General features: G+C 43.9%; 51 protein-coding genes and 4 tRNA genes (2 of these 55 cut by a window edge). 14 read left to right on the forward strand and 41 right to left on the reverse strand.

Annotation, left to right across the window (positions count from 1 at the left end):
* Nucleotides 1-1318, reverse strand: the 5' portion of a protein-coding gene (locus tag QNI08_RS14180) for a pyridoxal phosphate-dependent decarboxylase family protein (protein ID WP_285768061.1). The gene continues 191 nt to the left of window position 1, outside the view; the window shows 1318 of its 1509 coding nt (coding positions 1-1318); its start codon is at nucleotides 1316-1318; the stop codon falls past the left edge of the window.
* A 4-nt stretch (nucleotides 1319-1322) separates the two neighbouring features.
* A complete protein-coding gene (locus tag QNI08_RS14185; RefSeq protein WP_285768062.1) occupies nucleotides 1323-2675 on the reverse strand; it encodes an aspartate aminotransferase family protein in 1353 nt (450 codons plus the stop codon).
* Between the two features lie 258 nt (nucleotides 2676-2933).
* Between QNI08_RS14185 and QNI08_RS14190 the strand changes: the two genes are divergently transcribed.
* From QNI08_RS14190 to pepT, 5 genes are all read left to right on the forward strand, one after another.
* Nucleotides 2934-3617 (forward strand): polyphosphate polymerase domain-containing protein, encoded by a 684-nt coding sequence (locus tag QNI08_RS14190; protein WP_285768063.1) that lies wholly within the window; start codon nucleotides 2934-2936, stop codon nucleotides 3615-3617.
* Between the two features lie 39 nt (nucleotides 3618-3656).
* Nucleotides 3657-4352, forward strand: a complete 696-nt coding sequence (locus QNI08_RS14195) for a DUF4956 domain-containing protein (RefSeq protein ID WP_064466983.1) — start codon at nucleotides 3657-3659, stop codon at nucleotides 4350-4352.
* A 57-nt stretch (nucleotides 4353-4409) separates the two neighbouring features.
* On the forward strand, nucleotides 4410-6113 hold the full coding sequence (locus tag QNI08_RS14200; RefSeq protein ID WP_285768064.1) for a CotH kinase family protein: 1704 nt from the start codon (nucleotides 4410-4412) through the stop codon (nucleotides 6111-6113).
* A 359-nt stretch (nucleotides 6114-6472) separates the two neighbouring features.
* The gene (locus QNI08_RS14205) at nucleotides 6473-7954 is read left to right on the forward strand and encodes an alpha-amylase (RefSeq protein WP_285768065.1); all 1482 of its coding nucleotides are present in this window, start codon (nucleotides 6473-6475) and stop codon (nucleotides 7952-7954) included.
* A 148-nt stretch (nucleotides 7955-8102) separates the two neighbouring features.
* Nucleotides 8103-9338, forward strand: a complete 1236-nt coding sequence (gene pepT, locus QNI08_RS14210) for a peptidase T (RefSeq protein ID WP_285768066.1) — start codon at nucleotides 8103-8105, stop codon at nucleotides 9336-9338.
* Nucleotides 9339-9385: 47 nt separating this feature from the next.
* On the opposite strand, the gene QNI08_RS14215 is transcribed toward pepT, so the two are convergent.
* A complete protein-coding gene (locus QNI08_RS14215; RefSeq protein WP_285768067.1) occupies nucleotides 9386-11455 on the reverse strand; it encodes a catalase in 2070 nt (689 codons plus the stop codon).
* A gap of 307 nt (nucleotides 11456-11762) precedes the next feature.
* Nucleotides 11763-13211, reverse strand: a complete 1449-nt coding sequence (locus QNI08_RS14220) for a DEAD/DEAH box helicase (protein WP_285768068.1) — start codon at nucleotides 13209-13211, stop codon at nucleotides 11763-11765.
* A 274-nt stretch (nucleotides 13212-13485) separates the two neighbouring features.
* On the opposite strand from QNI08_RS14220, the gene QNI08_RS14225 reads away from it, so the two are divergent.
* Nucleotides 13486-13818: a heme oxygenase gene (locus tag QNI08_RS14225; protein WP_285768069.1), complete on the forward strand. Its 333-nt coding sequence runs from the start codon at nucleotides 13486-13488 to the stop codon at nucleotides 13816-13818.
* A gap of 54 nt (nucleotides 13819-13872) precedes the next feature.
* Here the strand turns inward: QNI08_RS14225 and rlmN are convergent, their stop codons facing one another.
* The 26 genes from rlmN to QNI08_RS14355 form a co-directional block, all read right to left on the reverse strand.
* The gene (gene rlmN / locus QNI08_RS14230) at nucleotides 13873-14940 is read right to left on the reverse strand and encodes a dual-specificity RNA methyltransferase RlmN (protein WP_285768070.1); all 1068 of its coding nucleotides are present in this window, start codon (nucleotides 14938-14940) and stop codon (nucleotides 13873-13875) included.
* Nucleotides 14941-15011: 71 nt separating this feature from the next.
* Nucleotides 15012-15491, reverse strand: a complete 480-nt coding sequence (rlmH, locus tag QNI08_RS14235; protein ID WP_285768071.1) for a 23S rRNA (pseudouridine(1915)-N(3))-methyltransferase RlmH — start codon at nucleotides 15489-15491, stop codon at nucleotides 15012-15014.
* Nucleotides 15492-15550: 59 nt separating this feature from the next.
* Nucleotides 15551-15697: a hypothetical protein gene (locus tag QNI08_RS14240; protein ID WP_285768072.1), complete on the reverse strand. Its 147-nt coding sequence runs from the start codon at nucleotides 15695-15697 to the stop codon at nucleotides 15551-15553.
* Nucleotides 15698-15864: 167 nt separating this feature from the next.
* Nucleotides 15865-16026 (reverse strand): CxxH/CxxC protein, encoded by a 162-nt coding sequence (locus QNI08_RS14245; RefSeq protein ID WP_285768073.1) that lies wholly within the window; start codon nucleotides 16024-16026, stop codon nucleotides 15865-15867.
* A 165-nt stretch (nucleotides 16027-16191) separates the two neighbouring features.
* Nucleotides 16192-17412, reverse strand: a complete 1221-nt coding sequence (locus QNI08_RS14250; RefSeq protein ID WP_285768074.1) for a S1C family serine protease — start codon at nucleotides 17410-17412, stop codon at nucleotides 16192-16194.
* 269 nt (nucleotides 17413-17681) lie between these two features.
* The gene (locus tag QNI08_RS14255; RefSeq protein WP_285768075.1) at nucleotides 17682-18476 is read right to left on the reverse strand and encodes an MBL fold metallo-hydrolase; all 795 of its coding nucleotides are present in this window, start codon (nucleotides 18474-18476) and stop codon (nucleotides 17682-17684) included.
* A 6-nt stretch (nucleotides 18477-18482) separates the two neighbouring features.
* A complete protein-coding gene (locus QNI08_RS14260; RefSeq protein WP_285768076.1) occupies nucleotides 18483-19280 on the reverse strand; it encodes a two-component system regulatory protein YycI in 798 nt (265 codons plus the stop codon).
* Nucleotides 19267-20604: a YycH family regulatory protein gene (locus QNI08_RS14265; protein ID WP_285768077.1), complete on the reverse strand. Its 1338-nt coding sequence runs from the start codon at nucleotides 20602-20604 to the stop codon at nucleotides 19267-19269. Before QNI08_RS14265 ends, QNI08_RS14260 begins: the two co-directional genes overlap by 14 nt.
* Complete coding sequence (gene walK / locus QNI08_RS14270) at nucleotides 20601-22433, reverse strand: cell wall metabolism sensor histidine kinase WalK (protein WP_285768078.1); 1833 nt, start codon at nucleotides 22431-22433, stop codon at nucleotides 20601-20603. Before walK ends, QNI08_RS14265 begins: the two co-directional genes overlap by 4 nt.
* 5 nt (nucleotides 22434-22438) lie before the next feature.
* Nucleotides 22439-23149 (reverse strand): response regulator YycF, encoded by a 711-nt coding sequence (yycF, locus tag QNI08_RS14275; RefSeq protein WP_057914122.1) that lies wholly within the window; start codon nucleotides 23147-23149, stop codon nucleotides 22439-22441.
* A 280-nt stretch (nucleotides 23150-23429) separates the two neighbouring features.
* Nucleotides 23430-24848 carry a peptidoglycan DD-metalloendopeptidase family protein gene (locus QNI08_RS14280; protein ID WP_285768079.1) on the reverse strand — a complete coding sequence of 473 codons (1419 nt, stop codon included), beginning with the start codon at nucleotides 24846-24848 and terminating at the stop codon, nucleotides 23430-23432.
* A gap of 396 nt (nucleotides 24849-25244) precedes the next feature.
* Nucleotides 25245-25317 (reverse strand) — tRNA-Phe (locus QNI08_RS14285).
* Between the two features lie 30 nt (nucleotides 25318-25347).
* Nucleotides 25348-25423 (reverse strand) — tRNA-Asp (locus tag QNI08_RS14290).
* Between the two features lie 23 nt (nucleotides 25424-25446).
* A tRNA-Glu gene (locus tag QNI08_RS14295) sits at nucleotides 25447-25518 on the reverse strand.
* Between the two features lie 8 nt (nucleotides 25519-25526).
* Nucleotides 25527-25602: transfer RNA gene (locus QNI08_RS14300), tRNA-Lys, on the reverse strand.
* A 199-nt stretch (nucleotides 25603-25801) separates the two neighbouring features.
* Nucleotides 25802-27094, reverse strand: a complete 1293-nt coding sequence (locus QNI08_RS14305) for an adenylosuccinate synthase (RefSeq protein ID WP_285768080.1) — start codon at nucleotides 27092-27094, stop codon at nucleotides 25802-25804.
* 288 nt (nucleotides 27095-27382) lie between these two features.
* Entirely contained in the window at nucleotides 27383-28747 is a 1365-nt protein-coding gene (dnaB, locus tag QNI08_RS14310) for a replicative DNA helicase (RefSeq protein WP_285768081.1), read from the reverse strand.
* Nucleotides 28748-28896: 149 nt separating this feature from the next.
* A complete protein-coding gene (gene rplI / locus QNI08_RS14315; protein ID WP_285768082.1) occupies nucleotides 28897-29346 on the reverse strand; it encodes a 50S ribosomal protein L9 in 450 nt (149 codons plus the stop codon).
* Nucleotides 29343-31313, reverse strand: coding sequence for a DHH family phosphoesterase (locus QNI08_RS14320; RefSeq protein WP_285768083.1), 1971 nt, complete (start codon nucleotides 31311-31313; stop codon nucleotides 29343-29345). Before QNI08_RS14320 ends, rplI begins: the two co-directional genes overlap by 4 nt.
* A 36-nt stretch (nucleotides 31314-31349) precedes the next feature.
* The gene (locus QNI08_RS14325; protein WP_285768084.1) at nucleotides 31350-32300 is read right to left on the reverse strand and encodes a YybS family protein; all 951 of its coding nucleotides are present in this window, start codon (nucleotides 32298-32300) and stop codon (nucleotides 31350-31352) included.
* Between the two features lie 212 nt (nucleotides 32301-32512).
* A complete protein-coding gene (rpsR, locus tag QNI08_RS14330) occupies nucleotides 32513-32752 on the reverse strand; it encodes a 30S ribosomal protein S18 (RefSeq protein ID WP_053348323.1) in 240 nt (79 codons plus the stop codon).
* A 48-nt stretch (nucleotides 32753-32800) separates the two neighbouring features.
* Entirely contained in the window at nucleotides 32801-33331 is a 531-nt protein-coding gene (ssb, locus tag QNI08_RS14335; RefSeq protein WP_285768085.1) for a single-stranded DNA-binding protein, read from the reverse strand.
* A gap of 70 nt (nucleotides 33332-33401) precedes the next feature.
* A complete protein-coding gene (gene rpsF / locus QNI08_RS14340; protein WP_061141437.1) occupies nucleotides 33402-33686 on the reverse strand; it encodes a 30S ribosomal protein S6 in 285 nt (94 codons plus the stop codon).
* Nucleotides 33687-33846: 160 nt separating this feature from the next.
* Nucleotides 33847-34947, reverse strand: a complete 1101-nt coding sequence (gene ychF, locus QNI08_RS14345; protein WP_285768086.1) for a redox-regulated ATPase YchF — start codon at nucleotides 34945-34947, stop codon at nucleotides 33847-33849.
* Between the two features lie 167 nt (nucleotides 34948-35114).
* Complete coding sequence (locus QNI08_RS14350) at nucleotides 35115-35312, reverse strand: DUF951 domain-containing protein (protein WP_057914158.1); 198 nt, start codon at nucleotides 35310-35312, stop codon at nucleotides 35115-35117.
* Between the two features lie 21 nt (nucleotides 35313-35333).
* Entirely contained in the window at nucleotides 35334-36170 is an 837-nt protein-coding gene (locus QNI08_RS14355) for a mechanosensitive ion channel family protein (RefSeq protein WP_285768087.1), read from the reverse strand.
* 381 nt (nucleotides 36171-36551) lie between these two features.
* Here QNI08_RS14355 and yyaC point away from each other — a divergent pair, with 381 nt between their 5' ends.
* Nucleotides 36552-37187: a spore protease YyaC gene (gene yyaC, locus QNI08_RS14360; protein ID WP_285768088.1), complete on the forward strand. Its 636-nt coding sequence runs from the start codon at nucleotides 36552-36554 to the stop codon at nucleotides 37185-37187.
* A gap of 81 nt (nucleotides 37188-37268) precedes the next feature.
* On the opposite strand, the gene QNI08_RS14365 is transcribed toward yyaC, so the two are convergent.
* From QNI08_RS14365 to rpmH, 11 genes are all read right to left on the reverse strand, one after another.
* Complete coding sequence (locus QNI08_RS14365; RefSeq protein ID WP_285768089.1) at nucleotides 37269-37970, reverse strand: DUF554 domain-containing protein; 702 nt, start codon at nucleotides 37968-37970, stop codon at nucleotides 37269-37271.
* A 56-nt stretch (nucleotides 37971-38026) separates the two neighbouring features.
* Nucleotides 38027-38887: a ParB/RepB/Spo0J family partition protein gene (locus QNI08_RS14370; protein WP_285768090.1), complete on the reverse strand. Its 861-nt coding sequence runs from the start codon at nucleotides 38885-38887 to the stop codon at nucleotides 38027-38029.
* A complete protein-coding gene (locus QNI08_RS14375; RefSeq protein ID WP_285768091.1) occupies nucleotides 38880-39641 on the reverse strand; it encodes a ParA family protein in 762 nt (253 codons plus the stop codon). Before QNI08_RS14375 ends, QNI08_RS14370 begins: the two co-directional genes overlap by 8 nt.
* A 255-nt stretch (nucleotides 39642-39896) precedes the next feature.
* Nucleotides 39897-40757: a nucleoid occlusion protein gene (noc, locus tag QNI08_RS14380; protein ID WP_285768092.1), complete on the reverse strand. Its 861-nt coding sequence runs from the start codon at nucleotides 40755-40757 to the stop codon at nucleotides 39897-39899.
* Nucleotides 40758-41108: 351 nt separating this feature from the next.
* Nucleotides 41109-41825 (reverse strand): 16S rRNA (guanine(527)-N(7))-methyltransferase RsmG, encoded by a 717-nt coding sequence (rsmG, locus tag QNI08_RS14385; RefSeq protein WP_285768093.1) that lies wholly within the window; start codon nucleotides 41823-41825, stop codon nucleotides 41109-41111.
* A gap of 30 nt (nucleotides 41826-41855) precedes the next feature.
* On the reverse strand, nucleotides 41856-43742 hold the full coding sequence (gene mnmG / locus QNI08_RS14390) for a tRNA uridine-5-carboxymethylaminomethyl(34) synthesis enzyme MnmG (protein ID WP_285768094.1): 1887 nt from the start codon (nucleotides 43740-43742) through the stop codon (nucleotides 41856-41858).
* Nucleotides 43743-43764: 22 nt separating this feature from the next.
* Nucleotides 43765-45150, reverse strand: coding sequence for a tRNA uridine-5-carboxymethylaminomethyl(34) synthesis GTPase MnmE (mnmE, locus tag QNI08_RS14395; protein ID WP_285768095.1), 1386 nt, complete (start codon nucleotides 45148-45150; stop codon nucleotides 43765-43767).
* A gap of 275 nt (nucleotides 45151-45425) precedes the next feature.
* Nucleotides 45426-46046, reverse strand: coding sequence for an RNA-binding cell elongation regulator Jag/EloR (gene jag, locus QNI08_RS14400; RefSeq protein WP_285768096.1), 621 nt, complete (start codon nucleotides 46044-46046; stop codon nucleotides 45426-45428).
* Entirely contained in the window at nucleotides 46043-46831 is a 789-nt protein-coding gene (spoIIIJ, locus tag QNI08_RS14405; protein ID WP_285768097.1) for a YidC family membrane integrase SpoIIIJ, read from the reverse strand. Before spoIIIJ ends, jag begins: the two co-directional genes overlap by 4 nt.
* A gap of 171 nt (nucleotides 46832-47002) precedes the next feature.
* Nucleotides 47003-47359, reverse strand: a complete 357-nt coding sequence (gene rnpA, locus QNI08_RS14410) for a ribonuclease P protein component (RefSeq protein WP_285768098.1) — start codon at nucleotides 47357-47359, stop codon at nucleotides 47003-47005.
* Nucleotides 47360-47439: 80 nt separating this feature from the next.
* The gene (gene rpmH, locus QNI08_RS14415; protein ID WP_081092489.1) at nucleotides 47440-47574 is read right to left on the reverse strand and encodes a 50S ribosomal protein L34; all 135 of its coding nucleotides are present in this window, start codon (nucleotides 47572-47574) and stop codon (nucleotides 47440-47442) included.
* A gap of 948 nt (nucleotides 47575-48522) precedes the next feature.
* Here rpmH and dnaA point away from each other — a divergent pair.
* The 7 genes from dnaA to gyrA all read left to right on the forward strand — a co-directional run.
* Nucleotides 48523-49872: a chromosomal replication initiator protein DnaA gene (gene dnaA / locus QNI08_RS14420; protein WP_285768099.1), complete on the forward strand. Its 1350-nt coding sequence runs from the start codon at nucleotides 48523-48525 to the stop codon at nucleotides 49870-49872.
* A gap of 194 nt (nucleotides 49873-50066) precedes the next feature.
* A complete protein-coding gene (dnaN, locus tag QNI08_RS14425) occupies nucleotides 50067-51203 on the forward strand; it encodes a DNA polymerase III subunit beta (RefSeq protein WP_285768100.1) in 1137 nt (378 codons plus the stop codon).
* 204 nt (nucleotides 51204-51407) lie between these two features.
* Nucleotides 51408-51620 (forward strand): S4 domain-containing protein YaaA, encoded by a 213-nt coding sequence (yaaA, locus tag QNI08_RS14430; protein ID WP_285768101.1) that lies wholly within the window; start codon nucleotides 51408-51410, stop codon nucleotides 51618-51620.
* Nucleotides 51621-51641: 21 nt separating this feature from the next.
* Complete coding sequence (recF, locus tag QNI08_RS14435) at nucleotides 51642-52760, forward strand: DNA replication/repair protein RecF (RefSeq protein ID WP_285768102.1); 1119 nt, start codon at nucleotides 51642-51644, stop codon at nucleotides 52758-52760.
* A 12-nt stretch (nucleotides 52761-52772) separates the two neighbouring features.
* Nucleotides 52773-53042 (forward strand): extracellular matrix regulator RemB, encoded by a 270-nt coding sequence (remB, locus tag QNI08_RS14440; protein ID WP_285768103.1) that lies wholly within the window; start codon nucleotides 52773-52775, stop codon nucleotides 53040-53042.
* 69 nt (nucleotides 53043-53111) lie between these two features.
* The gene (gyrB, locus tag QNI08_RS14445; protein WP_285768124.1) at nucleotides 53112-55037 is read left to right on the forward strand and encodes a DNA topoisomerase (ATP-hydrolyzing) subunit B; all 1926 of its coding nucleotides are present in this window, start codon (nucleotides 53112-53114) and stop codon (nucleotides 55035-55037) included.
* Nucleotides 55038-55131: 94 nt separating this feature from the next.
* Nucleotides 55132-57671: the 5' portion of a DNA gyrase subunit A gene (gyrA, locus tag QNI08_RS14450; RefSeq protein WP_285768104.1), read on the forward strand. 10 nt of this gene lie beyond the right edge of the window; only the first 2540 of its 2550 coding nucleotides appear in the window; the start codon lies at nucleotides 55132-55134; the stop codon falls past the right edge of the window.

The following is a 57671-nucleotide window of genomic DNA, read 5'->3' on the forward strand; positions in this document are numbered from 1 at the left end:
CTACCAACTGAACACTCGTTCCCGCTGGATCATAACGGAAAACAACCGCATTTAATTCAGGATGCTTGTTCAATACACGGAAACCGTCCGCTTTATCAATCATGGCCGCTACGTCACGCGCAAGATGGCATGTGTAGTCAATCATTTCAGCAAAGCTATCGAGGCCGACTACCTTCAATGACATCCAAAGCTTCAGCGCATCGAATCTCCTCGTCGTTTGAATCGATTTATTGACTAAGTGGACCATGCCTTCCTCTTCATCTTCCTCGGGATTCAAGTAATCCGCATGATGCTGGATATATTGAAAATGGTCACGATCTGAGACAAGGAAAGCACCACAGCTTATCGGTTGATAAAATAGTTTATGAAAATCGACTGTAATCGAATCGGCCGATTCCATTCCGTTTACCGATGCCTTGAAATCGTGACTTAACATCATGGCACCGCCATATGCGGCATCTACATGCAGCCAAATTCCGTTCTCCCTCGCAATTTCAGCCAATTCGGCCATTGGATCAATCGAACCGAAATCCGTTGTCCCACAAGTTGCAACGATGGCAAATGGAAGTAAATCCTGTTCCTTCAGGATCTTCAGCTGATGGTTCATTTCATCGATGGATAGACGGTGATTTTCATCCGTTTTAATCGTGACTACCGCCTGTTCACCAAGCCCCAGCTGTGCCGCCGATTTACGAACCGTAAAATGGGCGGCCTCCGAGCATAAGATCCTAAGTTTTTTCGAAGCAGCTGGCAGTCCATTCTGTTGGACATCGACATCCCAGATTCGCTTACAATAGGCATCCCTTGCCAGCAGCAGGCCCATATAATTGGATTGTGTGCCGCCGCTGGTAAACACCCCGTCCGCAGTTTCCGGTAAACCCGCCTGACTACACAGCCAATTGATCAATCGCTCTTCAACAAATGTTGCAGTCGAGCTTTGATCCCATGAATCCATCGATTGATTCAACGTACTGATGATCAACTCGGCTGCCACGGCAGGTATTAACGTCGGGCAATGCAAATGCCCGATACAGGTTGGGCTGTGTACATTCATGCTGTCATTAATTACGAATTCAGCTAGTTCAGCCGCGACCGACTCAAGGGTCTCCCCTTTTATGGATGCTATCGACAGTTCATTTAACCTTGCTTCCAATTCATGCGGTTTTTTGCCGGAATAGGGGGAATGGTTCCCCTTTAAGAAGGCGGCTAACGTGTTCTCTATGATTTTTAGAGACCGTGTATAGTTATGGATCCCTTCCTCGTTATTCAGGAAAAATGGAGCATATGCAAAGTCAGCTTTCTTTAAGGTTTCAATCATTGCTTCAGCCCCTTGCTACCGCTGCACGAACAGCTTGTTCAAAGATTTCAGTAGCTTCCCGAAGCTGGGCTTCCGTTACGATTAATGGCGGCAGGAATCTCACTACGCTTCCATGTCTGCCTCCGACTTCCAGAATCAAACCTCTTTCGAAGCACTCCTGTTGTATCGCGCTGGCAAGCTCCGAATTGGCTGGGTAACTCCCATTTTGATTTTGCTCTTTTTCATGATCGACCATCTCAACGCCGACCATTAGGCCGCGACCCCTTACATCGCCAATCTGCGGTATATCCTTTTGCAAATCTTTGAGGATATCCTGTAACACTTCACCCATTTTTGCTGCATGCTCAATAAGGTTGGTCTGTTTCATGTACTTTAAACTTGCAGAGCCTGCTGCCATTGCCAATTGGTTCCCGCGGAATGTGCCGATATGTGCACCTGGATTCCAAACATCCAAATCTTTATGATAAATCACGACAGATAATGGCAGGCTGCCGCCTATTGCTTTCGATAGGACAAGAACATCCGGAATGATCCCGGCATGTTCAAAGGCGAACATTTTGCCTGTGCGGCCTATGCCTGATTGAACTTCGTCAATGATCAGCGGGATACCCTTCTCTTTTGTTATTCTTCTGATTTCCTTAAGCCAAGGGATCGGCGCAGGTATGGAGCCGCCCTCTCCTTGCACAGCCTCTAAAATCATTCCCGCAGGAGCCAATAATCCGGATTCGGGATCATTCAGCAGGTTCTCGATATATTGGCTGCTGATTTTATGACTATCCTCGCCGCCAATGCCAAAAGGACAGCGATATTGATAAGGATATGGCAGGAATTGTACATCTGGCATCAATCCTTGAACCTTTTCCTTCGGTTTTGTATTTCCGCTGATCGACATCGTTGCGTGCGTTGCCCCGTGATAAGCACCTTGGAATGATAAAATGCCGCTGTTGCCTGTAGCGGTTTTAACTAATTTAAGTGCAGCCTCTATGGCATCCCCGCCAGTAGGTCCGCAAAACTGGATTTTTGCATTTTTTCGGAATTCTTCAGGCAGCCATTCGAAAATTTCATCAATGAACTGCTCTTTTATCGGTGTAGTAAAGTCCAAAGTGTGCAAAGGACTTTTATTTTTAAGTACTTTTTCCATTTCTTCAAGGACAGCCGGGTGATTGTGTCCAAGCGCTAATGTTCCGGCTCCGGCAAGAAAATCTATATATGTTTTCCCATCCATGTCTGTAAGGTAAATACCTTCCGCTTTTTCAATGGCCATCGGTAATCTTCTAGGATATGAACGAGCGTTTGACTCCCTTGTATTTTGCTGTTCCAGCAATTGATCGTTTTTAGTAGGTGTGATAGTTGCCATAATGAGCCTCCTAGTATTTTAATTGATAATAATTATCATTTTCAATTACACAATCATCATTTTACTGACAATGATTATTATTCTCAATAAGCTAAATCTACCATTTTCCTTCTATAATATTCCAATAAAATTAAGAACAGGGGAATACTGGGACGATTTCTCCATGCGTTATTAAACATGAACAGGCTCTTAAGGTTTTATTAAGGTTGAGTTTATAAGCTGAACGCTGACAATCGTCATGTAAAAGGAGGAACGGCAATGAATGGTTTACAAGGAAGGCGGGAGCTCAAACATGCAATCACCAAAGCGGATTGCCATTTATTAAGGAATGTCTTGCCAAACTTCATGAAGCTTGATCCCCATGGACTCGATGGGAAGTATTTAATTCGAAGTGTCTATTTCGATAACTTCGACAATAAAATTCTCCGGCAAAAAACGGAAGGGTTTTATCATAGGGATAAGTTCAGGGCCAGGCTTTATGATCATAATACCGATTTCATCAATCTGGAAAAAAAGAGTAAACGGAATAACCTTACCTACAAACAGAAGTGCAGGCTTTCTGCCGCAGAATACGAACGGATCCGTTCAGGGGATATAGATTGGATGTCCAGCGATTCAAGAAGTATCCTCAAGGACTTATACGTACAAATGACCCTCTTCCAAATCAAGCCGACAACCGTCGTTGACTATGAAAGGGAGGTTTTCATTTATGAGTACGGAAATGTGAGGGTCACCTTTGACAGTCATATAACAACCAGTTATCGGGATACGGACTTCCTCAATCCCGAATTAATCATGGTCGATGCCATGGAACCGGATGTTGTCATCCTGGAAATAAAGTTTGACGAATTCCTTCCGGATGTCATCAAACAATTGTTATCCATCATCGATACTAGAAAAACAGCTTTTTCAAAATATCAACTAAGCCGAAGATACGGCTGATAGCAGCAGCAAAAACATACTATTTTGGAGGAATCGCATATGGATACGACGACAACGAGCACCACGTTTAATGATATTTTCAAATCAAGCTTTTTGGACAAGACCGAGAGCTTTTCAATCATCGACTCCCTGATTGGATTGCTGTTGGCATTTGCCATCGGATTGTTCATTTACGTCATATATAAGAAGACCTTTTCCGGTGTGATGTACTCACACAATTTCAATATTTCCCTCATCATCATGACAATGGCCACGGCTTTGATCATCATGGGAATATCAACAAATATCGTTATTTCCCTGGGCATGGTCGGTGCACTCTCCATCGTCCGGTTCAGAACGCCGATCAAAGATCCGATGGACTTGGTCTTCTTATTCTGGGCAGCGGCCTCCGGTATCTTATGCGGGGCAGGATTAATTCCGCTCGTTATCATCGGTGCCATTTTAATAGGCATCGTCATGCTCATATTTGCCAATCGGATCACGATCGAAAATCCTTTTTTATTAATTGTTAAATATTCAGATGCATCAATAGAAAAAAACTTGGAAGAAATGATATCCAGCAAGGTGAAAAAGCATTCGGTCAAATCGAAATCCGTCATGGCGGATAATAACCTCGAGGTGACATATGAGATCCGATTAAAAGATAATAACGCGGATTTCATCAATCAAGTTAAGGACATGAACAGCGTTCACTCTGCCATCATGTTGAGTTATGATGGCAACTTCACAGCTTAAAGGATATAAGGGATCGCAATCCCCCCATATTGGAAGACAGGAGGAAGGAGACAAGGCATGTTAAAATCAAGGTATGTTGCAGCGACCATTGGATTATTGATCATGATTTTCATAGCAGTGATGTTTTTCCTTCCCCATCTTCAAGTTGAAAAAGCCACTAAAGGGAATACGTATACAGAATCTGTTTTTGATCAAACCAAGGTGACGAAAGTTGATATCACACTAGCTGATGATGATTTGGATACCATCCTGGATAACCCCTCTGAAAAGGAAATCGTTAACGCCGATGTAACGATAGATGGGGAGACCGTGAAAAATGTAGGTTTTCGCACCAAAGGAAATCTCTCCTTGAATTCAGTTGTTCAAATGGGCGACTCCGAACGTTACAGCTGGAAGATTGACTTTGATTATTATCAGGACGATCAAGATTTACACGGGCTGAAAAAGTTGGCACTGAACAATAATTACAGTGATCCTACTTTTATGAGAGAATATCTTTCCTATGAATTAATGGAAAAGATGGGCATAGCGACACCAGGGCACTCCTATATGTACGTGACCATCAACGGAAAGGAATGGGGCCTTTACTTAGGTGTGGAAGCAATAGAGGAAACCTTCCTAAATACCAACTTCGCTGATGGTACAGGCGATCTCTATTATCCTGATGGTACTGGAAGCGATTTAAAATGGATCAGCGAAGACATCGCTGACTACACCGGATTGAATTTAAAAACAAACGATCATTCGGACCAAACCGCCATGATCAATATGCTCGATGCCATCAATCATGGAGGCAATCTGGAGGAAGTGCTGGATGTGGATGAAATGCTGCGCTACTTCGCAGCCAATACTGCCCTTGTCAACCTTGATCACTATCAAGGAGATAAAAAGCACAATTATTACCTATATGAAGAGAACGGAGTCTTTTCGATATTGCCGTGGGACTATAATATGTCATTTGGCGGTTATTCCGGTGGGGGCGGGAGACAGGCAGGCGACACCATTCAGGAAAAAAGAACGACTGCTAAGGACGATGATGCCGAGCAGGATGACATGAAGGCTCCCGAGGAAGCACCAAATATGAACGGTGGCGGGATGATGGATATGAGCGCCAATTTCATGAATGAAAGTAACATCAACTTCAGCATCACCGAGCCTGTTTCTGGCACGGCCCTTGAAGATCGCCCTTTATTGAAGGCACTGCTTTCTAACGACGAATACCGGGAAAAATATGATGATTATCTAGACGACATTGCCACAGACTTTTTCTCTGAAGAAAAAATGGCAACAATGACCTCTGAAATTACAACATTGATCACACCGTATGTAAAAAGAGATCCAACCAAGTTTTATACAATGAATGAGTTTATCGAAGCAACATCTGGTGAGGAAACCCTTGTCGACTTCAGCGTTCAACGTGCTGAATCGATCTTAGCGCAGCTTTCTGGAGACCTGGTTGTCGAAGCTGAGACAGAAAGCAGCATGGACGGCAGAGCCCCTAATATGGGTGCTGACGTATATGGTGGCCAGCAACCACCAAGCATGGATGGCATCGGAAATGTTTCTGCCATGCAGCCCCCTGACATCGATCGCGGCGGGAATGGCTCACCCCCTGATGGAACTTGGAAGATGGGCCAAAAGGAGCCAGGAATCAGCAGCTCCTCCAAAGATACGATCATTCTAACCCTCGTGCTCCTGATTTCATTAGTGGGTGCATTGGCTTTCGCCCACTTCTTTAAACGAAGAGGTAAAACGGGATGAGGGCCATCCACTCAAACAGGAACAAGGCATCCCATAAATTTTCGGGATGCCTTGTTCCTGTTTGAGAGAATAACTACAGCTAAAATTTCATAGCTTAGTAGATTGGAACGAGTTTTTATACGAATGGACGCCATCCTTTTCGCAAGTATTCCTCGACATTTAAAAATATTTTTAGCTGCCTCCTAATATAAATTACCCTTATTTGGTATAAAATAGTAAAATATAAAGACAAAACAACCTCCAGAGGATTATCTACTTGTTTACCGTTTAAATATAAAGGGTAAAGATTTCCATTATTAGTTTATCCGATCGTTCAGTATCAAGTTTGCCAAAACGCGTCGGTGTCAGGGGGGAAATGGATGAAAAGAAATCATACGATGATGCAATTTTTCGAGTGGCATCTTGAAGCAGATGGCACACATTGGGACAGATTGAAAAATGAGGCCTTAAAGTTGAAGGATACGGGGATTGACTGTGTTTGGCTTCCGCCCGTTACCAAAGGACAGTCCATTGGAGATAATGGCTATGGAATATATGACGGGTACGATTTAGGTGAGTTTGATCAAAAAGGCACGGTCCGTACCAAATATGGGACAAAAGAAGAATTGCATCAAGCCATAACCGCCTGCCATGACAACGGTCTTTGCGTATATATCGACTTAGTCATGAATCACAAAGCCGGAGCTGACGGAACCGAGAAATTCGAAGTCATCGAGGTCAATCCGGAAAATCGTATGGAAGATATATCGGAGCCCTTTGAAATTGAAGGCTGGACGACGTTCGATTTCCCAGGCCGTAATAATCAATACTCTGATTTCAAATGGAACCATACGCATTTCAACGGGACCGACTATGATGCTAAAAACGACAAAATGGGCGTATACCGGATCACAGGGGAAAACAAACACTGGAACCAGCACGTCATAGATGAATTCGGCAACTATGATTATTTAATGTTCGCGAACATCGATTACAGCCTGCCAGAAGTTCGCCAGGAAATGATTACTTGGGGAAAGTGGATGGTCGATACATTAAAGTGTGATGGCTTCCGCCTGGACGCCGTTAAACATATTGATTATGATTTCATTAATGAATTCCTACAGGAACTCATTCCTTATACGAAGGAACATTTCTTCATGGTCGGGGAGTTTTGGAAAGCCGATGTTAAAGCCTGCCAAAATTATTTGGAGCAAACCAATCATGACCTCAATTTGTTCGATGTTTCCCTGCATTATAAATTTCATGAAGCCTCGAACGCAGGAACAGACTTCGATCTCTCAACCATCTTTGATGATACACTCGTAAAAACCAACCCGGAACAGGCTGTCACTTTTGTCGACAACCATGACTCCCAGCCTCATGAATCACTGGAATCATGGGTAAAGGATTGGTTTAAGCCGTCAGCATATGCCCTGATCCTGCTTAGGCATTGCGGTTACCCCTGTGTCTTTTATGGAGACTATTACGGCATTGGCGGTCCTTCCCCGGTTCCAGGTAAAAAGGAAATATTGGATCGCCTTTTATATGCCAGGTATGAAAAAGCCTATGGGGAACAGAAGGACTATTTTGACGATCCAAACACGATAGGCTGGGTTCGCTTAGGGGTTGAAGAGCTGGAAGGCTCGGGGTGTGCAATCGTTGTTTGCAACGCAGACCACAACGGCGAAAAAAGAATGTTCGTGGGTGAACAGCGGGCAGGCGAAATCTGGACTGACTTGACCCATCACAGGGATGACCACATCACCATTGAGGAAGATGGCTACGCCACCTTTCCCGTGCATGGAAAAAGCGTATCCGTATGGGCCTTGAATGATACGCGGCTTGAAACCGAACAAAGCTGATTATCTTTAGCCAAGAACAGCATGCCGTTAACGGCATGCTGTTCTTGGTGTTGAAAAAATCGAAATTTTCCCACTGCTATGGTGTTCAACTACTGTTAGCCACACACCCATTCATGGTAAGATAAGGGAAAAAGGAGCTGGTGGACAAATGAAGAAGGATATCATAGATAGATTTACTTCCTATGTGAAAGTGGATACGCAATCCAATGAGGAAAGTTCCTCCTGCCCCTCTACACCTGGCCAATTGACATTGGCAAATGCATTGGTGAAGGAACTGCAATCGATAGGCATGGAAGAAGTGACCATCGACGCTAATGGCTATGTGATGGCGACGCTTCCAGCCAATACGGATAAAGATGTCCCGACGATCGGTTTTTTGGCCCATGTCGATACAGCAACCGATTTCACTGGCAAAAACGTGAAGCCTCAGCTCGTTGATAACTATGATGGCCGCGACCTTACTTTACACGAAGAATTGGATATCATCCTATCACCGAAGGAATTCCCTTCGCTTAAGAACTATGAAGGACATACATTGATCACAACGGATGGGACGACCTTGCTGGGTGCAGATAATAAAGCCGGCATCGCTGAAATCATGACTGCGATGGATCATTTGATACAGCATCCGGAAATCAAGCATGGAAAAATCCGTGTCGCCTTTACTCCAGATGAGGAAATCGGCAGAGGTCCGCATAAATTCGATGTGAATGCTTTCAATGCCCAATTTGCCTATACCGTTGACGGCGGACCCCTTGGCGAACTTGAATATGAAAGCTTCAATGCGGCATCGGCCAAAATCAAATTCAAAGGGACGAACATTCACCCTGGAACCGCGAAAGGGAAGATGGTCAACTCAGCTAAAATAGCCATGGAATTTCACAATTTGCTCCCATCGGCGGAAGCACCGGAACATACGGAAGGCTATGAAGGCTTTTACCATCTTCTCTCCTTCCAAGGCGATGTAGAAGAAACCAGGCTTGCCTACATCATCAGGGATTTCGATCGCCAAAAATTCAATGGTCGCAAGGAATATATGACGCACATCACCGAAAAACTAAAAGAAAAATATGGGCAAAAACGGATCGAGCTTGAATTAAAGGACCAATACTTCAATATGAAGGAAAAGATTGAGCCGGTAAAAGAAATCGTTGACATTGCCCATGAAGCCATGGAAAACCTCGGTATACAACCAAAAATCTCACCAATACGCGGCGGGACGGATGGGTCCCAATTATCGTATATGGGCCTTCCGACGCCCAATATCTTTACCGGCGGCGAAAACTTTCATGGCAAATATGAATTCATTTCCGTCGATAATATGATGCTGGCGACAAAGGTGATCGTTGAAATTGCCTCGCTCTTTGAAGCAAAAGCGAAGTAGCCTGATTAAAAAAAACCCCAGACCATGGCCGTCTGGGGTTTGGTTCATTATGCGCGTTTCCAGTGACGGTGCTTGGCGATGGCTTCAATAAAGGCAGTTCCGCTAGTCTCATCCGTGATGGCGACAACGCCTGCACTGGAATCAAAAGAGGCTATGCCTGCCTTCTTCAACATCTCGGCTCCTTCTTTTCCTGACCCGATTGCCTTGAAGTGATTGTAGGCTTCATTAACAAAGAAAATTGGATCCTTCGAAGCTTTTAGCGCATCCACACTTTCCTGACCTCCTGCTATATATATGGCATCGTATAATACCGAATCGGCGGTCAGGAAGGTTTGATCGACTTCAACTTGCTGCTCCGTTGAACTTGTAATCATTCCGCGATTCATACTGACGATTTCCGCCATTACTCCAGCCGCCTTGAACGATTCCAATACCTGATTAACCTCAGATCCGTTGAACCCGTCTGCAGCCAGGATTGCCACTTTCCTTGTCGCTGCCGTTTTCACCTTCATCTGCTCCTGGCTTAGAGCAGGAGATGTCAGCTCACCCCCGGCCTGACTTTTGTTGGTTGGCGGATTCGCTCCCACACCTCTGGCGATCGCTTCCGCCAGCTCAAAATCGACATGGCTGAACATCTCGACGATTTGCTGCTGAACGTCCTTGCTTTTCACTTTCCCCACCTCAAAGTGGAAAGCGGAAATAATATGCTGCTTCTCCACTTGCGTCATGCTATTCCAGAATAGTTTGGCTTGGCTGAAATGATCCTTGAAGCTTTCACTGCGCTGGCGCACCTTTCTGCCATCGACCTTCTCCTGGTAATGTGCATAGCCGCCTTCCGCTTCTGAAGCTGGTTCCGGTGAGTTACCTGCAAGGGAATTCTTATGATAGCTGACAGGGCCTGGATTGATTGTCATCCGATGCATCCCGTCGCGCTGATTATTATGAAAAGGACAAACCGGCCTGTTAATCGGAAGCTCATGGAAATTCGGTCCGCCCAACCGGGATAGCTGTGTATCGGTGTACGAGAATAAACGCCCTTGAAGCAGCGGATCATTGGAAAAATCGATGCCCGGTACAACATGTCCCGGATGGAAAGCAATCTGCTCCGTTTCCGCAAAAAAGTTATCAGGGTTTTGGTTCAATACCATTTTCCCGATTATTTTCACAGGCACCTGTTCTTCCGGCCATAGTTTAGTAGGATCGAGGATGTCAAAGTCGAAATCGAATTCGTCCTCCTCCTTGATCAATTGCACGCCGAATTCAAATTCAGGGTAATTGCCCGTATCGATCGCCTCCCACAAATCTTGGCGGTGGAAATCGGGATTCTTTCCGGCGATTTTCTGTGCCTCATCCCAGACGAGCGATTTAACGCCAAGGACAGGCTTCCAATGGAATTTAACGAAATGGGCCACGCCTTCTTCATTCACAAACCGGAATGTATGAACACCGAACCCCTCCATCATCCTAAAGCTTCTCGGGATTGCCCTGTCGGAGAGATGCCACATGATCATATGTGCCGATTCCTGATTATTGGCGACAAAATCCCAAAAAGTATCATGGGCAGAAGCGGCCTGTGGGATTTCGTTATGAGGCTCCGGCTTTACCGCATGAATCAAATCCGGAAATTTAATCGCATCCTGGATAAAAAATACCGGAATATTATTTCCAACCAAATCGTAGTTTCCTTCCTCGGTATAAAACTTGGTCGAGAAGCCCCTGACATCGCGAACCGAGTCTGCTGATCCACGCGAACCCGCTACAGTCGAGTACCGTACGAATACCGGAGTCTTGACCGAAGGATCTTGAAGAAACTTGGCCTTTGTAAATTCAGTCATCGGCTCATATACTTGAAAATATCCGTGTGCCCCCGATCCACGTGCGTGCACGATTCGCTCAGGAATTCGCTCATGGTCGAAATGAGTCATCTTTTCACGGAAATGAAAGTCTTCCATTAATGTCGGTCCGCGAGTGCCCGCTTTCAAGGAATGCTCGTCCTCCGAAATGCGCAATCCTTGATTCGTCGTCATCTTTTTACCCGTATCGTCCACTCGATATTGATCTAACTGCCGATTTTTACTTTGCTCATTGATTTTTCCGCTTTCGTTTTCACTTGCCATTGTTTCATTCCCCCTCCTAGTCAAAAAATTAAGGTTAATTCGTGTTGTATGTATTTTTATTATTGGAAATAATTGAGTTACCCTTCCTCATATACCACTCTAATTTGGGGAATAAACAGGATTCAAAAAATTAGGGTGAGGTCGGGTTAATGGGGCACAGGTCGAATTAATGCCTGATTTGAACGAAATGTCATCCGGTTTGGACGGCTCCTGCCTCACATTACGTTTCCAAATTTTGTTAATATATCATAAAAAAAGAAACGGGAAGGCCAATTTTTGGACTTTCCGCTTCTTTTATTCCATAGATTCAGTTTTTAAAGGCCTCTGAAACCTTCAAGAGCTTGCCTTTGACTTTTGTATTTTTCATCACCCTCAAGACGAGAGGGCCCTTTTCATTCAGGATTTCCACATAAGAAACATTATCTTGAATCGTGATAATCCCGATGTCCTCTGCATTCACTCCATCAATCTTGGCGATGGTGCCGACAAAATCAACTGCCCTGATTTTCTTCTTCTTCCCGCCATTGAAGTACAGCTTCATGATTTGTTTATTCAAACGTTCACTTTTATCTTTTTTAATCTTTGGACGGGCTTCAAGCTTCGCCTCGAAGTCCGTTCTTTTAGCTGCTACCTCTTCATTTGAAGGAGCAGCCAGCTTGGCGATTTCAAAACCGATATACGCTTGGATCTCAATCAGGAACTTGTCCTCGTACGGTGTGATGAACGTGATGGCTTTGCCTTTTTGACCGGCACGGCCCGTCCTTCCCGTCCGGTGTACATAGCTTTCCTTTTCCATTGGGAGGTCATAGTTGATGACATGGGTGATATTATCAATATCAATTCCGCGTGCAGCAACATCCGTCGCCACCAAATAGCGGAATTCGCCTCGCCTGAATTCATTCATCACGGCAAGACGATCCTCCTGAATCATGCCGCCATGTATCATATCGCAAGGATAATCAAGCTCCACCAGCTGTTCACACACTTGATCGACCCGATCCTTCGTCCGGCAAAAAATGATGCAGCTATCGGGATTTTCGGTCATCGTGATGTCCCTGAGCAGGGAGAATTTATCATCCTCATTCACTTCAATGAGGGCATGCTCGATATTGTCCGTCGTCAGTCCCTTCGCTTTGATTTCAATATCGAGGGGGTTTTTCAAATATTGCTGGCAAAGCTTCTTTATGCTCTCAGGCAGTGTAGCGGAAAACAGCATCGTCACCCGGTCTTCCGGGAGCTTCTTGATGATGGCCTCCACTTGTTCGATGAAGCCCATATTAAGCATTTCATCCGCTTCATCGATAACCAAATGGGTAAGTCGCTCCAAGGCAAATGTACCTTTCTCGATATGATCGAGAACACGGCCCGGCGTTCCCACGACCACATGGCTTTTTTGCTTCAACTCCGCCTTCTGCAAGGCAAACGGATGTTTACCGTAAACCGCAGTGGCCTTGATCCGTTTAAACCTGCCTATATTGGTGATATCCTCCTTTACCTGCACAGCAAGCTCACGTGTCGGCGTTAAGATGAGGGCCTGCGGCTTATTCTCCCCCCAATCGACCACCTCGCATATCGGAATCCCGAAGGAAGCGGTCTTGCCGCTCCCCGTTTGCGATTTCACGACAAGATCCTGTCCTTCCAGTGCGGCTGGAATCACCTCACGCTGCACTGCCGTTGGGCTTTGATATCCCAAGCTCTCCAATGCCCTTACGATTTCATCACTTAATGTATAATCAGAAAAACTCAATTCTTTCATATGAACAGCCTCATTTATGGTTTAGTATCTTGCTTTATTGTTTCAAGATCGTATATTCCTTATACAAAGTACTATTATACGCGATATGGAATGATAAACGGCTTAATAATCCATTTCCTTGGTCTTATTTCAAAATAATGATCCATTTCTCCGGACAATCTGGTATAACGGCTGTGATGATTCAAAATGGACCTGCCTCTTTTCGACATGCTAAAATATGTATGTTAAAAAGGTGTCGATCGAATAACTAAATTTCCAAAAGGAGAGCTGGTTTATGGTAATCGTGACGAATAGGATCAGAGTCAAAAAAGGGATGGGTGCAATTATGGCCCCAGGATTTACAGCACCAGGACCGCTTGATACGATGGAAGGTTTTGTGAAAGTGGAAGTTTTATTGACGCAGAATTTGACGGATTATGATGAACTGAGCGTCAATATGTACTGGGAGAACCTCGATAATTTCACTGCTTGGAGAAATAGTGATGCATTCAGAGCCGCACATAAACGGCCTGAGCCAAGTTCCGATTCAGCAAAAAAAGAATCGCCGATCCTCGGCAGCGAGCTTACTACATATGAAGTGGCCTCGGTCAAGGAAATCGCGAAATAAAACTATGGCAAAGAGGCCGCTCGTGAAGCAGCCTCTTTTTCTATTTCAAAAAAATTATTGCGCCTTCGCTTTCTTGATCTGCTTGCTTCGCAGCTGTCCGCAGGCTGCATCAATATCCGTTCCATGCTCCTGGCGGATTTTACAATTGACGCCACTCTTTTTCAACGTATCATAGAAAGCGAGAACGGACTCTTTTTCACTTCTTTGGTATTGACTATGCTCATCCACAGGATTATATGGAATCAGGTTGACATAGAGGCGATGCTTTTTATCCTCCAGAAGATCGGCAAGCTGTTCGGCTTCTTCCTTATGATCATTCACATCCTTCAAAAGGATGTATTCAATCGTAATTCTCCGATTCGTTTTTTCCAAATAATAATCAAGTGATTTCATCAATTTTTCAATTGGAATTGCCCGGTTGATTTTCATGATTCGTGTCCTAAGTTCGTTATTAGGTGCATGCAGGGAGATGGCCAGATTCACCTGTAATTGCATATCAGTGAATTCATAAATCTTATTGGCAAGGCCGCTCGTCGAAACGGTAATGCGCCTGCCGGCGATGGCGAGACCCTTATGATCCATGAGTACCCTTAAAAAGTCGTTCATGTTTTCGAAGTTATCAAACGGCTCTCCAATGCCCATCACCACTACATGGCTGACGAGATCCTTTTGCTCCAGTTGATCGAGATGCAGCTGGACGTTCATGATTTGCTCCACTATTTCCCCGCTGGATAGATCTCGGCTTTTCGCCAATAAACCACTGGCACAGAAACTGCAGCCGATATTGCAGCCAACCTGGGTGGTGACGCACACCGATATCCCATATTTATGCCGCATCATAACGGTTTCGATAAGGTTCCCATCCTGCAATTTAAACAGGAATTTGATTGTGCCGTCAGCTGACTCCTGCTTAACATGCTCATTCAAGGTCTGGATCGAAAAGTGCTCCTTCAGCAGTTGGATACATTCTTGATTAACATCCGTCATTTCAGAAAAGCTCGTAACACGAGTCCGGTATAGCCACTCCCAGACCTGCTGTGCCCTGAATTTCCTATGGCCATGTTCCAAAAGCCATGCTGTCAATTGTTCAAAGGTTAAACCATAGATCGAATTTTTCTTCATTTCTTACCCTCATTTCATTACATTAAAATATATTCGAACGACCCCTTTAGCCGTAAAAGCCATTCCTCGCCTCATTTATGATAGGGTTCATTTCTGTTTATCCTAAAGGCCCGATAGATCTGTTCCAATAATACCAATTTCATCAATTGATGCGGAAAGGTCATTTTAGAGAAGGAAAGTGCATAATCACTTCTTGCTATCACCTCGGTGCCTAGCCCTAGCGAACCGCCAATGACGAAGGCTATCTTGCTTTTCCCATAGGTGGCCAGCTGGTCGATATGAGTGGCCAGCTGCTCGGAGGTAAGCTGCTTCCCGCCGATCTCAAGCGTTATGACATAGGTGTCCTGGCTGATTTTAGCCAGGATACGTTCCCCTTCCCTTTGCTTTACGATCTCCATGTCCGCCGCACTCAGGTTCTCGGGTGCTTTTTCATCAGGAACTTCAACAAGTTCTATAGTAGCATAGGCGCTTAATCTTTTTGCATATTCAGCAATTCCTTGCTTTAAGTATTTTTCTTTTAGCTTGCCAACCGTCATGATCGTTATTTTCATAAATATCCTCTAACTTTCCTTATGTTTTAGTATCAGTTGTAGGATTTGCCTACCTATTATCATACCTTACAGATGCCTATAAGCAAAACAAGCAAATCATTCCCAATTGGCAGGGTGGTCCCTATCCAACCAGCAGCATCAAAAAAACCGCTGACCCTAAAAGCCGGCAGCGGCAACCCATGTTCAGCAAGAAGTCCTTCGGTCAACTTTTGCCTTCCCATTCAAGTGCTTTATGGAAGATACTTGCACCCAACCTTATCCCCAGCCTTCATGAAATCAAACCAGGGAAAATGTTAAGAACAGGTTACAAACATGTTATCCACAAAAGTTATCCACATATCCACATTTTCTATCCACATCTTGTATGGGAATATTAGTTCCCTACTAGATATATTGCCACGTTTCGACAATATTCACAGGTTGTTGATAACTGTTTTTCTTCCGGAACCTGGGTTAAAACCGGATAGGTTTCACACTCGTACACCACTTCATCCAACGCCATTTCCACGTGTTCCTGACAGCAATATAATTTCATTCCTCATTCCTCCCTTCCTATTCCTATTTCCAACAATGATTATCCACAAGGTGCGCAGCATCTGTAAATTCGACATATATCCACAGGTAATCGTATCAAAAAATAAAAAAAGCGCAAGAGAATATAAAGGACAGGAAGCAAAGCTGCCCCCTGTCCCCTTTCGTTTTATATTTCGCTGTTTGAAAGTGTGACTTCAGTCGATTCTTTCTTTCCATCACGGTAATATATGATTTTAACCTTATCGCCGATTTTCTTATCATTATAGAGGTATTTTCTTAGTTCCACGACATCATGGATTTCTTGATTGTCCATTCCAACGATGACGTCGAATTCCTTCAATCCTGCTTTAGATGCCGGAGAATTGCTTTGAACGCCGGTTATGGCAACACCTGCCGTCACTTTCTTCGGCAGTTTCAAAGTATTCTGCTGATGGTATTGTGAAATTTCTTCTACCGATGCCAAATTCACACCCAGGAATGCACGTTTCACTTCACCAAATTCCTCTATGTCATTAATGATCGGAATGACCGAATCGATCGGAATCGAAAGTCCGATTCCTTCCACTGCATTTTCGGCTATCTTCATCGAATTGATCCCGATGACCTGCCCTGACATATTTACGAGGGCCCCCCCGCTGTTGCCTGGGTTGATGGCTGCATCGGTCTGGATGACCTCCGCATTCCAATCCACTTGTCCGTCCTCATTGATGTCAACCTCTATCGTACGCTCCAAGCCGGATATGATTCCTTGCGTGATCGAACCGGAGAATTGGAGGCCAAGAGGATTACCAATGGCAATCACCGGCTCACCCGGCTTCAATTTTCCTGATTTCCCGAACTCTGCAATCGTTTTGATTTTGTCGCCATTCACGACGATGACCGCTAAATCCGTCCACGGGTCGCTTCCTTGCAGCTTCGCAGGCAATTTGGTACCATCACTTAATGTCACTTCCAGCTCATTGGCCCCTTCAATAACATGATTGTTCGTAACGATATAGGCCTTGCCGTCATCCTTTTTATAGACGACGCCCGAGCCCGTGCCGGCTTCGGCCGAACTGTCCTCAGCATTGCTTCCTTGGCCCCAGAAGTTCGTTTCCTGGATGTTGGTGATCCCGACCACTGCGTCACTTGCCTTATCGACGGCATCGGTGACAGCGCTGGTTACATCGACAGCAAGATTTTGCTGCGCTTGCTTCACAGGTCGGTCAGTTGTTGAGTTCTGCGTTGAGGTTTCACTATTCCTGTCATTAAGCAATCCGCTACCGGGAAATACCAATAATATAAGTAAAGCACCAATGATTGCGCCTCCCAAGCCCGTTAGAAAATAGCTTGCATGGCCTTTTTTCCGTTTATTTCGGTTCTCATCATGATCATCATAATATCCCAATACCGCTTCACCCTCTCATTTTAGGAAATGAATAATAGCCATTCTATTGTTTGGTATCCTCCCTCAATTATACTCAATTACCGAATTTTTTCTAAAAAAATGTACCTATAATTCAAGATGAAGGTAATTACTGAGGGCAGCCGTTTTTCCTGCACTTATACAGTTCTAACCAAACGTTACCCCAATTAAACCAGCTTATAACTTTATGAATGGAATTTTCGGCATGAAAAAAAGGAATGAACGAGGCTTTCCCCATCCATCCCTTTCCTTTATAACGTAACGAGTTCGGTTGGCCTTTTCGGGTCAGTATCGTATAAGGAAAATTGCTCCCCGACGATTATGCCCTTTGTCTTCAAGGTCTGCTCCACCGACATCCTTGCTAAATCCTTCATATTGTTATCAAGGCTTAAGTGGGCCAGGTAAATGCGTTTCGTCTTATCACCGGCAACCTCACCCATCGCAAGAGCTGCATCTTCATTGCAAACATGTCCAACATCACTTAAAATCCGGCGCTTGATGCTCCATGGATATTTCCCCATCCTTAGCATCGAAACATCGTGATTGCTTTCAAATACATAAGCATCGGCATTCGAGATGATCCCTTTCATCCGATCGCTTACATAACCTGTATCCGTAATGACCGCCAGCTTTTTACCTTCATGATGGAAGACATAAAACATTGGCTCTGCAGCATCGTGCGAGACACCAAATGACTCTATATCAAGACTGCCGAACGTTTTGACTTGCTCCATCTCAAAAGTGAACTTTTGCTCGGTGGCAATCTCGCCGATCGAGCGTTCCATGGCATTCCAAGTCTTGGCGTTCGCATATATCGGAAGCTTATGTTTCCTGGCGACAACGCCCAGCCCCTTAATATGGTCGCTATGTTCATGGGTAACCAGGATTCCGGATAGTTTCGACATATCACGCCCTATATCCTGGAACAATGCTTCCATCGCCTTGCCGCTTAATCCGGCATCGACAAGAAAGGATTGATCCTCCGTTTCCACGAAAAAGGCATTTCCCGTACTCCCGCTGGCGAGAACACTAAAATGCATCGTCATCTATACTCACTCCAGTATTTTTTCTTCAGTATTTAATTCAATGACCTCTCCGTCAAAAGCGTTCACGAAGAGATCCGTTTCATCATCAAGGACCACCCACCAAGTCGGCACCAGTAAATGGGACATGGATGTCGTCTGCAGCGAATTATAAAACCCCAGTTTAACATTCGTGACTTTGCTTTTCGGAACAATATCACGATTATCATACAAAGCCTCAATGGCTTTCAAAGGAGTCACCAATTCTTTAGGTTTATTGAATTTTTCAATTCCCTCTAAATACATCTGTTCATAGGAGACGACTTCACCCTTTTTATTCAAATATAAGGTGACCTTCCCCTTACTGTTATTATAGAACATCTTTTTATCTGCCACTTGATAGCAGATGATGGTCTGGGTGATCTTGTCATAACTCCAAAAGCGATACTCATTGCCATTCAATATATATTCTTTCAGGAATATATCCAGGTCTGCCTCATGGATATCCGCCTTCATGCCCACCGGTGTTTTAAAGGTGCCCACCAGTTTCTTACCATCTATGATCTTCGCTTTTTGATTTTTCAAGTACTGTATATCCTTCTTCTCGAACGTCTTGCTTTTCGCAATCAGGAATTGGTCCTTCAGCTTTTGCTTCGGAAGCTGGACCTCGATTGAAATATCATCTTCCTTCAAAAGCTCTTCGGTTGACGATTCCGCGAAATTCTCATATTGGTAGTCATTGATTTTTTCAAGGAATTGATAAAGAAGAAAGATATTCAAAACGAAGAACACCATGATGAATATTGACTTTGTATTATTCCAATCCACTTTGATCGCCTCCCGTATCTCCTTCAAAAGGCACGATGAACCATTTATTGCCGATACGATAATACCAAGTCGGTTCAAGGGTGACTAAGGTGACCAGCTTGGAATCAAGGGATTTATCCAGTTTATACCCGATCGAGATGTCCTCCACATTCTTGAAATCGATATTATCCTTCGATTTCAACTGATCCAATACCTCCCTGCCGCTCGCTAATGTCTTCAGTGCTCCTTCTGACGGGAGAACCGAGGCAAGCGAAAAGTATGGACGTTCATAGCTATAAATCTCTTCCTTGCCCCAGATTTGTTCGATTTCAGTCATCCCGTATTCATTGAAGGCAGGATAACCGTTAACGAATAAACGGAATACCACCCGCTGCTCACTCTCCGACATATAGGCATATCGGTAATTGTTATCTTCCCAGCCAGCATGATCATTGATGAAATCTATGCTGTTTTGCAGAAGATCACTCGAACTGCCGAAAAACTTGTTTTTTTGTCCCGGGTTGATATAGGAAATCAGGTAATTTTCTTTATTGATCGTCATCAGCCTTGTGCCGTCCGTGTATTCATCGCCGACCGAAACCGATTCCTGGCGCACATACTTAGGAAAATTAAATAATGCATTCTTCAGATTTGCTATATCCAAATTATCGATATAATACTGAAAGCTTTTAATCTCCACGGGGTTTTCCGGTACAAACAGCGTCCGTTTGCTGTTTATCACCTCTGCCGCATATTCAGGATGCTCGTTGTAAGAACCCGTATAAAATTTATTCATGAAACCTTGTATTTTTTTAGAATCGACAATGCCCTGATAGATTTTCTCCTGGCCATATGAAACAAAATAAACGGCCGAATCATTTTCACCGATATCCCTTTGCTTTATGATGATCCGGTCAAAGGAAAAGGGAGGGACTTCCTTATCGGTAATGTTCAATAACGTTTTAAAGATGGAAATCGGCACATCATCGGAAAATTGAATTTCGATCGATCCGTCTTCATGGACAAAATCATCGAATTTCCTCTGCAGCCTTTTGACAGATATCTCTTTGACATCGCTAAAGATCCATTGGGTATATTCCTTCTCCATCCTGCCTATTTCATTTGGGTCGGAGGTCTGAAAATGCCGTCCATTACCGTGAAATAGGACACTGACCGGTTTAATGACATCACTGACGATCTCCACATCGCTTTTTATCTTTATATAATCCGACGATTGACTCAATTGATCGTATTCAGGCTCATACGTCCAAATGCTCCAGGTCAAGAAAATGCTCGTCCCCACCAAAATAATCAGTATAATGCTTTTTGCCCGTTCAAAATTCATGACCAATCATCCTCTTCTTCCTGTTCGTAAGGAAGTGTAAAGAATACCGTAGTTCCTTTTCCATCCACACTTTCCGCCCAAATCTTCCCGCCATGCGCAACGACCATTTCTTTTGCGATCGCCAAGCCAAGACCGGTTCCGCCTAAGTTCCGTGCCCTTGCTTTGTCGACACGGTAGAATCTGTCGAAAATTTTATCAATGACATTTTTCGGGATTCCCACTCCTTGATCTGTAATGCTTACGACTATAAATCCATCGGATGCTCTGGCACGGAAGGTCACTTGACCGCCTTCTGGCGAGTACTTTAATGAGTTCGAGATGACATTATAAAGAACCTGGGTAATCTTATCTTCATCGATGTCGACGAAATAAGCTTCTTTAGGCAAATCACGCTTGAACGTGATATCATCATTTTTCGTCATTTCGAATCGATCGATGATATGATCATAGAATTTGTTGAAATTCACCCAGCCCGTTTTAAGCCGGTAATCCTTACTGTCCATTTTCGAAAGCTGCAGCAAATCATTGACAAGCCTGATCATTCGCTCCGTTTCATTTTGGGTGACACTAAGGAAGGATGGAGCGATTTCCTCGTCCTTCCATGCCCCTTCAGCCAATGCCTCCAGGTAGCTCCTCATGGTCGTAAGCGGGGTCCGCAGCTCATGTGATACGTTAGCAACGAATTCCCTGCGTTCACTCTCGATTTTTTCCTGCTCGGTTATGTCATGCAAAACAGTAATCAAACCATTTACGAAGCCGGTTTCCTTTTGAATCACCGAAAAGTTCGCCCGCAAAATGAATGGGCGATTCTTTTTGCTGTAATCAAGGATGACGGATTCCCGTTCTTCCAGTAAATCATCGAATTTATATTCTTCTTCAAGACCCAATACCTCAATGATAGGCTGGTTCATGACGGCGTCACGCGAAATATTCAATAGCTGTGCCGCCGGTTCGTTGATCAAGTTCACCCGACCGCGCCTGTCCGTCGAAATCACGCCGTCCGTCATATTGGTCAGGACGGATGATAGCTTGCGCCGCTCCCCTTCCGTACTTGATTGCGACTCTTGAAGTTTTTTGGTCAAATTATTGAAGGTGACAGCAAGCTGACCAATTTCGTCATCACCATATACCCTGACTTTTCGCGAGAAATTCCCTTTCGACATCACCAGGGCCTGTTTTCTCATATCCGACATTGGACGGGTGATCGTTCGTGCAAGCAGGATGCCCAAGATGGCGGTTATGACCAAGGCAATGGCCGTTCCCGTCATGAAGATGCTATTGATCTCATCCATCTGCTCAAACACATTCTCCATCTCGGCTATGACATACACGGCCCCGATGACCTCGCCATTTGCTTCAATTGGTGTCGAAAGCACCCAGAGCCTTCTGCCCGTCTTAAGATCGCGGAAAACGTCACTATCTTCTTTCCCATAAATGAGCGTATTCTTGATGAGGACCTCTGTTGTCTTTTTCCCGACAATATCCTGTTTACTTCGATCAGATGTTCCGATCACCCTTCTGCTGCGGGTGTCGATGACACGGACCTCGGAAATATCATTGGATGAATTATCCCGGTCCTTCAGGATCGTTTCAATGGCTTCTTCGAGAGTTGGGTCTTCCTCCCCCCTCTCCTGTTCCATTTCTTCACCTATGCTATAGGTCAGGAGGTTAACATGGCCCTTTATCGATTTCGTAAAATTCCCGACAAGATTTTCTTCCAATTCGCCAACAAAATATACCCCGATTATTTGCATTGCCACGAAGATGAGCAACACATAAATCAGAACAAATTTAAAATGGATGGAGCGAAAAAAACCAACCTTTTTCATAAGTACTACTCCTGTTCAGGGTTACGCAGGTAATAACCGACCCCTCTTCTAGTTACAATCCAGCCTGGATGGCTTGGATTGTCTTCAATCTTCTCGCGAAGACGTCTGACCGTTACATCGACGGTCCGTACATCGCCAAAGTAATCATAGCCCCAAACAGTTTGCAATAAGTGCTCCCTTGTCATGACCTGTCCGATATGCTTTGCCAAATAATGAAGCAATTCGAACTCACGGTGAGTCAATTCAATCGTATCTCCCCGCTTTGATACCACATAGGCATCCGGGTGGATCGTAAGCGTTCCTATCGTGATTTCCTTCGGTTCGTTAGCATCTTGATCAGGGACAGGGACAGCTTGCTGACGCCTTAAGTTCGCTTTGACGCGGGCGATTATTTCCCGGGTACTAAACGGTTTCGTCACATAGTCATCTGCACCAAGCTCCAGGCCCAGGACTTTATCAATCTCTGAATCCTTGGCAGTCAGCATGATGATCGGCGTTTCATACTTCTTCCTTACTTCCCTGCAAACCTCCATGCCATCGCGCTGCGGCAGCATGATATCGAGCAAGATCAAATCAGGCTGGCGTTCTTCCACCATTTTGAGCGCTTCGTTGCCATCATACGCACAAAAAACCTCATAGCCCTCTTTTTTCAGATTGAATTGCAGTATATCAGCAATTGGCTTTTCATCGTCCACTACCAAAATTTTCTTATCCATATGTTTAGCTCCTTTTTAATAACTAACCTGAATCTATTAAAAACCGCGTCCTTATCCGGGACTTTTATCCACTTTTCCTTCTGCCTGCACCAATCTAGCATCCTGGGTCAACAAAAGTTTTATTTATATACCCAATAAACAGGCCAGAACACCTCAATGAAAGCAAATTCTATCTATTATACTTTATCATTTTATAGGCATTAAATCACCTTTTTCCTATTATTCTCATCCATGAAGGAAGCAGAAGAAGCCTTCGAATATTTTCGAAGACTTTCATCAATTACTGACTTATATAGTTTAGCGGATTAACCAGCGAACCATTTTTATATACCTCAAAATGGAGGTGGACGCCCGTCGAGTTTCCAGTTGAACCCATCATCCCGATTTTTGCACCCTTTTCAATCTTTTGCCCTGCCTTGACTTCCATTGAATCAAGGTGGGCATACACCGTCTTATATCCATTATTATGGTTGATCGTTATCTTATTTCCATACCCGCCGGCGTTTTCTGCGGATTCGACGATTCCATGATCAGCTGCCGTTATGGTCCTTGTCGATGGACGTGCAATATCGATCCCCTTATGGAGCTTCCCCCATCGTTGGCCCTGCTTGCTGGAAATATAGCCCCCATCTGCAGGCCACGCATAGGTACCGCTGCCCTTAGAAGGGATGACCTTCGTGCCTTTTTTGGTAATTTCCGTTTTCGCTTTTTCGGTGATTTCCTTTTTCACGATCGTTTCACTGATTTTTTTACCGTTTGTCTCGGAAACATTATAAGTGAAGGCTTCGATTCCATCCTTGCCTGCTTGTTCAGTTATGACCTCTCCTTTTGGCAGACCATCATCCTCCTGAACCTTCTTTTCAAAAGGAATCCGTTCTTCTTCAAACACTTCCCTTTCAACCATCACGTTCACATAAGGCTTACGCTCCGTCACAACGAGACGTTCACCCTTCTTAAGCTCCTTGCCTTCAGACTTGCCAGGGTTCAGCTCCAGCAGCTGCCCAGCGTCCATATCATGGCTTGCAGCAATCGACTTCAAGTCATCATCTTCCTTGGCCTCATAAATGACTTTTTCCTCCTTGCCTTCTTCGAGCAAGGCGATGGTTTTATCGACAGTCATGATCTCATCCGGATCGGCCAGTGTCTTTTTAAACGTAACCGGACGCGAAAACTCAATGTCCATGATCCTGCTTCCCGGTTCCTTTAATGATGCCGCCGACTCGCCGTCCTCGTTGTTAGCCGATTCATATGCTTCGTATTCCGCTTCCTCAACATAAAGCAAGGTGAGCTTTTTCACCACTTCCTCCGCATCATCCTTCGATGGAACATAGGCGACCGTTTGCCGATCTATATCGATTGCATACGCTTCGGCTTTAATATCCAAACGATTGGATATTTCCTTAACAGACTGATCCTCTTTCACTTTCTGATCAAATACCTCTTCAGGTACAAACGTCAGCTGGGACTCCTCATCGAATGTGTAATCAGGATATTCTTCCTGTGCTTCCATTACCTTATCCGCCACGATTTTTTCTATCTTTCCTTCATCCAGCACACTCCCGACGAACTCATCATCAAGGTAAACATGGTGGATGGTTGTAGTATCAGGGAGTCCTGCAGCCGTCACTCGGTTTCCCGCCAGCAATAACGCCATGGATACTAGCAACAGGAACATTCCCTTCCCCTTCAAGCTAAACATATGTGGCCCTCCTTAACGGCTCAGTCACCAATTAAGAAACTAATCAAATGTATGTTAAGATGTATTAGTTCAATTTCCATTTCCGTGTCCATGACTGATTTCATAGTATTTTTCCACTCATAACTCTATCATAAGAAGAAAAAAAACAAGAATTAGACTTCATAATGTAATAGAACTGTATAAATGGTGACAACAAGTGCCAATGAAGATATGAGCAAGGAAAGGGACATGACAAACACGAGGTGCGATGGATGCTAGGCTGAGGGCGATTTGGTTGACCATTGGTCTAAATTGGTATATTACAAATCGATAACAAACTATTAACAAGATTTCATTTGCAATACGGACATATAGCAAAAAAAAACGCCCTTTCATTAGGGCGTTTTCAAATAAAGATGGCTCAGGACGGAATCGAACCGCCGACACAAGGATTTTCAGTCCTTTGCTCTACCGACTGAGCTACTGAGCCAAATGTTCCATTTCAAAGCAAAAAATAAAATGGCGGTCCCGACGGGAATCGAACCCGCGATCTCCTGCGTGACAGGCAGGCATGTTAACCGCTACACCACGGGACCAGTGAATTATCAATATAAAGAAGTGACCCATACGGGATTCGAACCCGTGTTACCGCCGTGAAAGGGCGGTGTCTTAACCGCTTGACCAATGGGCCGGAAAAAATGGTGAGCCATGAAGGATTCGAACCTTCGACCCTCTGATTAAAAGTCAGATGCTCTACCAACTGAGCTAATGGCTCGTATTAACGAGATGTTACTGTGTTTCGCTTCGTCGTAACATTATGACGACGCTTATGATAATATCACGATTAATGTAATTTAGGCAATAGTTTTTATGAAATAAAAAAAATTTTTTTATTTATTCCTTCTTTAGCTCCCTTTTTGGCTCTAATCATGAGAAAGAGCCGGCAAAAAAGCCAGCTCCCTATTCATCAAAGATTACGCTAGACGCCAAGGGCTTCTCACGACGTTCGTCTGGTTGCGGTCAGGACCGACAGAGAAAGTCGTCAAAGGAATGCCCACTAATTGTGATACGCGCTCAACATAGTGACGGGCGTTATCTGGAAGCTCATCCAAAGATTTGCATCCTGTGATGTCCTCTGACCAGCCTGGAAGCTCTTCATAAACTGGCTTACATTCGCCAATCGCTTTCAATGTCGCCGGCACCTCATGAATGACTTCGCCTTTGTATTCATAGGCAACACAAATTTTGACCGTATCAAGGCCTGATAATACGTCAATCGAGTTCAATGATAGGTCGGTGATTCCGCTGACACGGCGGGCATGGCGGACGACAACAGCGTCAAACCAGCCAACACGGCGCGGCCTGCCTGTAGTTGTTCCGTATTCACGGCCCACTTCTCGGATTTGGTTGCCGACTTCATCATGCAATTCCGTTGGAAATGGACCATCGCCGACACGGCTTGTATATGCTTTACATACACCGACCACATGGTTGATTTTCGTAGGGCCCACACCAGAACCGATCGTAACGCCGCCGGCAACCGGATTGGATGATGTGACGAATGGATATGTTCCTTGATCGATATCAAGCATGACGCCTTGTGCACCTTCGAATAATACCCGTTTTCCTTCATCAAGCGCATCATTCAATACAACGGATGTATCGCAAACATATTTCTGCACTTGTTGTCCGTACTCGTAGTATTCTTCCAGGATTTCTTCGATTTTGAAACCTTCCGTCTCGTAAAAGCGCTCGAACATACGATTTTTTTCGACAAGGTTTTGAGCTAGCTTTTCCTCGAATATTTCACGGTCCAAAAGGTCTGCCATCCGAATTCCGTTACGGGCTGCTTTGTCCATATAAGCAGGGCCGATCCCTTTTTTGGTCGTTCCGATTTTATTGTCGCCTTTACGTTCTTCTTCGACCTCATCCAATTTGATATGATAAGGAAGAATGACATGCGCGCGGTTGGAAATGCGCAGATTATCCGTACTCACTCCATGGCTATGCAAATAAGCAAGCTCCTCTACAAGAGCTTTAGGATCGACCACCATGCCATTACCGATGACACAAATTTTATCACTATAAAAAATCCCTGACGGAATTAAGTGCAATTTATAAGTAACACCATTAAATTTTATTGTATGCCCCGCATTGTTCCCACCTTGATAACGAGCAATGGCTTCCGCGTTCTGGGATAGAAAATCTGTTATTTTACCTTTACCTTCGTCTCCCCATTGTGTACCGACTACTACAACTGATGACATCTGAATAAAGCACCTCCAAAGGTTCCGTAATACCGATCAATAACCGGTTCTTATCAAACAAACCTATTTTATCAATAATCCAAAGAGGAAGTCAATACAAAAACCGAACATTACAGATTTTATAAAATAATTTGTTCGTAAATATAAGGCACCCTAATGCTTTCATGGCCTGATTCGTTTTGGATTGCCCCCATATCATTCCCTTCGGTTTCTTTTATTATTAATAACTCTGCACTCTTTTTCATGAAAATGAAACAGCCCGCCATGTATTTCATGACAGGCTGTTTCCTATGCCCCGGGCGACATCGAATCATCATCGAAACGCCGTTCGAGGTTAACGAATTTATTGTATTCTTTTACGAAGGCAAGTGAAACCGTTCCTACCGGGCCATTACGCTGTTTCGCTATGATGATTTCAATGATGTTTTTATTCTCCGATTCTTTATCATAATAATCATCACGGTATAAGAATGCCACAATATCAGCATCCTGCTCGATACTTCCCGATTCCCGGATGTCGGACATCATCGGTCGCTTATCCTGGCGCTGCTCCACTCCACGGGATAGCTGGGAAAGGGCGATGACCGGCACTTTAAGCTCACGGGCCAACGCTTTGAGGGAACGTGAAATTTCCGATACCTCTTGCTGCCGGTTGTCGCCTGAACGGCCATCACCTTGAATCAGCTGCAAGTAATCGATCAAGATCATGCCCAGGCCATGCTCCTGCTTCAATCGGCGGCATTTTGAACGGATTTCACCAATCCGGACACCTGGTGTATCATCGATATATATACCGGCATTGGACAAGCTGCCCATCGCCATCGTCAGCTTGCGCCAATCTTCGTCAGTCAAGGAACCTGTCCGTAAATTCTGGGCATTAATGTTTCCTTCAGCACAGAGCATACGCATCACGAGTTGCTCCGCCCCCATCTCAAGACTAAAAATCGCTACATTCTCTTCCGTTTTGGTTGCGACGTTTTGAGCGATATTCAGGGCAAATGCCGTTTTACCTACAGAGGGACGGGCACCGACTATGATGAGATCATTCCGCTGGAAACCCGCCGTCATGCGATCGAGCTCGGCAAATCCGGTCGGGATGCCTGTAACATCGCCTTTCCGGTTAGTCAAGATCTCGATGTTATCGTACGTACTCACCAATACATCCTTGATATTCTGGAAGGCACCGGAGTTCTTGCGCTGGGCCACTTCCATGATCGTTTTTTCTGCTTCCCCAAGCAGCTCCTCGACCTCATCCTCGCGACTGTAGCCTTCCTGGGCAATGTTGGTGGCCGTCCTGATCAATCGTCTAAGCAATGACTTTTCTTCGACGATGCGGGCATAGTATTCAATATTGGCAGCGGTAGGCACTGATCCGGCCAATTCACTTAAATAAGAAACTCCGCCAACTTCTTCAAGGTTTTTTGTCGCAGACAGTTCCTCCGTCACCGTAATCAAATCGACCGCCTTGCCTTCATCATTCAATTTAAGCATCACATTGAAGATCTTTTGATGCGAGCTTCTATAAAAATCCTCCGGAATTAACATTTCCGATGTGACGGTCAGTGAAGATGGTTCAAGAAAAATAGCACCAAGTACAGCTTGTTCCGCTTCTACATTCTGAGGGGGGATCCTATCTTGAAATTGTTCTATCATATCTTAAAACCTCCCATTCTAAGAGGATACCTTTTTGCTGCTTTATACAAATCTAGTCAAAAAGAAAAAAGTGAAAGGACTACATGCCCAATCACATTTTTCGTCTATCTCTATTTTATCAATTTTTCACAGATATGAAACAGCTAAAATTAGTTAATTTCTTTCACATGCACAGTCAATGTTGCCGTGACTTCAGGGTGAAGCTTCACAGGCAGCTTCGTATGTCCTAAAGAACGGATGCCGTCAGCAAGCTCCATCTTACGTTTATCAAGCTTGATGCCATGTTTTTTCTGAAGCTCTGATGCAATCTGCTTCGTGGTGATCGAACCGAACAATCGCCCGCCCTCACCAGCTTTGGCGGATAGCTCGACTGTCAATTTCTCCAATTCCACTTTAAGGTCCTCAGCCTGTTGAAGCTCTTCGGCAGCCAGTGATTGTTCTTTATTCTTCTGCGCTTCCAGCGTTTTCACATTCATATTATTTGCTTCGACGGCCAATCCTTGCTTAATCAGGAAATTATGTGCATAACCATCCGCAACATTTTTCACTTCCCCTTTTTTCCCTTTACCTTTAACGTCTTTTAAAAATATCACTTTCATTCTCTTTGTCCCCCTTCTAAATATTCATCTATAGCCGCTTTCAACCGGTTTTCGGCTTCTTCGATCGAGCATGCCTGCTGAGTGGCGGCATTCGTCAAGTGCCCGCCTCCATTCAGCATTTCCATGATCACCTGAACATTAATATCCCCTAGAGAGCGTGCACTGATGCCGACTTTATCATCGGATCGCTTTGCCATGACAAAGGAAGCAACGACACCATCCATCGTCAATAGGGTGTCCGCAGCCTGAGCAATAAGCACCTGATTGTGAACCTGGTCGGTTTTATCAGAGGCAATGGCAATTCCTTTTTTATAAAAGATCACTTCTTCAATGAGCTTCGACCGTTTAATGTAAGTGTCCACGTCTTCCTTGAGGAATTTCTGGACGAGAACCGTATCGGCACCATGCGCCCTCAAATATGAAGCAGCATCAAAGGTACGGGAACCAGTCCTTAATGTGAAGCTTTTCGTATCCACAATGATCCCTGCAAGCAGCGCTGTCGATTCCAGCATGTCGATCTTCGAGCGCTTCGGCTGGTATTCAAGCAGCTCCGTAACAAGCTCGGCCGTTGAAGACGCATATGGCTCCATATAGACAAGCAATGAGTTCTTGATGAACTCCTCGCCGCGGCGATGATGGTCAATGACTACCACCTTATCGATCCGACTCAATAACCGCTCTTCAATCACCATCGAAGGTTTATGCGTATCTACCACTACGAGCAATGTCTCATCCGTGATCATTTCTAACGCTTCATCAGGCGTTATGAACCGGGCATACAGGTCTTCTTTATTCTTGATTTCTTCCATCAAACGAAGAACACTGCTATCCAGCTGTTGGGTGTTAATGACAATGTAGCCTTCCCGTTCATTCATTTGGGCGACCTTCAAGATGCCGATCGCTGAACCGATTGCGTCCATATCCGGGTTTTTATGGCCCATTACAATGACTTTATCGCTATCAAGGACAATATCCTTCAACGCATGGGAAATGACTCGTGCACGGACCCTTGTGCGTTTTTCCATCGGGTTGGTCTTTCCGCCATAGAATTTCACTTTTCCATTCGACTGCTTGATTGCGACCTGATCACCGCCCCGTCCAAGCGCAAGGTCCAGGCTGGACTGCGCGAGCGAGCCTAGTTCAGGTAGTGATGATACTGCCGAGCCGACACCTATGCTTAAGGTCAATGGAACGTTTTGCTTGGCTGTCGTTTCCCTGATTTCATCCAGGATCGAGAATTTCCCCTTCTCCAGCTGCTGCAGAATATGTTCATTGAAGATAGCAATGAATCGTTCCGAGGAAACACGTTTGAAGAAAACACCATTATCCCTTGCCCATTTGTCAAGGAGCGAGGTGACTAAGCTATTGATGCTGCTTTTACGCTGATCGTCCATCCCCTGTGTCAAATCATCATAGTTATCAAGGAGGATGATGGCAATTGCCGTCCGTTCATCTTCATATAGCTTCTCGATCTCCACTTGCTCCGTCACATCAAAGAAGTAAAGGAGTCTTTCCTCACGCTTATGGACCACCTTGAATTTCCGGTCATGGAGCGTAAGTGTCTCTGTCTCGATTTCTTGTTTGATTAATGGGACGATCGAGTCTGCGACATCATATAGCGACCTTCCTGCCAATGAATCCTCGCTAAAACAGGAGGCCAGAAATGGATTGGTCCATTCGATGTAATAATCTTCATTAAAGAGCATGATCCCGATCGGCATTTCCAATAATGCTTCCTCGCCGACCTTCTTTAATCGGTAAGATAAAGTCGTTATATATTCTTCTGTCTTACGTTGTTTTTTTTCGACCATTCTTAACGTTAAATAAAATAAACCCGCTAGAATCAACAGTCCAATCAGGGCAATGACCCAATTGTAATAAGCCAGGACGCCCAAAAGTAACACGCCTGCGGCCAGAATCCCATATAAAGGGGATTTGATTGAGTATTCCTTCAAATAAGATGGCATAGTTTCAGCTCCTAAAAGCATCTGTTTTACAAAAAGCTAACCCTTTTTCCTGAATGTCTCCCTGAAAGGAAAGCCTAAATCCATTATACCTAAAAAACGGATGACCGTCGTGATAATCGGAAGCGGAAACAGCAAGGTCACAACCAGGATCATGACGGGGATGGCCTTGGCCCATGATTTCACATGAGCGAAATAAAAAATCAGGGAGTATCCCTGCAATGACATGAAGAACTGCAGGATGAAAAATAAGTTCGTTATGGCCATATATACAAAGCCATCCTTGTCCGTATTCGCAAAAAGGGCAAGAAGCATCGTAATTAAATAATACCATAAAAGGCTTTTCGGGAGTCGCAGATCTCGAAAATGCGGCCACTTTAGCGCCTTTTCACTGAATCGCTTCAAAATGGGATGCGCCGCCAGGAAAATGAGCAATACCATCAATACGGACATCAATACGAATAAACTTGGCATCAAGGTATAAAACATATCGATGAAATCATTCATCCTCGTTTTAATTTCTTCCGTCTGTGCCTGTTCAAGAGATCCCATGATATTGACCGGATTCTCAGTGGTTTCTTTCAGCATCTTCAAAGCCATATCTATGTAATTCACATTCGTTATCAATACGGAGGCTGCATATATGATGATTATGCCTCCCAAGAACACAAGGACTGCACTTATGAACGCAGTTGCCATCGGTTTATCCTTCTTCAAGCAATAGCCGATCGCGATTCCCGTCACTCCCATCAGCAGGGTCAAAGGAACTGATACCATCGACCCGACAAGGAGCGTCAATAGCGAAGCGATGAATAAGTAACCCAAGCTCCAAGAAAACTTTTGCTTGCTTGCAAACAAAATGAAAGGAGTCGGTAAAAAGAAAAATGTGATGATACTCAGTAGCGGGACATGGACGCTAATGAACAGTACTATGCAATAGAGTGCCAAAAGGGCCCCGCCCTCTGCAATTCTTCTCCCGTTATTCAGCATTTTTTTCACCCCCTGTTTGATTGTCTTTTGTTCATCTTTATATTGTATCCGTTACGGCCAGGATATTTCAAACATGACAGTCTTTTTTCTGGATATGAATTTTATTTAATTTAAAAATAAAAAAACCGCCATTTGAGCGGATTTCAGGAAAAAGAAATGAATTATAAAAAAAGGCGCATTGAGGAAGATACCTCAATGCGCCCATTCAATCATTATTCACCAGATACGTATGGAAGTAATGCCATAGTACGTGAGCGTTTAATAGCAATCGTTAATTTACGTTGATATTTAGCGCTTGTGCCAGTTACACGACGTGGTAAGATTTTACCGCGTTCTGAGACGAATTTTTTAAGAAGGTCTGTATCTTTGTAATCAATTTTAGTGATTCCGTTAGATGTGAAATAACAAACCTTTTTACGCTTACCGCGTCCTTTACGTCCACCCATTGCCATAATATATTTCCCTCCCTGCATTTTGAATTTTCCCTTTTAAACGGCTGTTTAAAATGGTAGATCGTCATCTGAAATGTCGATGGTCTTACCGTCATTTGCAAATGGATCATCATCTACACGAGTGTAGTTGTTATTGCTCCGTTGATTCTGATTAGGATTTTGTCCATACGAATTGTTGTCATTTCCGTTATTATTGTTGCCATAACTTCTTTGACCCCCGCCGTAAGAACCGCCTTCATTTCTTTCACCCGCTGAACTGCTTCGTGGTTCAAGGAACTGAACGCTCTCAGCCAGAATCTCCGTCACATATACGCGTTTGCCGTCTTGTCCTTCATAATTACGTGTTTGGACACGTCCATCCACGCCAGCCAAACTGCCTTTTTTCAAGAAGTTAGCTACATTTTCTGCCGGTTTACGCCAAACTACACAGTTAATGAAGTCCGCTTCACGTTCACCTTGCTGGTTCGTAAAACTACGGTTCACAGCTAAGGTAAAGGTAGCTACGGGAACTCCATTAGGTGTATATCGTAATTCAGGATCTTTAGTTAAGCGTCCTACCAAAACTACGCGATTCATCATCAGAATCAACCCCTAGGTTTCAAGCCCGTTTCATGTGAAACAAGGTTAGAAAATTTATATTAAAATCGAATTAAACTTCTTCTCTAGTAGCCATGTGGCGAATGATGTCTTCACTGATTTTAGCAAGACGATCGAATTCTTGGATCGCAGCACTTTCAGCGTTAACTTTAAGAAGCATGTAGTAACCATCGCGGAAATCATTGATTTCATATGCAAGACGGCGTTTACCCCATTCTTTTGCTTCTACTTCCGCACCATTGTCAGTAAGGATTGTGTTGAAACGTTCAACTAAAGCTTTTTTAGCTTCTTCCTCAATGTTTGGACGGATGATATACATAATTTCGTATTTTCTCATCACAGTCACCTCCTTTTGGTCTAAGCGGCCCTATTGGGCAAGGAGCAATTATTTATAATTACTCACAAGATGAAATTATAGCATAGTTATGGAGTCTTTGCAATAAATGGTTCTACTTTGATGAAAGACCCCGCAAATTAAATGGCAGGGTCTCTCAGTCTTATACGTTAAAACGGAAATGGATGACATCGCCATCGTTAACGATATATTCTTTTCCTTCAAGCCGCACTTTTCCAGCTTCTTTTGCAGCACCATGACTGCCCGCTTCAAGCAAGTCTGTGTATGAAACGACTTCGGCACGGATGAAACCGCGTTCGAAATCGGTATGGATGACACCGGCACATTGAGGGGCCTTCATGCCTTTGCGGAATGTCCAAGCACGCACTTCCTGGACACCAGCGGTAAAGTATGTCGCCAATCCTAGCAGGTTATAGGAGGCACGGATCAATTGGTCAAGGCCGGACTCCTCAATGCCAAGCTCGGACAAGAACATTTCCTTTTCTTCACCTTCAAGCTCGGCAATTTCTTCTTCGATTTTGGCACAAATCACGATCACTTCTGCATTTTCCTTCGCTGCATACTCACGGACCTGTTGCACATATTCGTTGTCATCGGCATTTGCGACCTCATCTTCGCTTACGTTTGCCACATAAAGCGTCGGCTTCGCCGTAAGCAAATGCATGCCCTTGACGATTTTCAGCTGTTCTGCCGTAAATTCAACGGAACGGGCAGGCTTTTCCTCTTCCAATGCCGCTTTCAACGTGACAAGGATTTCATGTTCGGCCACAGCGTCTTTATCTTTTTGCTTGGCCATTTTTCCGACACGGTCGATGCGTTTATCAACCGATTCCAAGTCAGCAAGGATCAATTCAAGATTGATGACTTCAATGTCATCGATCGGGTTCACCGTTCCGGAAACATGGGTAATGTTATCATCAGCGAAGCAACGGACAACCTGACAGATTGCATCGACTTGACGGATATGGGAAAGGAATTTATTTCCAAGACCTTCACCTTTACTCGCCCCTTTTACAATGCCTGCAATATCCGTGAATTCAAAAGCAGTCGGGACCGTTTTTTTCGGCTGGACCAATTCGGTCAATTTTTGCAAACGGTGATCCGGCACTTCAACGATTCCGACATTCGGGTCGATCGTACAAAAAGGATAGTTCGCAGATTCCGCACCTGCCTGAGTAATTGCATTAAATAAAGTGGATTTCCCTACGTTAGGCAAACCGACAATACCAGCTGTTAAAGCCATTTATATTTCACTCCTTCAAGATAGTTCGTACATCTGGAAAAAAGATTGATCTTCGATAAGGACCATCTTATTACCTAAACCTTTCCCAATTATAGATTTCGCTTCCTAAAAAGACAAGTAAATCATTGAGATGGAGAGACCTCTTTCCAACAAAGAAAAAAGCATGATCACTTCTCATGCTTTTCCAGGACCTTTTTCATTTTCTTTGCGAATTCACGTCGTGCCAGCATTACGCTATGCCCGCAGCCTTCACATTTTATCCGGATATCCATACCAAGGCGAATGATTTTCCACTTATTCACACCGCACGGATGTGGTTTTTTCATTTCCACGATATCGTTCAGCGCAAATTCTTTTTCCTCCATGACCCTTGAGCCCCCTAATTCCTATGACTCGCTGCCGCTGTAAGTCGATTTAATTCCGATTGTATCAAGGGCAGCACTAATTTCTTTTCTCAAGATCCTGCTGAATTCGACATTTTGCAGCGGCTTTGTTTCCGCTGTGACCCGAAGGACGACTTCATCGGGATTCAGTGTTTCGATTCCCAAAAATTCAGGAGCTTTCACCAAGGCATCGTATTTGCCTTCCATGCTGTTCAAGAGCTCGATCAGGACCCTTTCGGCACGCTCAATCGATCTGTCATTGGCAATCGTCACATCAACTACGGCCTTGCTGTTCAAAATGGAATAATTGGTGACCTGAATGATGCTTCCATTAGGGATGAAATGCAATTCCCCTGCATTACTCTTAATTTTCGTTGTCCGAAGCCCAATTTCAATGACTTCTCCCTCATAGGTATTTATTTTAATATAATCACCAACCGAAAATTGATCTTCAAAGATTACGAAAAATCCTGTGATGATATCCTTGACCAAACTTTGGGCACCGAACCCAATGGCCAAACCGATTACTCCCGCGCCGGCAAGCAATGGCATTACATGCAGTCCGAAAATTTCCAGGATCATCATCAGGGCGATGAAATTGATCACATAGGTGATGATATTTTCCAGCAACTTTATGAGGGTCGTTTCCCGCCGCTCCGAAACACGAAGGGGACTTCTCATACGTGCTTTGAAGAATTTATTTAAAAGGGTCTTTCCTATAGTGATAATAATACGCGATAATAATAGAACAAGGAAGATTTTAATGATGCCCTCGCCCATCAACAACCATATCTTTTCATCCAATAATTCGTTTGTTACGTTCTCATACATGCGATTCATGTTTTCCTCCTACCTATTGCATAATGCTGCAAAACTTTTTCTCTTCTCTATGATTTTCTTTATGGACGTAATCCCTGTACCCATCTTGCATTAAACTAACCATGATTAAGAGAAGTTTTCTCTATTTTAACAATAAATAATGGTTTCTGTACAAAAAAAATATGGGTATAGAGGTAAAGAAATAGTCGTTTTTTCCCAAATGATCAAGCAAAAACATTATAGAAAGCAATTGGTAGAAAGGAGAAAAAAATCCAAGCATCTCCCCTTCGCCCGTTTGCAGGCTCTACAAAATATCCCCTCAACGATTACATTAAACACCGTATATTTTTCCCTTTTTATCCGTATACTGTAATACCGAATAATAATAAAGGAGCTGAGTCGATGAATCTGAATTCTAGTCTATTTCATGCTAATAAAAATAGATTGAGTCGCATCCTTCATGAAGATACGGATGCATCCAAACAAATTTCCCAGGAATTGATTAACCTTTTGCCCACCGGAAAGCTTCAGCCCATCGTCATTGTCTGCATCGGCACAGACCGTTCAACAGGCGATTCACTAGGACCACTTGTCGGCACTTTACTTAGCGAGAAAACGGAAAACGGCTCTTCTCCTTTCCATGTGCATGGTACACTGGATGACCCTATTCATGCGATGAATTTGCAGGAAAAACTGAACGAGATAAACAAGATCCATACCAATCCCTTCATCATCGGCATCGATGCCTGCTTAGGGAAATTAAAAAGCGTCGGCATCGTCCAAATCGGGCAAGGCCCCGTGAAACCTGGTGCGGGAGTCAATAAAGATCTGCCTTCCGTTGGTAATGCTCATATCACGGGAATCGTCAATGTCAGTGGATTCATGGAATTCATGGTCCTGCAAAACACTCGTCTCAACCTTGTACTGAAAATGGCCAAAACCATTGCCGAAGGGATCGATGAAGCGAAAAATCTTTATCAAGCAAAACCAGCCATCACCCCATTCACTTGGACATTGAAGCAAGAAAAAACGCTTTAAACAGGAAAGAACTTCGCTGCCCCTAAAGCGGGCTTATCAATAATCAAAAAGAAGGAAGGGAATGCTCCCTTCCTTCTTTTTTTATACATAATACATGACCGTAACGAGTATGGCCGTGATGAGGATACCCGGAAGCAGGTTTGCGACCCTGATTTTGGTCACGCCAATGATGTTCAGGCCTATCGCCAAAATCATGACGCCACCGGTGGCGGTCATTTCCAGTATGAAGGAATCCATCAGTTCAGTCGGTATCACCGTATTGATTTGCCTTGAAAAGATTGCAATGAACCCTTCATAGATGATGATCGGAAATGCCGAAAAGAGGACACCTATGCCCAGCGTGCTGGCGAGGACAAGTGCAGTGAACCCATCAATGATCGCTTTCGTTATCAAAACATCATGATTATTGCGGATACCGCTGTCAAGGGCACCGATGATGGCCATCGCCCCGATCCCGAATATGAGCGTAGCCGTTACAAAGCCCTGTGATATTGAAGTTCCTTCCTTCGCCTTCATCCTTCGCTCGATCCAATTGCCTAAAGAATTCAGCCTGCCCTCAAGATTGATCCATTCGCCAAGGGCTGCCCCGCCAACCATACTTAAAATGACAAGAATGAACTGCTCACTTTTCAATCCCATCTGCAAACCTAAAACCATGATGGCCAAGCCGATACCACTCATGACCGTTTCTTTTATCTTTTCAGGTATATGCTGTAAATACCTTCCCAAAATCGAACCGATTATAATGCATGCGCCATTCACCAAAGTTCCTAATAATACCATCTGAATCCACCTATTTTTCGACAGGAAAAAATTAAATCGACATGCCATTTTTCAGGTTAAGAAGAAAGGTTCTCTCGGTCGATCAAGTCCAAAATCCTCTCTAAATCTTCTTTTGAAAAAAATTCGATTTCTATTTTCCCTTTTTTCTTGCTCTGCTTTATCGTTACACCAGTTCCAAGCCTTTCACGAAGGCTTGTCTCCCGTTGCTTTATGAATATATCTTTTTTCTCTTCTCTCTTTGGTTTCGTTTCACGTGAAACGGAATCGTTCAATTGATGTATGTATTGCTCCAGCTGCCTTACATTCATTCCTTCTTTGAGGATTTTATCCACTACCGGCTTCAGCATCTCCTTGTTCTTAATGCCCAATAATGCGCGGCCATGCCCCATCGACAATTTCCCGGCCGATATATGGCTTCTTATCCCTTCGGGCAGGGATAGCAATCGCACATGATTAGCGATATGGGGCCGGCTTTTCCCCAGTCGATTGGCCAGCTGCTCCTGGGTGAATTCCAGTTTTTCAAGCAGCGTTTGATAAGCTGCCGCTTCCTCGATCGGATTCAGATCTTCCCTTTGCAGGTTTTCCAATATGGCCAGCTCCATCATCTGCTGTTCATCCAATTCCCGTACAACCACAGGAACTGTCTTTAAGCCAGCTTCCTTCGCCGCACGATAGCGTCTCTCCCCGGCCACGATTTCATAACCCTTGATACTTTTCCGGGCAATAATCGGCTGTAATATCCCGTGCTCCTCGATCGATTTCTTCAATTCCTCTATCGCTTCAAGCCGGAAGTCCTTTCGGGGCTGATAAGGATTTGGCCTTAATTCCCTTAATTTGATTTCGCGCACGATTTCATCTTTACTTATCTCGCCATTATTAAAAAGTGCGTTAAGTCCTTTGCCAAGTCCTTTAGCCATTTGATACCACTTCCTTTGCCAATTCTAAATAGACCTCCGCTCCGCGTGACTTCGGATCATAAATGATGATTGGTTCCCCATGGCTCGGTGCCTCGCTCAACCGCACATTGCGGGGGATGATCGTTTGATAAACTTTATCCTGGAAGTATTTTTTGACTTCTTCAATGACCTGGATACCTAAATTCGTCCTTGCATCCAGCATCGTCAATAGCACACCTTCGATTTTCAGCTCATGATTCAAATGCTTTTGCACGAGCCGAACCGTATTGAGGAGCTGACTTAAGCCCTCCAATGCATAATATTCGCATTGGACTGGAATCAAAACGGCATCAGCCGCCGTCAAGGCATTAAGCGTGAGCAACCCCAGTGAAGGGGGGCAGTCAATCACGATGTAATCATATTGGCTTTGCACCTCTTCCAATGCTCTTTTTAAGCGCACTTCCCTTGATATCGTCGGTACCAGTTCAATCTCAGCACCTGCAAGTTGAATGGTCGCAGGTATGGCATATAAGTTTTCCACCTTTGTTTCCAGGATAACGGTACTGGCTTCGACATCGTCCACCAATACATCATAAATACATTGCTCTACATCTGCTTTATCAATACCCGCCCCACTTGTCGCATTTCCCTGCGGGTCGATATCGACCATCAAGACTTTCTGCCCTATGTAAGCGAGGCAAGCACTTAGACTGACAGACGTTGTCGTTTTTCCAACACCGCCTTTTTGATTGGCAATGGCTAGAATCTTACCCACGGATTCACCTGCTTTCAACTATCTTCAACACGCACTATTTCATCGTTTTTACCGTAAATCCACTTATTTCTTCTATTTTATCATGAATATTACTGGAAGAAATCGTTTTCTTCAATTCCTCATGAAATTTGAAATCGTCTATACTTCCCGGATAAATCGGGAAAAAAGTGATCCATTTTCGACGGCGGCATTGCTGGCGAAAGCAAGAAAAAAAGCTTGGTAATCGAAGACTACCAAGCTGGGCCATGACTGGGATTAAGATTTTTTCTTGGGTATTTTGATCGTGAATTGATAATACTCCTCGAATTCTTCTTCCTCTGCATCCAAATTTATGCCATTGTCTGTAACCATGCTGAGCGATTGCCTGATCGTATTCACGGCAATCCTCATGTCCTTACTGAACGCCTTCCGCTTCGGTTTCGGTTTTTGCACCGTTCCTGTCAGGAGCTTGACGACCTGCTCTTCCGTCTGCTTGACGTTCAACCCTTTTTCGATGATTTCCAAAAGCAGTTTAATCTGCTTTTCCGGACTTTTCAGCGGAATCAACGAGCGGGCATGGCGCTCCGTAATTTGCTTTTGAAGAAGTGCATCTTGAACCTCCTGGGGCAGCTTGAGCAGCCGCAGCTTATTCGCAACGGTCGACTGCCCGATTCCCAATCTTTGTGCCAAAGCTTCCTGGGTCAAACTATGGAGCTCCAATAGCTTACCGTAAGCCAATGCTTCTTCAATCGGTGTCAACTCTTCACGCTGCAGGTTTTCTATCAGCGCGACGGAAGCCGTTTCTGTATCGGTGAAATCCTTGATGATGGCAGGTGCCAATTCCCAGCCCAGCTTCTGCATGGCCCGATAACGGCGCTCACCTGCTATGATTTCGTATTTCCCCTGTCCATAAGCCCTGACTACAATTGGTTGAATGATCCCATGTGTATGGATCGTTTGAGCCAATTCAGCAATTTTATCGTCATTAAAAACGGTCCTTGGTTGAAATCGATTAGGCACAATATCAGAAATGGATATTTTTCTTATTTCTTCATTGTTATTGCTAGGTGTCTCCATCTCTAGTTGCTGTTCTTCTTTTTCGCCAAACCCAAAGAACCGCGAAAAAGGATGCTTCATCTTCCTACACCACCTTTTAAAACTCCCAAATAACATATTCTCTATTTAAAGGACAAGTCCTGCATACATTTCCCGACATGGTTATACATATGGTCCGTCATGGTAAAAAACATGTCGACTGGCGTCATCAAGGCAAAAATGATGAGCGGACGACCAGTAATTATTAATCTCTGTCGGCTTGCCCCGGATTATTTCCCCACTTCAAAAGGGAAATATCACCGACATCCTAGTCCTGCCTCTAAACTTTGCCTTCATGCAGTTATCTAATAAGGAATGAATCAAATGATACCTTTATAGTAAAAGAAAACATGAACAAGTGCCAGCTCAATATGGGATTTTTCTTGAGCAAGGTTACTCAATCGGCTGTTTATTCGGTGTCCCTGGTTTTCTTGGATATTTTTTTGGTGTCTTCTTCACCTTATTGACAGTAACGATGTTTCTTTCACTATTTTCTTCTGGCAATGTGAAGTGATGGATGTCTGCAATTTCTCCGCCTAACGTAAAAATCGCCTTTTTCCCCGTGTCCATTTCATCTTTTGCACTAGCTGCTTTCATGGCGATGAAAGTGCCCTCCGGCTTCACAAGCGGCAAACAAAGTTCACTTAAAACGGACATCCGCGCTACCGCTCTTGCCATGACAATATCATAAGCTTCACGGTGCTCGGTTTTTTGGGCGAAAGTTTCCGCACGGTCGTGGTAAAAGGAAACGCCTTTCAATTGCAGGGAATCCGCAAGGTGATTCAAAAAAGATATCCGCTTATTCAAGGAATCCACAATCGATACGTGAATGTCCGGGAAACAAATCTTCAATGGAATGCTAGGAAACCCAGCTCCAGCCCCAACATCGCAAATTCGATAAGGTTTGTTGAAATCAAAATAAAAGGCAGCACTGATCGAATCATAAAAATGCTTCAGGTAAACTTCTTCTTTATCAGTGATGGCCGTTAGGTTCATCTTTTCGTTCCATTCAACCAATAATCGATAATATGTGTCAAACTGATCAAGCTGGTGAGGAGATAGCTCAATCCCTTTCTCCTGCAGTGCTTGTTGGAACTGTTCTATATTCATGTTTTCTTCAATCCTTTTCGGGAATTTCCTTTACTGAGATACTCTTGCAATCTTTCCTTGTTCCAAATAAACGAGCAAAATCGAAACATCCGCGGGGTTCACACCGGAAATTCTTGAAGCCTGGGCTACCGATAGCGGGGTGACCTGCTTTAGTTTTTGACGGGCTTCCGTTGCGAGACCGGAAATGGCATCATAATCGATATTCTCTGGAATTTTTTTATTTTCCATTTTTTTGAGGCGATCGACCTGCTGCAGCGATTTTTCAATATAACCTTCATACTTGATTTGGATTTCGACCTGTTCCGTCACTTCATCACTCAGTTCGACATCGCTTGGGGCCAAACTTTGAATATGTGAATAATTCATTTCAGGACGTTTCAATAAATCTGAAGCACGGATCCCATCCTTCAGCTCACTTCCGCCACTTGCAGTGATGATGGCTTGCACCTCTTCGGTCGGTTTGATGAAATGTGATTTCAGGCGATCTTTTTCCAGTTCTACCGCCGCTTTTTTCTTAAGGAAACGATTGTAGCGCTCTTCTTTAATCATCCCAATATTGAATCCCATTTCCGTCAAGCGTAAATCGGCATTATCATGGCGCAATAATAACCGGTATTCTGCGCGTGAAGTCAACAGTCGGTAAGGTTCATTGGTGCCTTTCGTTACAAGGTCATCAATGAGAACGCCAATATAAGCATCGGAACGGCTTAAAATCAGTTCTTTTTTGCCTATCGCATTCAACCCGGCATTAATGCCGGCCATCAGTCCTTGTCCAGCTGCTTCCTCATAACCGGATGTGCCGTTGATTTGCCCGGCAGTATACAGGTTTTTAACCTTTTTTGTCTCCAGGGTAGGCCAGAGCTGGGTCGGGACGATCGCATCATATTCGATTGCATATCCAGCCCGCATCATTTCCGCCTTCTCAAGGCCGGGAATCGTCTGAAGGATCTTCATTTGCACATCTTCAGGCAGACTGGTGGATAACCCTTGCACATAAACTTCCTTTGTATTGCGCCCCTCTGGTTCAAGGAAGATTTGGTGACGCGGTTTATCATTAAAACGAACGACCTTATCTTCTATCGATGGACAATAACGGGGTCCCGTTCCTTTTATCATCCCGGAATACATAGGGGAACGGTGCAAATTGTCATCAATCAGCTGGTGCGTCCCCTCATTGGTATACGTCAGCCAGCATGGCAACTGATCGGTGATGAATTTTGTCGTTTCATAAGAAAAGGCCCGTGGCACTTCATCGCCAGGCTGGATTTCCGTTTTGCTGTAATCAATGGAAGAACTATTGACACGCGGCGGTGTTCCTGTTTTAAAACGGACCAAATCAAACCCTAATTGCTCCAAATGCTCAGAAAGCCTGATCGAAGGCTGCTGATTGTTTGGACCGCTTGAGTATTTCAGTTCCCCTAGGATGATTTCACCGCGTAAATACGTTCCCGTCGTGATTACGACCGTTTTTGCACGGTACACTGCTCCCGTTTTCGTGATGACACCCGTACAAGTATCATTTTCAATAATCAATTCCTCTACCATTCCTTGAATCAAGGTCAGATTCTCTTGGTCCTCTATCGTCTTTTTCATTTCTTGCTGATAGAGAAATTTATCTGCCTGGGCACGCAGCGCACGAACGGCTGGTCCTTTTGCCGTATTCAGCATTCTCATTTGGATATGGGTCTTATCGATATTTTTCCCCATTTCCCCGCCTAAGGCGTCAATTTCCCTCACGACAATCCCTTTTGCCGGTCCGCCAACGGAGGGATTACATGGCATGAAGGCGACCATATCCAAGTTAATGGTGATAATCAGCGTTTTTGCTCCCACTCTTGCAGCAGCCAGTCCAGCCTCACTTCCAGCATGTCCAGCACCGATTACAATGACATCATAGCTACCTGCTTCGTATTGCATGTCCGTTTCCTCCTTTTTTCAATTATTTCCCTAAACAAAATTGCGAGAACAACTGATTGATCAAATTATCCTGGACGCTTTCCCCAATGATTTCTCCAAGGAGCTCCCATGCTTTCGTGAAGTCAATCTGGACCAAATCGATTGGTGTTCCCATTTCAATCGCTTCTATTGCATCGGAAATGGATTGCCGTGCTTGTCCGAGCAAGGCGATATGCCGGGCATTGGATACATAGGTCAGGTCCCCCGTCTCTAACGCACCCTCAAAAAATAATGAAGCGATGGCTTCCTCCAATTCGTCGACTCCTTGATCTTCTAGCAATGATGTCGAAACAACCTTATGTGATGCTGCATATTCCTTAACCTTTGCCATATCGATTTTTTTGGGAAGGTCCGTTTTATTGATGATCACGATAACATCCATTCCCTCGACTGCCTGAAACAGCAGCTCATCCTCAGGTGTAAAATCATCGGAATAATTCAATACGAGCAGGATCAAATCAGCTTCTTTCAACACTGCACGAGACCGTTCGACCCCAATTCGTTCAACAATATCTTCCGTTTCCCTAATTCCCGCCGTATCGACAAGTTTCAGTGGAACGCCGCGGACATTTACATATTCTTCGATAACGTCACGAGTCGTCCCTGGAATATCGGTGACAATCGCTTTATTTTCTTGAACCAAGCTGTTAAGCAAGGACGATTTCCCGACATTGGGACGTCCGATGATAACGGTCGCAAGCCCATCGCGGAGGATTTTCCCTTGCTGGGCTGTATGGAGCAGCTTTTCAATTTCGGTCTTTACATAGCTGCCTTTTTCCAAAAATAGACGATGTGTCATTTCTTCAACATCATCATATTCCGGATAATCTATATTTACCTCGACTTGTGCGAGCGTCTGTAAAATTTCTTGGCGAAGATTTTGAATCAATTTTGAAAGCCGGCCTTCCATTTGACCTAAGGCAACATTCATCGCTTTATCGGTTTTAGCGCGGATCAAATCCATGACGGCCTCCGCTTGGGAAAGGTCGATTCTTCCATTCAAAAAGGCGCGTTTCGTGAATTCACCAGGCTCCGCAAGTCGGGCCCCTTGAGCTAGAATGAGCTGCAATACACGGTTGACTGAAACGATTCCGCCGTGACAGTTAATTTCAACAACATCTTCCCTTGTAAATGTCTTGGGCCCCTTCATAACCGAAACCATGACTTCCTCTATAACTTCACCCGTTTTAGGCTGGATAAGATGCCCGTAATGAATCGTATGTGACTGGGCCTCAAGCAAGCCTTTTCCGCCTGGTCCTTTAAAAATCCTATCGGCTATTTCTATGGCCTCATCACCGCTGATTCTAACGATGGCGATTGCCCCTTCCCCCAAGGGGGTAGAGATAGCGGTGATTGTATCGAATTCCATGTTTTCACCTCTTATATATTGATGTTTCTCTATTATTTTTGATAAAAATACGTCGAATCCCTAAATTACTACAATACCACAGTATATTCACGAAAAAAAGTAGATGCTCCTTCCTTCCAGGAGTTATCCACATACAAAGAAACCATATTCTGTAATATACATTTTAACTTATCCACATGTGAATAACAAATGCGGCCACTCCGCTTTTATTGCATGCTGTTCGACAAAAAACGATAGCATGCCAAAAAAAGAACCCCTGCCAATAAGCAGTAGGTTCATTTAAGCGGCGCAATGACCAAATGACGATATGGTTCGACACCATTTGAAGTTGTTTTGATCCTTGGATATTGCAACAATGCATGATGAATGATCTTGCGTTCATAGTTTGGCATCGGCTCCAAAGAAATGGCCTTGCCCGTTTTCAACGCTTTGGTTGCCATTCTTTCAGCCAATTGAATTAACGTCTCATTGCGTCGATTTCGATAATCTTCCGCATCTACTGTAATATTCAGGAACTGCTTTGAATGGCGATTCGCAACAAGCTGTGTTAAATATTGGAGGGAATTCAACGTTTGACCCCTTTTTCCAATCAATAACGCAATTTTATCACCTGATAATTGGAATGTTACGTTCTTCCCTCTCCGCTGGACATCGATTTTGGCATCGACGCCCATCTCCAGGCTGACATTCTTCAAGAATTCAAGTGTCTCCTCAATGGGATCCGGAGGCAATGTCACATGGACAATGGCCTTCCTTGCCCCAAATAAGCCCAAAAAACCTTTTTTACCTGCTTCTTCAATTTCAATCTCGACGCGATCCTTTGTACTGTTCAGTTGAGCTAAAGCTAAATTTACTGCTTCTTCGACAGATTGTCCTGTAGCAGTCACTTTTTTCACTTCTTCTTTGCCCCTCCCGCGTTTTCCGCAGCTGCTTTCCTAAGATCCGGACCTTTGATGAAATAAGTTTGCACGATACCAAAAAGGTTACCTACTACCCAGTAAAGAGAAAGAGCAGCGGGGAAATTAATAGCAAATACAACAATCATGATCGGCATGATGTAAAGCATCATCGTCATTTGTGCCGCCATTTGTGGATTGGAGTTCATTCCCGCCATCGACATTTTCTGTTGGATGAAAGTCGTGATACCTGCAACGACCGGCAAAATGTAATAAGGATCCGGAGAGCCTAAATCAAACCAAAGAAAACTATGTAGAGCGATTTCATGCGTTCGGCTGATGGCATGGTAAAATCCGATCAGGATCGGCATTTGCACCAGTATCGGCAAACATCCTGCCAAAGGATTTACATTATATTTTGAAAATAAAGCCATTGTTTCCTGCTGTAGTTTTTGTTGTGTGGCAGCATCTTTTGAGCTGTATTTTGCTTGAAGTTCTTTCATTTCAGGCTGGATGGCCTGCATCGCTTTTGAGCTCTTCACCTGCTTGATCATAAGCGGAAGCAATGCCAAGCGAATGATTAAGGTGACACCGATGATCCCCAAACCATAGTTTTCGCCAAATGTTTCGGAAAGCCAAATGATCAGGGCCGACAATGGATAGACGATGTACGAATTCCAAAAACCTTCACTATCCGCAGTAATCGGTTCTTTGATTTCCGTACACCCAGCTAACAGCATCATTATCGAGGCTAGTCCAATAATGAGTAATATTCGTTTTTTCAACCGTTTTTTCCTCCTAACTGCAATCAATCTATTTTTGAAGCTATTGGGAACTGCTCATCTGCGAAAGACAAGCCGCATTTTCACAGTGCCAATGGGGTGATCTATGTTATCCTTCTCAAAGTGGCTGACATCTGCTAAGGAATGCCCCCGCATCCGCCATATAAGGAGATTTCATTGATTTTTCTTTGAAAAGTTTAGTGATTTAGAACGTTTCAGGACATGGATCAAGCTGCTTTTCACCTGGAAAAAGTCCATCTCCGCCGCTGGTTTTCGAGCAATCACGATATAATCTTTACCCTCTTCTATATCTTCCTTCAATTCCAAAAACGCTTGCCGTATGTATCTTTTGATTTGATTCCTAACAACGGCGTTGCCGATTTTTTTACTGACTGAAAGGCCTATCCGGAAATGATCCTGATCCGGCTTTTCCAGGACATAGACAACGAATTGCCGATTAGCGGAAGATTCACCTTTTTTAAATACCAGCTGAAATTCATCCTCTTTCTTAATCCTTAACTTTTTTTTCATTTTTACACCTTCATTACATGAATTGAGTCTCAGTAAATCCCTTATTTTGCGAAAAAAGACCACTGAGACTTTTCAGTGGTCTATGCAGATAATACTTTTCTGCCCTTGCGGCGACGTGCAGCAATTACTCTACGTCCGTTTTTCGTGCTCATACGTGCACGGAAACCGTGAACTTTACTATGTTTACGTTTATTCGGTTGATAAGTTCTTTTCATTATATGACACCTCCCTGAGGAATAACAGTTAAAGACAGTCTTTACAATTATATAGATGGAGGTTTCTACTTGTCAACCTCATCCAAAAAAAAATGTGTTTTTATTGTTCAATGTCCAGTAGGCCTTTTTTTACTACCTAGCCTATTGTAAATGATTTTGCTCCGAACTGATATAGAAATTTTTGGTGAGAGGGAAATTCCCCTCCTTATCGATGAAACTCCAGGGGGATTCACGTTAGCTTCCACCCCAGTAATCGCTGTGAATCGACAAAGATTGCTATAACCGATATTACTTGATCGGAACCGCTGCGTTTTTTGTTTGCCCGCGCCATTATACGGTGCTGCTCACTGCCATAAAGCTTTGCAAGTAATTATAAATCATGATCGCAACAACGTTTGTGGATAAAAATCGACAGTTTTTTTTCTGTCCACAGCACGTTTTATCGACTTTTGCACATAACAATGGCCTGTGGAAAAGTTTTTCCCACAGGCCCGGTAAGTTGTGGATAAAGTTTTCTAAGCCATTGCAAGACGCCTGATTTTCTGATATTATATTTGTGTTTTCACTCTGAATAACTTTATCAACAGGTATCGGTTATCCACAGATTGTGTATAACATGTGGATAGTTTATTAGACCTGTGTATATTATTTTGTCCACAGACGGTGGATATTGTCGAAAACCCTTTTTTCTTCTTTATTATATATTTCTTAATATGCCTGTTGATGAATAAACATCAAAAACTGCATCAGCCATCAAGATGTAGTCTGTACAAAGGTTGTACAGTGCAACATATAGTGAGAGGGACTGAACCTTTCACAACATACCATCCCTTATACAGCTCACCGAAACCATGCTGTCCAAATATATGAAGACGGCAATCGATGGGTTTATTTGTGCCTATACATTTAGATGCATCCATAAAAATATTTTGCAAAGGAGGGATAAGTTTGGACAACATCGATAGCCTCTGGAACCAGGCGCTCGGTAAGATCGAAAAAAAAATCAGTAAACCAAGCTTTGAAACATGGCTTAAATCAACCAAGGCTTATTTGCTTCAAGGTGATACGTTAACGGTCACCGCTCCCAATGAATTTGCCAGGGATTGGCTCGAAGAACGATATTCCCATCTTATTTCTGATGTATTGTTTGAACTTACCGGTGAGGAATTGGAAGCAAAATTCATCATTCCCCCCAATCAGGAAGACGATGATTTCACCGTTCCTGTCCAGCCTAAAAAGATCAAAAAACAAGATAAAGAGCACGCTGCATTCCCACAGCATATGCTGAATGCGAAAAATACCTTTGATACGTTTGTCATCGGCTCCGGCAATCGTTTTGCCCATGCCGCGTCTCTCGCTGTCGCAGAAGCTCCAGCCAAAGCCTATAACCCTTTATTCATATATGGGGGCGTCGGGCTTGGTAAAACGCATTTAATGCATGCGATCGGTCACTATGTACTTGAGCATAATCCGAATGCAAAGGTCGTATATCTTTCATCTGAAAAATTCACGAATGAATTCATCAATTCCATCCGGGACAATAAAGCCGGGGAGTTCCGTGATCGATACCGAAGCGTGGATGTTTTATTAATTGATGATATTCAGTTCCTTGCGGGAAAAGAACAAACGCAAGAAGAGTTTTTCCATACATTCAATGCATTGCATGAGGAAAGCAAGCAAATCGTCATCTCCAGTGACCGGCCGCCAAAAGAGATCCCTACACTGGAGGATCGCCTCCGTTCCAGGTTCGAATGGGGGTTAATCACCGATATCACACCTCCTGATCTGGAAACGAGGATAGCAATCTTACGTAAGAAAGCCAAAGCCGAGGGGCTGGATATCCCGAATGAAGTCATGCTTTATATCGCCAACCAAATTGATTCCAATATTCGTGAGCTTGAAGGGGCACTGATCCGTGTCGTGGCTTATTCATCATTAATCAATAAGGACATCAATGCTGATTTGGCTGCTGAAGCGCTAAAGGACATCATTCCAAGCTCTAAACCCAAAATCATCACCATCCTGGAGATCCAGAAGACGGTTGGTGAACATTATAGTGTCAAGCTGGAGGATTTCAAGGCAAAGAAACGGACAAAATCCGTCGCTTTCCCAAGGCAGATTGCTATGTACCTTTCCAGGGAGCTGACGGACTCATCACTGCCTAAAATAGGTGACGAATTTGGAGGCCGCGATCATACGACCGTCATCCATGCTCATGAAAAGATCTCCAAGCTCATGCAGACGGATACCCAGCTGCAACGCCAGGTGAAGGAAATACAGGATCAGTTGAAGGTATAATCTTATTCTGGATAATGTGTATAACCGACGACTACTTACACACAGTCTGTCCACAAGTGGATAGACTGTTTTTCCTTAGGTTGATTCGACTTATCCACATATCAACAGGCCCTACTACTATTACTACTATCTTTTATAATAAAAATTATTAATAAATATGCCTAATAGGCAATTTAAAAATTGGAGGATGAAGCATGAGATTTATAATCCAAAGAGATCGATTAGTTCATAGTGTCCAAGAAGTAATGAAAGCAGTCACATCCAGGACAACCATCCCGATCCTGACGGGAATAAAAATAACCGTTACAAGTGAGGGCGTAACGTTAACGGGTAGCGATTCGGATATATCGATCCAATCATTCATTCCAGCCGAAGTCGATGGAGATGAAATCGTTGAAGTGAAAAATAGTGGCGCCATTGTCCTGAATGCTCGCTTTTTCAGTGAAATCGTCAAAAAATTGCCGATGGATACAGTCGAAATAGAAGTGGAAAATAACTTTCAAACGATTATCCGCTCGGGCAAGGCTGAATTCAATTTAAATGGATTGGATCCTGAAGAATATCCACATCTTCCAATCATCGAAGAAGAAAACATTTTCAAGCTGCCAACAGATCTTTTAAAAACGCTTATCCGACAAACTGGCTTTGCAGTGTCCACGTCAGAAACACGTCCAATCTTGACAGGTGTAAACCTCAAGGTCCAAGATGATGAATTGACCTGTATTGCAACAGATAGCCATAGGCTCGCAATGAGAACGGCAAAGATCGAAAACAAAATTACCGGGACGTATAGCGTCGTCATTCCAGGTAAAAGCTTAAATGAACTGAGTAAAATCCTGGATGATACTAACGACCTGATTGAAATCGTCATCACTGAAAACCAAGTCCTTTTCAAGGCCGAAAATTTATTATTCTACTCTAGATTGCTCGAAGGGAATTATCCTGATACATCCCGCCTGATTCCTTCGGACAGCAAAACGGATGTGACTGTCCATACAAAAGACTTCCTCCAAGCAATCGACCGGGCATCCTTATTGGCGAGAGAAGGAAGAAATAATGTCGTCAAACTAACAACCCTTGAGGGTCGCATAATTGAAGTTTCTTCCAATACCCCCGAAATTGGTAAAGTAATCGAGGAGGTCCAGGCCGAAGCCATTGAAGGTGAAGAACTGAAAATCTCCTTCAGTGCCAAATTTGTCATGGATGCTTTAAAGGCGCTGGAAGGAACCGATATAAAAATAAACTTCACTGGTGCGATGCGTCCATTTGTCATCCGACCGCTTCATGATGACTCCATGCTGCAACTTATTCTGCCAGTTAGAACTTATTAAGCGAAAATAATATTTCAAGATAATTAAAGGCTTGTTAAACAAGCCTTTAATTTTTTTATATTTCAACAAGCGCCAGGCATTCAGTCTTGCCGCAAACCCAAGAAACGTCATGAATAAGCGAAGAAAAAGCTATACTTTGTCTTAATGGTTTTTTTTTAGTAAAATAAAGTATTAAAGAATACTTGGAAAAGAGTGAGACGGAAAATGGACTCGATAAAAATAAGTACGGAATATATCACGCTGGGACAATTTTTGAAATTAGCCGATTTGATCCAGAGCGGCGGAATGGCAAAATGGTTCCTGAGCGAGTATGAGGTCTTCATCAATGGAGAATTGGATGATAGAAGAGGCAGGAAATTAAGATCAGGAGATAAAGTCGAGATTCCTGGATTTGGCACATTCACGATAATAAGCTAAAACATAAGGGAAGAGCGGAATATGCATATTGAGAATATAAGTTTAAGAAATTACCGCAACTATACCGAATTGAATCTGGCTTTTGAAAATAAAGTCAATGTCATCCTTGGCGAAAACGCCCAAGGAAAGACAAATGTCATGGAATCCATATTCGTTTTAGCGATGGCAAAATCCCATCGGACCTCAAATGATAAAGAACTTATTCGCTGGGATGAAGAGTATGCTAAAATAGAAGGCAGAGTAAGAAAGAGAAATACCTCAATACCACTTGAGCTGACCATTTCAAAAAAAGGGAAAAAGGCGAAGTGCAACCATATTGAACAAAGAAAATTAAGTCAATATGTCGGAAATATGAACGTGGTCATGTTTGCGCCTGAGGATTTAAACCTTGTCAAGGGAAGTCCTATAGTCAGACGCCGTTTTATAGATATGGAAATTGGCCAGGTTTCTCCCGTATACCTTCATGATATGAGCCAATATCATAAAATACTTCAACAAAGAAATCATTACTTAAAGCTTTTGCAGACCCGGAAACAAACGGATACGACGATGCTTGACGTGCTAACCGATCAATTCATCCAGTACGCAGCGAAAATTGTCGAAAGAAGATATGAATTTCTTTCAAAGCTCCAGCAATGGGCTGAGCCGATCCATTCCGGGATCTCCAGGAATCTGGAAGTATTGAAAATCCAATATAAACCGTCGCTTGATGTATCAGAATCTATGGATTTGACGAAAATGATAGAAGTATACACAGAAAAATTTGATAAAATAAAAACAAGGGAAATTGAACGGGGTGTCACACTGGTCGGTCCTCATCGTGACGACCTGGTTTTTTTTGTAAATGACCGTGATGTCCAGACATATGGTTCACAAGGACAGCAGCGAACAACCGCCCTTTCCCTGAAGCTTGCCGAAATCGAGCTGATCCATGAGGAAATCGGTGAGTACCCCATTTTATTATTGGATGATGTGCTATCGGAGCTTGATGATTACCGTCAATCCCATTTACTGAATACGATACAAGGAAAAGTGCAAACATTCGTGACGACACCCTCCGTTGATGGAATCGATCATCAAACCCTAAGAGAAGCGTCCACCTTTTACGTTAGTCAAGGAAATATAGAAAAGGTTAAATGATGAGGTGAATGTATGTATCTCCATATTGGTGAAGACATTCTTGTGAAAACGGACGATGTCATAGCCATTTTAGATAAGAAGCTGCTCCAGGCCTCTCCGATCATGAATGAGTTTTTGGAGAAAAAGTCTGATGTAACTTCCCATTTAGCAAAAAACTCGGTTAAGTCGATTGTAGTGACGGATAAGCAGGTCTATTATTCACCGCTTGCCTCTTCCACTTTGAAAAGGCGTTCACTGCAGCCTTCGTTATTGATCGATGATATAGATGTTCTTGGATTATAAGGGCTTAAGCGATAATTATTTCGGAAAATTGATAATGCCAAAAGAAAAGTGTAGGTGATACGAATGACAATGGAACAAAAAGAAGTACAAGCTCAGGCATACGATGAGAATCAGATACAGGTTTTAGAAGGCTTAGAAGCAGTTCGTAAACGTCCGGGAATGTATATCGGCACTACCTCTGCAAAAGGACTTCACCATCTTGTTTGGGAAATTGTCGATAACAGTATTGATGAGGCGCTAGCAGGTTACTGTACCGAAATCAAGGTTACGATCGAAAAAGACAATAGCATAACCGTAGTCGATAATGGGCGTGGGATTCCAGTCGGGATCCATGAAAAAATGGGACGTCCGGCATTGGAAGTAATCATGACCGTCCTTCATGCGGGCGGAAAGTTTGGCGGCGGGGGATACAAGGTCTCCGGCGGTCTGCATGGTGTTGGTGCATCTGTCGTTAATGCCCTATCGACGGTGTTGGAAGTGTATGTCCACCGTGAAGGGAAAATCCATTATCAGCAATTCAATCGCGGGGTTCCTAAGGAAGATTTGAAAATCATCGGGGAAACGGATCATACCGGAACGACTACACACTTCATACCTGATGGTGAAATCTTCACGGAAACCTTGGAATATGATTTCGATACACTAGCTACTCGTATCCGTGAGCTTGCGTTCCTCAATAAAGGGTTGAAGCTCATCATTGAGGATAAGCGCGGAGAAGGAGAGAAAATCAGGGAATATCACTATGAGGGCGGCATCAAATCGTATGTCGAGCACTTGAACCGCTCGAAAGAAGTCCTGCATGAGGAACCGATTTTCATGGAAGGCGAGAAAGATGGGATATCTGTCGAAATGGCTTTGCAATATAATGACAGCTATATTAGCAATGTTTTTTCTTTCGCCAATAATATCCATACTTATGAAGGCGGTACGCATGAATCAGGATTCAAGACGGCCCTGACTCGGGTCATCAATGATTATGCCAGGAAAAATGGTCTCTTGAAGGAAGCCGATTCCAACTTCTCCGGTGAAGATGTCCGGGAAGGCCTGACGGCTATCATTTCGATCAAGCATCCTGAACCGCAATTCGAAGGTCAAACGAAAACCAAACTAGGAAACTCGGAAGTAAGAACGGTAACTGATTCCATCCTTTCGGAACGGCTTGATGCTTTTTTATATGAAAATCCGGCCGTGGCCAGGAAAATAGTCGATAAGGGGCAAATGGCAGCAAGGGCCCGTATGGCAGCCAAGAAAGCCCGTGAATTGACCCGAAGGAAGAGTGCTCTTGAAGTATCCAATCTTCCTGGTAAATTGGCGGATTGTTCATCCAAGGACCCAAGCATCAGCGAACTGTACATCGTTGAAGGAAATTCGGCGGGAGGATCGGCCAAGCAAGGGCGGGATCGCCATTTTCAGGCTATTTTGCCGCTAAGGGGTAAAATCCTGAACGTTGAAAAAGCAAGGCTGGATAGAATCCTCCATAATGAGGAAATAGGTACGATCATCACTGCACTAGGAACCGGGATCGGTGATGAATTCAATATCGAAAAAGCCAGATATCATAAAATTGTCATCATGACAGATGCCGACGTGGATGGGGCCCATATCAGAACGCTGATGTTGACCTTCTTTTACCGATATATGCGCAAAATCATCGAATATGGTTATATATATATTGCTCAGCCGCCACTTTTCAAAATTCAGCAAGGAAAAAAGGTGGATTATGCCTATAATGATCGCCAGCTTGAAGAAATCATGGCGAGTTTGCCAAGCTCTCCAAAAGCTAACCTGCAGCGCTACAAGGGACTTGGGGAAATGAACCCAGAGCAATTATGGGAAACGACCATGAACCCTGATACGCGAACGCTGCTTCAAGTCAGCTTAAAGGATGCCGCAGAGGCGGATGAAACATTCGAGATGCTGATGGGCGATAAGGTTGAGCCGCGACGTAATTTCATTGAAGAAAATGCAATTTATGTAAAAAATCTTGATGTTTGATCTTGACAGGATGCTCTTACATCCTGTTCTTTACATAGTGCACAACTAGTTAAAATTAAATGAGAGTATAAGCTTTATATAGGAGGTTGGCTCCATGTCAGAAAATGAAAGATCAGGTGTAAAAGAAATAAATATAAGTACCGAGATGCGGACATCTTTTTTGGATTACGCGATGAGCGTTATCGTATCTCGTGCTTTGCCTGATGTCAGGGACGGTTTAAAACCGGTACACCGAAGAATCCTTTATGCAATGAACGACCTTGGAATGACTTCGGATAAACCGTTTAAAAAATCAGCCCGTATTGTTGGGGAAGTAATCGGTAAGTATCACCCGCATGGTGATTCTGCAGTGTATGAAACGATGGTACGGATGGCTCAGCCCTTTAACTACCGTTACATGCTTGTGGATGGTCACGGGAATTTCGGTTCAGTCGATGGAGACCAAGCTGCTGCAATGAGGTATACGGAAGCAAGGATGTCGAAGATCTCGATGGAGCTGCTTCGTGATTTAAATAAAGACACGGTCAATTTCCAGGATAACTATGACGGTTCTGAACGGGAACCAGCCGTTATGCCAGCCCGTTTCCCCAATCTATTGGTGAATGGTTCATCCGGCATAGCCGTAGGGATGGCAACCAATATTCCGCCGCATCAATTAGGTGAGGTAATTGATGGGGTATTGGCCATAAGCAAAAACCCTGACATATCGATACCGGAGCTGATGGAATACATTCCTGGGCCGGACTTCCCGACAGCCGGGTTAATTTTAGGCAGAAGCGGCATCAGAAAAGCCTATGAAACAGGAAAAGGGTCAATTATCCAGCGTGCGAAAGTCGAGATAGAAGAAAAACCTAATGGAAAACAGGTTATCCTTGTTAAAGAAATTCCTTACCAAGTCAATAAAGCAAGGTTGATCGAAAAGATTGCGGAACTTGCCCGAGACAAAAAGATCGAAGGCATCACCGATTTACGTGATGAATCGGATCGCAACGGCATGCGCATCGTCATGGAGCTCCGGAAGGATGTTAATGCAAATGTCCTCTTGAACAACCTTTATAAGCATACTGCCATGCAGACAACCTTCGGGATCAATCTGCTTGCCTTGGTTGACGGTCAGCCCAAAGTATTGAACTTGAAACAATGCTTGCAATACTACCTAGAGCACCAGCAAGTGGTCATCCGTCGCAGGACGGAATTTGAATTGCGCAAGGCGGAGGCACGTGCCCATATTTTAGAGGGCTTGCGCATTGCGCTGGATAATCTCGATGCGGTCATAACGTTAATCCGTAATTCACAAACTACTGATATTGCCCGGGAAGGGTTAATGACACAGTTTTCACTTTCCGAAAAACAGGCGCAGGCCATTTTGGATATGCGTTTGCAGCGTCTTACTGGTTTGGAACGCGAAAAAATCGAAGAGGAATATCAAGCATTAATGGCCATCATCGCGGAATATAAAGCGATTCTTGCTGATGAGGAAAAGGTTCTTGAAATCATTCGTGAAGAGCTTCTTGAAATCAAGGAACGTTTTAATGATACACGCAGAACGGAAATCACTTTGGCAGGCTTCGAGAGCCTGGAAGATGAGGATTTAATCCCAGAGGAAAATATCATCGTGACTCTTACCCATAACGGTTATATTAAACGTCTGCCTGCAACGACATACCGCAGCCAGAAACGCGGCGGCCGCGGAATTCAGGGCATGGGAACGAATGCGGATGATTTTGTCGGTCACTTGCTGACAACATCCACCCATGACACGCTATTATTCTTCACGAACAAAGGTAAAGTATACCGTTCAAAAGGATATGAAATACCTGAGTTCGGCAGGACGGCAAAAGGCTTGCCTCTTATCAACCTATTGGAAGTGGATAAGGGAGAGTGGGTCAATGCCATCATACCGGTGAAGGAATTTGCCGATGATTGGTATTTATTCTTCACGACGCGGCACGGTATCTCGAAGCGTACACCGCTGTCTTCTTTCGCCAATATCCGTAATAATGGCTTGATCGCTTTAGGCCTTAGGGAAGATGATGAATTGATTTCGGTCCGTCTTACGAATGGAGATAAACAAATCATTATCGGAACGAAGTCCGGGATGATGATCCGTTTCCCAGAGACGGATGTACGGACGATGGGCCGTACTGCAGCAGGAGTGAAAGGGATTTCCTTAGGATCCGCTGATGAAGTCGTCGGCATGGAAATTCTCGAAGAAGATGAAGAAGTCTTGATTGTAACGAAAAATGGGTATGGGAAAAGGACCTCTGCGGAGGAATACCGGATCCAAAGCCGCGGCGGCAAAGGGATTAAAACGTGCAATGTAACGGAGAAAAATGGCGAATTGGTTGCCGTGAAAACCGTTACGGGTGAAGCCGAGGACTTGATGCTCATTACAGCTGCCGGTGTCTTGATCAGGATGGAAGTCGAAGGCATTTCCAAAACGGGACGTAATACTCAAGGGGTCAAACTCATTCGCCTTGAATCCGCAGACAATGAATATGTCTCGACTGTGGCCATCGTTGGCAGAGAAGAAGAAGAAGAAGATGCAGAAACGGAACCAGACGCAACAGCCGATCAGGAAACAGTCTCGGAACCTACTGTTGTGAGCGAGATTGAAGAAACGGAAAACGACAC

It is taken from the genome of Peribacillus folii (assembly GCF_030271255.1).
GTDB lineage: Bacteria > Bacillota > Bacilli > Bacillales > DSM-1321 > Peribacillus.

Bases quoted from the DNA above. Each gene is read 5' to 3' on its own strand.
- QNI08_RS14185 (WP_285768062.1), bottom strand. From the start codon at position 2,675: ATGGCAACTATCACACCTACTAAAAACGATCAATTGCTGGAACAGCAA.
- QNI08_RS14190 (WP_285768063.1), top strand. From the start codon at position 2,934: ATGAATGGTTTACAAGGAAGGCGGGAGCTCAAACATGCAATCACCAAA.
- QNI08_RS14195 (WP_064466983.1), top strand. From the start codon at position 3,657: ATGGATACGACGACAACGAGCACCACGTTTAATGATATTTTCAAATCA.
- QNI08_RS14200 (WP_285768064.1), top strand. From the start codon at position 4,410: ATGTTAAAATCAAGGTATGTTGCAGCGACCATTGGATTATTGATCATG.
- QNI08_RS14205 (WP_285768065.1), top strand. From the start codon at position 6,473: ATGAAAAGAAATCATACGATGATGCAATTTTTCGAGTGGCATCTTGAA.
- pepT (WP_285768066.1), top strand. From the start codon at position 8,103: ATGAAGAAGGATATCATAGATAGATTTACTTCCTATGTGAAAGTGGAT.
- QNI08_RS14215 (WP_285768067.1), bottom strand. From the start codon at position 11,455: ATGGCAAGTGAAAACGAAAGCGGAAAAATCAATGAGCAAAGTAAAAAT.
- QNI08_RS14220 (WP_285768068.1), bottom strand. From the start codon at position 13,211: ATGAAAGAATTGAGTTTTTCTGATTATACATTAAGTGATGAAATCGTA.
- QNI08_RS14225 (WP_285768069.1), top strand. From the start codon at position 13,486: ATGGTAATCGTGACGAATAGGATCAGAGTCAAAAAAGGGATGGGTGCA.
- rlmN (WP_285768070.1), bottom strand. From the start codon at position 14,940: ATGAAGAAAAATTCGATCTATGGTTTAACCTTTGAACAATTGACAGCA.
- rlmH (WP_285768071.1), bottom strand. From the start codon at position 15,491: ATGAAAATAACGATCATGACGGTTGGCAAGCTAAAAGAAAAATACTTA.
- QNI08_RS14245 (WP_285768073.1), bottom strand. From the start codon at position 16,026: ATGAAATTATATTGCTGTCAGGAACACGTGGAAATGGCGTTGGATGAA.
- QNI08_RS14255 (WP_285768075.1), bottom strand. From the start codon at position 18,476: ATGACGATGCATTTTAGTGTTCTCGCCAGCGGGAGTACGGGAAATGCC.
- QNI08_RS14265 (WP_285768077.1), bottom strand. From the start codon at position 20,604: ATGAATTTTGAACGGGCAAAAAGCATTATACTGATTATTTTGGTGGGG.
- walK (WP_285768078.1), bottom strand. From the start codon at position 22,433: ATGAAAAAGGTTGGTTTTTTTCGCTCCATCCATTTTAAATTTGTTCTG.
- yycF (WP_057914122.1), bottom strand. From the start codon at position 23,149: ATGGATAAGAAAATTTTGGTAGTGGACGATGAAAAGCCAATTGCTGAT.
- QNI08_RS14280 (WP_285768079.1), bottom strand. From the start codon at position 24,848: ATGTTTAGCTTGAAGGGGAAGGGAATGTTCCTGTTGCTAGTATCCATG.
- QNI08_RS14305 (WP_285768080.1), bottom strand. From the start codon at position 27,094: ATGTCATCAGTTGTAGTAGTCGGTACACAATGGGGAGACGAAGGTAAA.
- dnaB (WP_285768081.1), bottom strand. From the start codon at position 28,747: ATGATAGAACAATTTCAAGATAGGATCCCCCCTCAGAATGTAGAAGCG.
- rplI (WP_285768082.1), bottom strand. From the start codon at position 29,346: ATGAAAGTGATATTTTTAAAAGACGTTAAAGGTAAAGGGAAAAAAGGG.
- QNI08_RS14320 (WP_285768083.1), bottom strand. From the start codon at position 31,313: ATGCCATCTTATTTGAAGGAATACTCAATCAAATCCCCTTTATATGGG.
- QNI08_RS14325 (WP_285768084.1), bottom strand. From the start codon at position 32,300: ATGCTGAATAACGGGAGAAGAATTGCAGAGGGCGGGGCCCTTTTGGCA.
- rpsR (WP_053348323.1), bottom strand. From the start codon at position 32,752: ATGGCAATGGGTGGACGTAAAGGACGCGGTAAGCGTAAAAAGGTTTGT.
- ssb (WP_285768085.1), bottom strand. From the start codon at position 33,331: ATGATGAATCGCGTAGTTTTGGTAGGACGCTTAACTAAAGATCCTGAA.
- rpsF (WP_061141437.1), bottom strand. From the start codon at position 33,686: ATGAGAAAATACGAAATTATGTATATCATCCGTCCAAACATTGAGGAA.
- ychF (WP_285768086.1), bottom strand. From the start codon at position 34,947: ATGGCTTTAACAGCTGGTATTGTCGGTTTGCCTAACGTAGGGAAATCC.
- QNI08_RS14350 (WP_057914158.1), bottom strand. From the start codon at position 35,312: ATGGAGGAAAAAGAATTTGCGCTGAACGATATCGTGGAAATGAAAAAA.
- QNI08_RS14355 (WP_285768087.1), bottom strand. From the start codon at position 36,170: ATGAATCGCATGTATGAGAACGTAACAAACGAATTATTGGATGAAAAG.
- yyaC (WP_285768088.1), top strand. From the start codon at position 36,552: ATGAATCTGAATTCTAGTCTATTTCATGCTAATAAAAATAGATTGAGT.
- QNI08_RS14365 (WP_285768089.1), bottom strand. From the start codon at position 37,970: ATGGTATTATTAGGAACTTTGGTGAATGGCGCATGCATTATAATCGGT.
- QNI08_RS14370 (WP_285768090.1), bottom strand. From the start codon at position 38,887: ATGGCTAAAGGACTTGGCAAAGGACTTAACGCACTTTTTAATAATGGC.
- noc (WP_285768092.1), bottom strand. From the start codon at position 40,757: ATGAAGCATCCTTTTTCGCGGTTCTTTGGGTTTGGCGAAAAAGAAGAA.
- rsmG (WP_285768093.1), bottom strand. From the start codon at position 41,825: ATGAATATAGAACAGTTCCAACAAGCACTGCAGGAGAAAGGGATTGAG.
- mnmG (WP_285768094.1), bottom strand. From the start codon at position 43,742: ATGCAATACGAAGCAGGTAGCTATGATGTCATTGTAATCGGTGCTGGA.
- mnmE (WP_285768095.1), bottom strand. From the start codon at position 45,150: ATGGAATTCGATACAATCACCGCTATCTCTACCCCCTTGGGGGAAGGG.
- rnpA (WP_285768098.1), bottom strand. From the start codon at position 47,359: ATGAAAAAAAAGTTAAGGATTAAGAAAGAGGATGAATTTCAGCTGGTA.
- rpmH (WP_081092489.1), bottom strand. From the start codon at position 47,574: ATGAAAAGAACTTATCAACCGAATAAACGTAAACATAGTAAAGTTCAC.
- dnaN (WP_285768100.1), top strand. From the start codon at position 50,067: ATGAGATTTATAATCCAAAGAGATCGATTAGTTCATAGTGTCCAAGAA.
- yaaA (WP_285768101.1), top strand. From the start codon at position 51,408: ATGGACTCGATAAAAATAAGTACGGAATATATCACGCTGGGACAATTT.
- recF (WP_285768102.1), top strand. From the start codon at position 51,642: ATGCATATTGAGAATATAAGTTTAAGAAATTACCGCAACTATACCGAA.
- remB (WP_285768103.1), top strand. From the start codon at position 52,773: ATGTATCTCCATATTGGTGAAGACATTCTTGTGAAAACGGACGATGTC.
- gyrB (WP_285768124.1), top strand. From the start codon at position 53,112: ATGGAACAAAAAGAAGTACAAGCTCAGGCATACGATGAGAATCAGATA.